36 protein-coding genes are annotated in these 43,379 nt (G+C 74.9%); 17 read left to right on the plus strand and 19 right to left on the minus strand.

What is annotated here, in order from left to right:
• The 3 genes from AB6N23_RS04010 to AB6N23_RS04020 all read right to left on the minus strand — a co-directional run.
• A partial coding sequence (locus tag AB6N23_RS04010; protein ID WP_412864808.1) for a DUF58 domain-containing protein occupies nucleotides 1–711 on the minus strand: 711 nt, incomplete at its 3' end.
• A 17-nt stretch (nucleotides 712–728) separates the two neighbouring features.
• Nucleotides 729–1,706: an AAA family ATPase gene (locus AB6N23_RS04015; RefSeq protein WP_489671997.1), complete on the minus strand. Its 978-nt coding sequence runs from the start codon at nucleotides 1,704–1,706 to the stop codon at nucleotides 729–731.
• A gap of 29 nt (nucleotides 1,707–1,735) precedes the next feature.
• Nucleotides 1,736–2,314 (minus strand): alpha/beta hydrolase family protein, encoded by a 579-nt coding sequence (locus AB6N23_RS04020; protein WP_412864810.1) that lies wholly within the window; start codon nucleotides 2,312–2,314, stop codon nucleotides 1,736–1,738.
• A 142-nt stretch (nucleotides 2,315–2,456) separates the two neighbouring features.
• On the opposite strand from AB6N23_RS04020, the gene AB6N23_RS04025 reads away from it, so the two are divergent.
• From AB6N23_RS04025 to AB6N23_RS04055, 7 genes are all read left to right on the plus strand, one after another.
• Nucleotides 2,457–2,750 carry a WXG100 family type VII secretion target gene (locus tag AB6N23_RS04025; RefSeq protein WP_412864811.1) on the plus strand — a complete coding sequence of 98 codons (294 nt, stop codon included), beginning with the start codon at nucleotides 2,457–2,459 and terminating at the stop codon, nucleotides 2,748–2,750.
• On the plus strand, nucleotides 2,747–3,325 hold the full coding sequence (locus tag AB6N23_RS04030) for a hypothetical protein (RefSeq protein ID WP_412864812.1): 579 nt from the start codon (nucleotides 2,747–2,749) through the stop codon (nucleotides 3,323–3,325). The genes AB6N23_RS04025 and AB6N23_RS04030 overlap by 4 nt, the downstream gene beginning before the upstream one ends.
• Nucleotides 3,318–3,659 (plus strand): hypothetical protein, encoded by a 342-nt coding sequence (locus tag AB6N23_RS04035; RefSeq protein ID WP_412864813.1) that lies wholly within the window; start codon nucleotides 3,318–3,320, stop codon nucleotides 3,657–3,659. Before AB6N23_RS04030 ends, AB6N23_RS04035 begins: the two co-directional genes overlap by 8 nt.
• Entirely contained in the window at nucleotides 3,659–4,432 is a 774-nt protein-coding gene (locus AB6N23_RS04040) for a hypothetical protein (protein WP_412864814.1), read from the plus strand. The genes AB6N23_RS04035 and AB6N23_RS04040 overlap by 1 nt, the downstream gene beginning before the upstream one ends.
• Before the next feature lie 49 nt (nucleotides 4,433–4,481).
• Nucleotides 4,482–5,201 (plus strand): hypothetical protein, encoded by a 720-nt coding sequence (locus tag AB6N23_RS04045; protein WP_412864815.1) that lies wholly within the window; start codon nucleotides 4,482–4,484, stop codon nucleotides 5,199–5,201.
• 37 nt (nucleotides 5,202–5,238) lie between these two features.
• A complete protein-coding gene (locus tag AB6N23_RS04050; protein ID WP_412864816.1) occupies nucleotides 5,239–5,721 on the plus strand; it encodes an acyl-CoA thioesterase in 483 nt (160 codons plus the stop codon).
• 63 nt (nucleotides 5,722–5,784) lie between these two features.
• A complete protein-coding gene (locus AB6N23_RS04055; RefSeq protein WP_412864817.1) occupies nucleotides 5,785–6,480 on the plus strand; it encodes a YoaK family protein in 696 nt (231 codons plus the stop codon).
• 180 nt (nucleotides 6,481–6,660) lie between these two features.
• On the opposite strand, the gene AB6N23_RS04060 is transcribed toward AB6N23_RS04055, so the two are convergent.
• Complete coding sequence (locus AB6N23_RS04060) at nucleotides 6,661–7,143, minus strand: PPOX class F420-dependent oxidoreductase (RefSeq protein ID WP_412864818.1); 483 nt, start codon at nucleotides 7,141–7,143, stop codon at nucleotides 6,661–6,663.
• Nucleotides 7,144–7,307: 164 nt separating this feature from the next.
• Between AB6N23_RS04060 and AB6N23_RS04065 the strand changes: the two genes are divergently transcribed.
• Both AB6N23_RS04065 and idi read left to right on the plus strand, forming a co-directional pair.
• Nucleotides 7,308–9,887: an ATP-dependent Clp protease ATP-binding subunit gene (locus AB6N23_RS04065; RefSeq protein ID WP_412864819.1), complete on the plus strand. Its 2,580-nt coding sequence runs from the start codon at nucleotides 7,308–7,310 to the stop codon at nucleotides 9,885–9,887.
• 227 nt (nucleotides 9,888–10,114) lie between these two features.
• Nucleotides 10,115–10,645, plus strand: coding sequence for an isopentenyl-diphosphate Delta-isomerase (gene idi / locus AB6N23_RS04070; RefSeq protein ID WP_412864820.1), 531 nt, complete (start codon nucleotides 10,115–10,117; stop codon nucleotides 10,643–10,645).
• Between the two features lie 127 nt (nucleotides 10,646–10,772).
• Here idi and AB6N23_RS04075 read toward each other — a convergent pair whose 3' ends face one another.
• From AB6N23_RS04075 to AB6N23_RS04100, 6 genes are read right to left on the minus strand one after another with little or no spacing between them, the layout of a single operon-like run.
• Nucleotides 10,773–11,795, minus strand: a complete 1,023-nt coding sequence (locus tag AB6N23_RS04075) for an aldo/keto reductase (protein ID WP_412864821.1) — start codon at nucleotides 11,793–11,795, stop codon at nucleotides 10,773–10,775.
• Nucleotides 11,792–13,165 (minus strand): LLM class flavin-dependent oxidoreductase, encoded by a 1,374-nt coding sequence (locus AB6N23_RS04080; RefSeq protein WP_412864822.1) that lies wholly within the window; start codon nucleotides 13,163–13,165, stop codon nucleotides 11,792–11,794. The genes AB6N23_RS04075 and AB6N23_RS04080 overlap by 4 nt, the downstream gene beginning before the upstream one ends.
• Nucleotides 13,162–14,535 carry an LLM class flavin-dependent oxidoreductase gene (locus AB6N23_RS04085; protein WP_412864823.1) on the minus strand — a complete coding sequence of 458 codons (1,374 nt, stop codon included), beginning with the start codon at nucleotides 14,533–14,535 and terminating at the stop codon, nucleotides 13,162–13,164. Before AB6N23_RS04085 ends, AB6N23_RS04080 begins: the two co-directional genes overlap by 4 nt.
• A complete protein-coding gene (locus AB6N23_RS04090) occupies nucleotides 14,532–15,473 on the minus strand; it encodes an ABC transporter ATP-binding protein (protein ID WP_412864824.1) in 942 nt (313 codons plus the stop codon). Before AB6N23_RS04090 ends, AB6N23_RS04085 begins: the two co-directional genes overlap by 4 nt.
• Nucleotides 15,449–16,297: an ABC transporter permease gene (locus AB6N23_RS04095; protein WP_412864825.1), complete on the minus strand. Its 849-nt coding sequence runs from the start codon at nucleotides 16,295–16,297 to the stop codon at nucleotides 15,449–15,451. Before AB6N23_RS04095 ends, AB6N23_RS04090 begins: the two co-directional genes overlap by 25 nt.
• Nucleotides 16,294–17,430: an ABC transporter substrate-binding protein gene (locus AB6N23_RS04100; RefSeq protein ID WP_412864826.1), complete on the minus strand. Its 1,137-nt coding sequence runs from the start codon at nucleotides 17,428–17,430 to the stop codon at nucleotides 16,294–16,296. The genes AB6N23_RS04095 and AB6N23_RS04100 overlap by 4 nt, the downstream gene beginning before the upstream one ends.
• A 711-nt stretch (nucleotides 17,431–18,141) precedes the next feature.
• Here AB6N23_RS04100 and AB6N23_RS04105 point away from each other — a divergent pair.
• Nucleotides 18,142–23,472: a rhamnogalacturonan lyase family protein gene (locus AB6N23_RS04105; RefSeq protein WP_412864827.1), complete on the plus strand. Its 5,331-nt coding sequence runs from the start codon at nucleotides 18,142–18,144 to the stop codon at nucleotides 23,470–23,472.
• 242 nt (nucleotides 23,473–23,714) lie between these two features.
• Here the strand turns inward: AB6N23_RS04105 and AB6N23_RS04110 are convergent, their stop codons facing one another.
• From AB6N23_RS04110 to AB6N23_RS04125, 4 genes are all read right to left on the minus strand, one after another.
• Nucleotides 23,715–24,926, minus strand: coding sequence for a hypothetical protein (locus tag AB6N23_RS04110; RefSeq protein WP_412864828.1), 1,212 nt, complete (start codon nucleotides 24,924–24,926; stop codon nucleotides 23,715–23,717).
• A 275-nt stretch (nucleotides 24,927–25,201) separates the two neighbouring features.
• Nucleotides 25,202–26,524: an ABC transporter substrate-binding protein gene (locus AB6N23_RS04115; RefSeq protein WP_412864829.1), complete on the minus strand. Its 1,323-nt coding sequence runs from the start codon at nucleotides 26,522–26,524 to the stop codon at nucleotides 25,202–25,204.
• 91 nt (nucleotides 26,525–26,615) lie between these two features.
• Nucleotides 26,616–27,563 (minus strand): carbohydrate ABC transporter permease, encoded by a 948-nt coding sequence (locus AB6N23_RS04120; protein WP_489671995.1) that lies wholly within the window; start codon nucleotides 27,561–27,563, stop codon nucleotides 26,616–26,618.
• Entirely contained in the window at nucleotides 27,556–28,500 is a 945-nt protein-coding gene (locus AB6N23_RS04125; RefSeq protein WP_412864831.1) for a carbohydrate ABC transporter permease, read from the minus strand. The genes AB6N23_RS04120 and AB6N23_RS04125 overlap by 8 nt, the downstream gene beginning before the upstream one ends.
• A 267-nt stretch (nucleotides 28,501–28,767) precedes the next feature.
• On the opposite strand from AB6N23_RS04125, the gene AB6N23_RS04130 reads away from it, so the two are divergent.
• Together AB6N23_RS04130 and AB6N23_RS04135 are read left to right on the plus strand one after the other, a co-directional pair.
• Entirely contained in the window at nucleotides 28,768–30,750 is a 1,983-nt protein-coding gene (locus tag AB6N23_RS04130; RefSeq protein WP_412864832.1) for a DUF6807 family protein, read from the plus strand.
• Nucleotides 30,747–31,967 carry a Gfo/Idh/MocA family protein gene (locus AB6N23_RS04135; RefSeq protein WP_412864833.1) on the plus strand — a complete coding sequence of 407 codons (1,221 nt, stop codon included), beginning with the start codon at nucleotides 30,747–30,749 and terminating at the stop codon, nucleotides 31,965–31,967. The genes AB6N23_RS04130 and AB6N23_RS04135 overlap by 4 nt, the downstream gene beginning before the upstream one ends.
• Before the next feature lie 158 nt (nucleotides 31,968–32,125).
• Here the strand turns inward: AB6N23_RS04135 and AB6N23_RS04140 are convergent, their stop codons facing one another.
• The 3 genes from AB6N23_RS04140 to AB6N23_RS04150 all read right to left on the minus strand — a co-directional run bounded on the left by AB6N23_RS04140 (nucleotide 32,126) and on the right by AB6N23_RS04150 (nucleotide 36,054).
• Nucleotides 32,126–32,326: a hypervirulence associated TUDOR domain-containing protein gene (locus tag AB6N23_RS04140; protein WP_412864834.1), complete on the minus strand. Its 201-nt coding sequence runs from the start codon at nucleotides 32,324–32,326 to the stop codon at nucleotides 32,126–32,128.
• A 131-nt stretch (nucleotides 32,327–32,457) separates the two neighbouring features.
• Nucleotides 32,458–34,728, minus strand: a complete 2,271-nt coding sequence (locus AB6N23_RS04145; RefSeq protein ID WP_412864835.1) for a rhamnogalacturonan lyase family protein — start codon at nucleotides 34,726–34,728, stop codon at nucleotides 32,458–32,460.
• Nucleotides 34,729–34,842: 114 nt separating this feature from the next.
• Nucleotides 34,843–36,054, minus strand: a complete 1,212-nt coding sequence (locus AB6N23_RS04150; protein ID WP_412864836.1) for an alpha-hydroxy acid oxidase — start codon at nucleotides 36,052–36,054, stop codon at nucleotides 34,843–34,845.
• Between the two features lie 204 nt (nucleotides 36,055–36,258).
• Between AB6N23_RS04150 and AB6N23_RS04155 the strand changes: the two genes are divergently transcribed.
• From AB6N23_RS04155 to AB6N23_RS04170, 4 genes are all read left to right on the plus strand, one after another.
• Nucleotides 36,259–37,584 carry an ABC transporter substrate-binding protein gene (locus tag AB6N23_RS04155; protein ID WP_412864837.1) on the plus strand — a complete coding sequence of 442 codons (1,326 nt, stop codon included), beginning with the start codon at nucleotides 36,259–36,261 and terminating at the stop codon, nucleotides 37,582–37,584.
• A gap of 214 nt (nucleotides 37,585–37,798) precedes the next feature.
• Nucleotides 37,799–38,695, plus strand: coding sequence for a carbohydrate ABC transporter permease (locus tag AB6N23_RS04160; RefSeq protein WP_412864841.1), 897 nt, complete (start codon nucleotides 37,799–37,801; stop codon nucleotides 38,693–38,695).
• A 74-nt stretch (nucleotides 38,696–38,769) separates the two neighbouring features.
• Nucleotides 38,770–39,624: a carbohydrate ABC transporter permease gene (locus AB6N23_RS04165; RefSeq protein WP_412864842.1), complete on the plus strand. Its 855-nt coding sequence runs from the start codon at nucleotides 38,770–38,772 to the stop codon at nucleotides 39,622–39,624.
• Nucleotides 39,625–39,727: 103 nt separating this feature from the next.
• Nucleotides 39,728–40,378, plus strand: a complete 651-nt coding sequence (locus AB6N23_RS04170; RefSeq protein ID WP_412864838.1) for a hypothetical protein — start codon at nucleotides 39,728–39,730, stop codon at nucleotides 40,376–40,378.
• Between the two features lie 368 nt (nucleotides 40,379–40,746).
• Here the strand turns inward: AB6N23_RS04170 and AB6N23_RS04175 are convergent, their stop codons facing one another.
• The gene (locus AB6N23_RS04175; RefSeq protein WP_412864839.1) at nucleotides 40,747–41,268 is read right to left on the minus strand and encodes a PadR family transcriptional regulator; all 522 of its coding nucleotides are present in this window, start codon (nucleotides 41,266–41,268) and stop codon (nucleotides 40,747–40,749) included.
• Nucleotides 41,269–41,307: 39 nt separating this feature from the next.
• On the opposite strand from AB6N23_RS04175, the gene AB6N23_RS04180 reads away from it, so the two are divergent.
• On the plus strand, nucleotides 41,308–41,733 hold the full coding sequence (locus tag AB6N23_RS04180) for a hypothetical protein (RefSeq protein WP_412864840.1): 426 nt from the start codon (nucleotides 41,308–41,310) through the stop codon (nucleotides 41,731–41,733).
• Nucleotides 41,734–41,988: 255 nt separating this feature from the next.
• On the opposite strand, the gene AB6N23_RS04185 is transcribed toward AB6N23_RS04180, so the two are convergent.
• Nucleotides 41,989–43,379 (minus strand): ABC-2 transporter permease (locus tag AB6N23_RS04185; RefSeq protein ID WP_489671996.1); only part of this gene is annotated, 1,391 nt, incomplete at its 5' end.

The following is a 43,379-nucleotide window of genomic DNA, read 5'->3' on the forward strand; positions in this document are numbered from 1 at the left end:
CTCGCGGGCGTCGGACGCCCCGGCCAGCGTGCCCGGCGCCGCGCCGAGCCCCGGCCCGAACAGGTCCGCGTCGGCCACCTGCACGACCATCACCTCGTGCCGCGTCCGCACCCGGGCGAGCGCCCGGGCGTCCGTCTCGGTCGGCCGCGCCTCGTCCGTCACGACGACGACGAGCGAGCGGCGCGCTGTGCGTCGCAGCACGCGGTCGAGCAGCCGGGCCAGGTCGCCGTCGCCCGCGCCGGGGTCGAACGTGCGCTCCACGCGCCGCAGCAGCACCTCCAGGTGCGTCGACCCGGCGCGCGGCGGCAGCTCGAGCAGACGGCTCGCGTCGCCGGCGACGAGCCCCACGCGGTCGCCCCGCCGGTGCGACAGGTGCGCGACGACGTCCGCGACGAGCTGGGCGACGACGTCCTTGCGCTCGCCGCCCGCCGACGTCGCGCACATGTGCCGGCCCGTGTCGACGACGAGCACCACCGACAGGTTCGACGTCGCGACGTACCGCTTGACCACCGGCTGCGCCGAGCGCGCCGACGCGCGCCAGTCGATGTCGCCGACGTCGTCCCCCGGCGTGTACAGGTGCAGGTCGTCGACCTCGTCGCCGTGGCCCTTCCACACCGCGCGGTGGCGTCCCTCGAGCAGCCCGGTGGCGCGGCGCACCGTGGGCAGGTCGAGGCGCGCGCGCACGAGCGCCAGGCGGGACCGGTCGGGCACGGGTCAGCGCACCGGCGTCACGGGACCGGGACGGCGTCGAACACCGCGTCGACGAGCGACTCGGGGGTGACGTCGTCCGCGAGCGCGTCGAACGTGCGCACCACGCGGTGGCGCAGCACGGCGTGCCGCAGGGCGCGCACGTCGTCGGGCGTGACGTGCCCGCGTCCGTCCCGCAGCGCGACCGCCTGCGCGACGCGCATGAGCGCGATCGACCCGCGCGGGCTCGCGCCCATGCGCACCAGCCGGTCGTGCCCGGGCACCTGCACGGGCCCGCGGCCGCGCGTGGTCGCGACGAGGTCGACGACGTACCGGCGCACCGACGCGTCCACGTACACCTCGTCGACGCGGGCCTGCAGCCAGCGGACCTCGTCGAGGGACAGCCGCTCGGCGTCGAGCGGGCGCGTCATGCGGCCGTCGGAGATGCGGTCGAGGATCTCGACCTCCTCGGCGGGGTCCGGGTAGTCGAGGACCTCCTTCATGAGGAACCGGTCCATCTGCGCCTCGGGGAGGACGTGCGTGCCCTCCTCCTCGATGGGGTTCTGCGTGGCCAGCACCATGAACGGCGTCGGGACGGGGTGCAGCTCGCCCGCGATGGTCGTCTGCCTCTCCTGCATCGCCTCGAGCATCGCCGACTGCGTCTTCGCGCTGGACCGGTTGATCTCGTCGAGCAGCACGACGTTGGCGTGCACCGGGCCGAGCTGCGTCGTGAACGTCGACGTGCCGTAGTTGAAGACCTGGGTGCCGACGATGTCCGACGGCATGAGGTCCGGCGTGCACTGGATGCGGTGGAAGGACCCCGACACCGCGTGCGCGAGCGTCTGCGCCGCCGTCGTCTTGGCCAGGCCCGGGACCGACTCGAGCAGGATGTGCCCGCCGCACATCAGCGCCGTGACGAGGGAGCGGCGCAGGCCCGCCTGGCCGACGACGCGCTGGTCGAAGACCCGGTCGATGCGCTCCGTGAGGGCGACGGCCCTCAGGAGGTCGCGGGAGGAGATCGTGTCGCGGGGAGGCACGGGCCGCGAGGCTACCCGGCGGCCGGCCACCAGAGGCGGACCGCGGCGACGACCGCCGTGTCGCGCGGGGCGTGCGTGCCGGGCACGAGGGCGAGCGTCCACGGGCCGCCCAGGCCGGCGAGGTGGGTCGTCAGCTCGTCGGGCGTGCCGAAGGGGTCGCGCTCGCCGGACACCGCGAGCACCGGGACGCGGACGTCGGGCAGGTGCGCCGTGCGCAGGCGCTCCGGCTGCCCCGGCGGGTGCAGCGGGTACGACAGGAGCAGCAGCCCGGCGGCGGGCAGCCCCTCCGCCACCGCGACGGACGCCATCCGGCCGCCGAACGAGCGCCCGCCCACGACCAGCCGCTGCGTGCCCACGCCGAGCTCGGCGGCGAACGCCTCCGCCTCGTCGCGGACGCGGGCCACTGCGGCCGCGCCCCGCGGCAGGTCGACGCGGCGCACGGCCACGTGCGGCGACAGCGCCGCGTCGAGGGCGACGAGCGTCGCGTGGTGGCGCGTGGCGCTCGCACCCGGCGTCAGCAGCACGCCCGCGACGTCGGCCGGGGCGGCGCCGCGCTGGACGACCCGGACGTCGGGTGCGGCGGTCGGCATCCCCGCACCGTCTCACGACGCCGGCGCCCTGCACGACGCCGCATCTGCCCGGCTCGTCCGGATGAGTGGAGCCGGCCGTGCGCCTGGCCGCGCGACCGTGCCGCTCGTTACGCTGCCCCGCGACCCCCGACGAGGAGGAGCAATGACGCGGTACCGGGTGCACCCGGAGCAGCTGCTGCGCACGGTCGACGCCCTGCGCGACGCGGCGGCCGGCATCGAGGCGGAGCTCGAGCGGCTGGACGCCGAGGTGCGGCGGCTCGAGGGCCGGTGGTCGGGCGAGGCCCGCGAGGCGTACTCGCGGGCGCAGGCGCAGTGGCGGAGCGACCTCGCGGCGTTGAACGCCGTGCTCGACGGCGCGGCCCGCCGCTCCGCGAGCGTGTCGGCGCGCTACACGCAGGCGCGCCGCACCGTGGCCGGCCGCTGGGGCGCCGCATGAGCGCCGCCGGGGACCCCGCGGAGCAGGCCGAGCCGATGCTGCAGCGCCTCGAGGCGCTCGCCGCCCGCGGCCGCGCGCTGCAGGACCGGGCGCGCGAGGTCGAGCAGAACATCCGCACGCTGCTGCCGGACGTGCACACCGACCTGGCCGCGGCCACGGTCGACGAGGCGGGGGTCCTGACGAGCCTGACGTTCGCGCCCGCGGCGGCGGACGCGACGCCGCAGCAGGTCGAGGACGCCGTCAACCTGGCGATCGCGGCGGCCGCCGGTCCGCCCGCGCTGCTGTCCTCGGCGCTGGCGGGTGCGGTCCTCGCCGCCGTGCGCGACGGCGGGCTCCCGACGCCCGTCGTGCACGAGGAGCACGACGGCGCCGTCCGCGTCGACGCGCTGCTCGGCCGGCCCGGTCGGGTCCACCTGCGCCCCGACCTCCTCGAGCGCACCGCGCTGACCGCCGTCGCCGAGATGGTCGTCGCCGCGCACGCGGCTGCCGCCCGTGCCACGGCGCCGGCACCCGTGCCGGACGCACCCGCAGCCGACGCACCCGCCACCGACCTCCGGGAGGACGACCGTGTCTGAGACCGGTGTGGAGTGGGACGCCGACGACCTGCGGGCCGACGCCACGGACCACTGGGACCCGTGGTCGGACCGCCTGCGCGGCTACGCCGAGGCGGCGACGGCGGCGTACGCGCCGGTGACCACGCAGGACTGGTCGTTGATCCCCGGCGCGCAGGACGTCCGCGTGGCGTTCGCGACGTTCCTCGGGCAGGTCACCGGGTTCCTCGGGGAGGGTGCCGAGGTGATGGAGGGCATCGCCCGCACGCTGCTCGGCACCGCCGCGGACTACGTCGAGGCCGAAGAGGGCAGCACCGCCGAGCTGGCGGAGATCCAGGCCGAGCTGGAGGGGCTCTGATGGGGTACGTCGAGGCGATCAAGGCCTTCGAGCACGGACGGCTGGCGGACGCCGCGCAGACGGTGCGCACGCTGCGGGCCGGGTGCGACCCGGTCATCCGCCAGCTCGTCAACGTCTACCTGGACACGTTCCCGCCGTTCCCGTTCAAGGACCGCGTGGCGGACGAGATCGCGGAGCAGGTCATCGAGGTCGTGCAGGAGGTGTGCGACCAGGTCCTGGAGTCGATCGCGGCCCTCGACGAGGTCGTCGACTGGATCGGCGGGCCGGAGGCGCTGCGTGCGGCCGCCGCCGCGCTCGAGACCACGGTGAACGCTCCGGTCGCCCAGCTCTCGCTCGACATCGACGGCGCCGCGCTGCCCGCGCTGTCGTCGTGGGTCGACCTGCCGACGTCCGAGGTGTACCGCGACGTGCGCGGCGCGCAGGTCGACGAGCTCAACCGGCTGCCGCAGCTCATCACGAGCCTGCGGACCGTGCTGCGCGGCATGGCCGACGCGATCGAGCAGTTCTACGTCGAGCTCGGCATCGCGATCACGGGCGCGCTCGTCGCGGTCGGCAGCCTCGTGCTCGCGGTGCTGGAGGCGGCCGGCGTCATCACGATCCCGCTGGCCGTGGTCTCGATCGTCACCGCGATCATCGGCGCCGTGGGTGCGGTCGGCGGCATCATCGCCCTGGTCGTCACCACGACCCAGGTGCAGGGCAACCTGCTCGACACGGCGCGGACCGGCTTCACGCGCACCTGGGCGAACCGCGACAAGTTCGCGACGGTGCAGTGACGGGACCGGTGCGGGCCTCGGCGCGGGCCGCCGGCTGCGCGGGGTGCCCGTGAGCGCGCGGCTCGTGCGTCCCGGCGCGGCCCGCGGCACGCGCGCGCTCGTCCTCGCCCTCGTGGTCGTCGTCCTGCTCGCCGCCCTCGGCGTGGTGGTGGCCGGCGTGGTGCTGCTGCGCACGACCAGCGACCCGCACCCGTCGCCGGCACCCCACGCGGAGCAGTACCTCGACGCGCTCGCGACGGGTGACGCGACGACGGCGCTCGCGCTGAGCGGCCCGGACGACGCGTCGCTGGCCGTCGGCAGCACGGCGCTGCTGCGCGACGACATGCTGGCCGGGGCGGTGGCACGCATCGCGGACGCGCGGGTCGACGACGTCACGGTGTTCCCGGAGGACGCCACGGTCGACGTCACGTTCACGCTGGCCGGCGACACCTACCGCGAGACGCTCGCCTACGCCTGGGACGAGACGGACGACGACTGGGTCCTCACGCGCGGCCTCGCGGGAACGCTGTCCGTCACGGCGCTCCCGGCCCACCCCGTGCCGTTCGCGGTCTCGGGGGTGCGTGCCGACGACGACCCGGCCCTGTGCCGCGACGGCCGTTGCGGGCCGGACGAGGAGCAGCTGCTCTTCCCGGCGGTCTACGACGTCGCGGTCGACCTGACCGGCTGGGCGTTCGACCCGGCGGAGAACCGGCCGACGGAGCAGGAGGTGCGCGTCGAGCCGCGCGGCGACGCGGACCTGCGCTTCGTCGCCGAGCCGCCCGCGGGCTGACGCACCGCCGGTGCGTACCGGTGAGTACGGTGGGCGGGTGAGCGAGGGGACGGGACCGGCGGCCGGTGCGACGGGGCAGGACGTCCGCGGACGCGTCGTCATGCAGGTGCGCTGGTCCGACGTCGACCTGTTCGGGCACGTCAACAACGCCGCGTTCCTGCGGTACCTCGACGACGCGCGGTTCACGCTGTTCCCGCGGATGGGCGTCGACGAGGCCGGTGCGATGACGGCGTCGCTGCTGGTCGTCGTCAAGCACGAGATCGACTACGTCGCGCCGATCCGGTTCCGGCTGGCGCCGGTCGTCGTCGAGGTGTGGGTGCCGCGGCTCGGCCGGTCGTCCGTCGACTTCGCGTACGAGGTGCTCGACGGCGACGGGCCCGGCGCCGGCGTCGCACTGCGGGCGCGCTCGCGGATGGTGCAGCTCGACCGCGCGTCGCACACGCCGCGGGCGTTCACCGCCGAGGAGCGCGCGTCGTTCGCCGCGTATCCCGGGGCCGAGCCGGCGCTGCGCGGCTGGTGAGGCCGCGCGCGTGACGGACGCCGCACGCGCGCGCTTTGCCCGGGCCGCCCGCGGCCGAGGACGATGGCGCCCGTGACGACCCCGCGGCTCCACCTCGTGCTCATGCTCGCCCTGACGTTCACCACGGGCATCATCGACGCCGTCGGCTACCTCGGGCTCGACCGGGTCTTCACCGCGAACATGACGGGCAACGTCGTCATCCTCGGCATGGCGCTGGCGGGCGCGGACGACCTGCCGGTGCTCGGCCCGGCGGTCGCCCTCGTGGGCTTCATGGCGGGCGCCGCGCTGGGCGGGCGCGTCCTGCGCCGGTCCGCCGCGGGGTGGACGCACCGGTCCACGACGACGTTCGGCACGACCGGTTTCATGGCGGTGCTGCTCGGCGTCGCGTCGCTGGTCGCGCACCCCGAGGAGGGCACCGCCTGGGGCGTCGCGGTCACCACGCTGCTCGCCGTCGCGATGGGCCTGCAGGCGGCCGCCGCGCGCCGGCTCGCCGTCAAGGACGTCACGACCGTCGTCGTCACCTCGACGCTCACCGGCTTGGCTGCGGACTCGCGGCTCGCCGGCGGCACCGGCGACTCGTGGGCGCGCCGCCTGCTCGCGGTCGTGCTCATCCTCGCGGGCGCGGGCGTCGGCGCGCTGCTGCTGCGGGTGGGCGACGCCGGCGTGGGCGTCGGCATGCTGGTCGCGGGCGTCCTCGCGCTCGTCGTCGCGCTCGTCGGCCACGCCCGCCGCGAGCGCGAGACGACGCCCGCCCCCTGACCCGCCCGGCCGCCCGCTCCCCGCACCCGGCCGCTCGGCGCCCGTCTGCCCGTCGTCCACGACGAACGGGCTCCGGTGTGCGGTCCGGACGTCGCGACCGCACACCGGACCCCGTCCGCCGTGGACGGCCGCTCGTGACCGGCGGGACGGCCGGCGCGGAGCCCGGGGCGGCCCGGTGCGTCAGGCGCTCGCGTCCAGGCGGGCCGCGACGTCGGCCGGGAAGCCACCGGTCGCGATCGGGCTCCACCGCTCCGGCGTGATGCGCAGCAGGCTCTTGCCCTGCAGGCGCATCGCGGCGCGGTACTCGTCCCAGTCCGGGTGCTCGCCGGCGATGCAGCGGAAGTAGTCGACGAGGGCGTCCTCCGCCTCCGGCATGTGCAGCACCTCGGCGGTGCCGTCGACCTGCACCCACGCGCCGTCCCACTCGTCCGACAGCACGCACACCGAGACGCGCGCGTCGCGCTCGGCGTTGCGCGTCTTCGCGCGGTCCGGGTACGTGGAGACCACGATGCGGCCGTCCTGGTCGACGCCGCCGCTGACGGGCGAGAGCTGCGGGCGGCCGTCGGTGCGCGCCGTCGCCAGCAGCATGTGGTGGCGCGGGCGCACGAAGTCGAGGAGCGCGGGCAGGTCGACGGTCGTGGTGGTGGCGATGGAGCGCGGCATGCGCACGACAGTACGTCGCCGGTCCGTCCCGTATCCGCCTGCGGCGAACACGGGACGTCCGGGCGGTACCCCGCCGTTAGCATCGAAACACGCCGCCTTCGCCGGCACCGCGCGCACCCCTGCCGCACGGTCCTGACGGGGCACGCCGCTCGTGAGGAGTGCACATGTTCGAGAGATTCACCGACCGAGCCCGCCGCGTGGTCGTCCTCGCCCAGGAAGAGGCGCGGATGCTCAACCACAACTACATCGGCACCGAGCACATCCTCCTGGGTCTCATCCACGAGGGTGAGGGCGTCGCGGCCAAGGCCCTGGAGTCGCTCGGCATCTCGCTCGAGGCGGTCCGCGCGCAGGTCCAGGAGATCATCGGCGAGGGCCAGCAGGCGCCGTCGGGCCACATCCCCTTCACCCCGCGGGCGAAGAAGGTCCTGGAGCTGTCGCTGCGCGAGGCGCTGCAGCTCGGCCACAACTACATCGGGACCGAGCACATCCTGCTCGGGCTCATCCGCGAGGGCGAGGGCGTCGCCGCCCAGGTCCTCAACAAGCTCGGCGCCGACCTCAACCGCGTGCGCCAGCAGGTCATCCAGCTCGTCTCCGGCTACCAGGGCAAGGAGCCGGTCGCCTCGGGCGGCCCGGCCGAGGGTCAGCCGTCCGGCTCGGCCGTGCTCGACCAGTTCGGGCGCAACCTCACGCAGGCGGCGCGCGACGGCAAGCTCGACCCGGTCATCGGGCGCGAGAAGGAGATCGAGCGGGTCATGCAGGTGCTGTCCCGCCGCACCAAGAACAACCCCGTGCTCATCGGCGAGCCCGGCGTCGGCAAGACGGCGGTCGTCGAGGGGCTCGCGCAGGACATCGTCCGCGGCGACGTCCCGGAGACGCTGCGCGACAAGCAGCTCTACACGCTGGACCTCGGCGCGCTCGTCGCCGGCTCCCGCTACCGCGGTGACTTCGAGGAGCGCCTGAAGAAGGTCCTCAAGGAGATCCGCACGCGCGGCGACATCATCCTGTTCATCGACGAGATCCACACGCTCGTCGGTGCGGGTGCCGCCGAGGGCGCGATCGACGCCGCGTCGATCCTCAAGCCCATGCTGGCCCGCGGCGAGCTGCAGACCATCGGCGCCACGACGCTCGACGAGTACCGCAAGTACGTCGAGAAGGACCCGGCCCTGGAGCGCCGCTTCCAGCCGATCCAGGTCTCCGAGCCGAACCTGCAGCACGCGATCGAGATCCTCAAGGGGCTGCGCGACCGCTACGAGGCGCACCACCGCGTGTCCATCACGGACTCCGCGCTCGTGGCCGCCGCGACGCTGGCCGACCGGTACGTCAACGACCGGTACCTGCCGGACAAGGCGATCGACCTGGTCGACGAGGCCGGCGCCCGCCTGCGCATCCGCCGCATGACGGCTCCGCCGGAGCTGCGCGAGCTCGACGAGCAGATCGCCGAGACGCGCCGCGACAAGGAGTCGGCGATCGACGAGCAGGACTTCGAGAAGGCCGCGCGCCTGCGCGACGAGGAGAAGCAGCTCGGGCTCAAGCGCGCCGAGAAGGAGAAGGCCTGGAAGAACGGCGACCTGGACGCCGTCGCCGAGGTCGACGAGGAGCTCATCGCCGAGGTGCTGGCGAACGCCACGGGCATCCCGGTGTTCAAGCTCACCGAGGAGGAGTCCAGCCGGCTCCTGCACATGGAGGAGAACCTGCACAAGCGGGTCGTCGGCCAGGACGCCGCGATCAAGGCGCTGTCGCAGGCCATCCGCCGCACGCGTGCGGGCCTCAAGGACCCGAAGCGCCCCGGTGGGTCGTTCATCTTCGCCGGCCCCACGGGTGTCGGCAAGACCGAGCTCGCCAAGGCGCTCGCCGAGTTCCTCTTCGGGGACGAGGACGCGCTGATCCAGCTCGACATGTCGGAGTTCTCCGAGAAGCACACCGTCTCGCGCCTGTTCGGCTCGCCCCCCGGGTACGTCGGGTACGACGAGGGCGGTCAGCTCACGGAGAAGGTGCGCCGCAAGCCGTTCTCGGTCGTCCTCTTCGACGAGGTCGAGAAGGCCCACGCGGACATCTTCAACTCGCTGCTGCAGATCCTCGAGGACGGTCGCCTGACCGACTCGCAGGGCCGGGTGGTCGACTTCAAGAACACCGTCATCATCATGACCACCAACCTCGGCACGCGGGACATCGCCAAGGGCGTCCAGACCGGCTTCCAGGCCGGCGGCGACCTGTCGACGTCGTACGAGCGCATGAAGGCCAAGGTCAACGACGAGCTCAAGACGCACTTCCGTCCGGAGTTCCTCAACCGCGTCGACGACGTGGTCGTCTTCCCGCAGCTCTCGCAGCCGGAGATCTTCCAGATCGTCGACCTGATGATCGCGAAGCTCGACAAGCGTCTGCGCGACAAGGACATGGGCATCGAGCTCACCGAGGCGGCCAAGCGCCTGCTCTCGGAGAAGGGCTACGACCCGGTCCTCGGGGCGCGTCCGCTGCGCCGCGCGATCCAGCGGGAGATCGAGGACGTCCTGTCCGAGAAGATCCTGTTCGGCGACCTCAAGTCGGGCGAGCTGGTCGTCGTGGACGCCGAGGGCGAGGGCCTGCTCGGGGAGTTCCTGTTCCGGGGCGTCCCGCGCAGCGAGCGGGACAAGGAGCCGGTCGGCGTGGGTGCGCCGGTCGGGACGCCCGGCTCGGGCACCGACGTCCCCGCCGCACCGCCCGCCGCGAGCCGCGGCGACGGCGGCACGGGGCTCGCGCCGCTCTGACGCGCACCACCCGCTGACACCCGAGGCCCCGGCCCCCTCCACGGGGGCCGGGGCCTCGGCGCGTCCGCCGCTCGGCGACGACGACGCCGAACGGCATGCGGGTGCCGTTCCCGGCGGTGGGAAGGGCAGCGGTATCCCGCTCGGCGGGGTCGTCGACTTGTGCGGGGGGCGGGGAGATGTCGTACTGGGGGCGCCGCGCGGTGCGGCGCCGCGACGGACGGGGTGACATGGCGGAGACGGACCTGGTGCAGCTCGTCGACGAGCACGGGACGACGACGGGGCAGACGCAGGTCGGGGACGCGCACGCCGCGCCGGGGCTGCTGCACCGCGCGTTCTCGGTGGTGGTCGTGGACGACGCCGGCCGGATGCTGCTGCAACAGCGCGCCGACGCGAAGCTCCGGTTCCCCGGCCTGTGGACCAACGCGTGCTGCGGCCACCCGGCCCCGGGCGCGGACCTCGCGGCGAGCGCCGCCCGCCGCGTGCGCGAGGAGCTCGGCGTCGACCTGGTCGACGCGCACGAGGTCGGCACGTTCCGCTACCGCGCCCTCGACGCCGGGTCCGGCCACGTCGAGACCGAGTACGACCACGTGGTCGTCGGCCGCGCCGCCGGCGACCTGCTGCCGGACCCCGACGAGGTCGGGGACACGCGGTGGGTCACCGCGGAGGAGGCGCACGCGCTCGTCGACGCCGGCGTCACGACGCCGTGGTTCGTCGACGTGCTGCGGATCGTGGCGCCGCGCACGGTCGACGCGGACTGAGCACCGGGACGCGCCCGGCGACGTCCGGCCGTCCACCCGCCGCCCGGCGGGCGGGCGACGACCACTGACCGCCGTCCCCGCGCACGCCGGAGGGGACGGCCGCGTCGGCCGTCCCCTCCGGGCCCCGTCAGCGTCGGCGGAGCGACGCGTCCGCCAGGGCCGGCGGCTGCCAGCCCTCGTCGGCCGGGTTGAACGTCGTGCCGGGCGGCACGATGCGGTCGATCTCGTCGAGGACGTCGGCGGTCAGCCGCACGTCGAGCGCGGCCAGCGCCGCGTCCAGGTGCTCCGGCGTGCGCGGGCCGATGATCGCGCTCGTCACGGCCGGGTGCGCGAGGACGAAGCCCAGCGCGAGCTGGACGAGCGTGAGCCCGGCGGCCTCGGCCACCTTGGTCAGCTGCCGGACGGCCTCCGCCTTGGCGACGTTCTCGGGCAGCGCCGGGTCGTGCCGCTCGGGCTTGCGGCGGTGCCGCGCGGTGTCGCGCAGCGCGGTGTCGAGCGGGCGGCCGGACAGCCAGCCGCCGGCCAGCGGGCTCCACGGCAGCACGCCGAGCCCGTACTCCCGCGCGACCGGCAGCACCTCGCGCTCGGCGGCGCGGGCGAGGACCGAGTAGGGCGGCTGCTCGGTGACGGGGCGGGCGTAGCGGCGGTCGGCCGCGACCCACTGCGCCTGCACGAGCTGCGACGGCAGGTACGTCGACGTGCCGACGTACAGGACCTTGCCGGCGCGCACGAGGTCGTCGAGCACGCCGAGGGTCTCGTCGAGCGCCGTGCCCGGCGTGGGCCGGTGCAGCTGGTAGAGGTCGATGCGGTCGGTGCCGAGGCGGCGCAGCGAGTCCTCGACCGCGCGGACGATCCAGCGGCGCGAGGTGCCGGCCTGGTTGACGTCGTCACCGAGGCGCCCGTGCACCTTGGTCGCGAGCACGACGTCGTCGCGGCGACCCGCGAGGGCCTTGCCGACGATCGTCTCGGACTCCCCGCGGGCGTAGACGTCCGCGGTGTCGACGACGTTGATGCCGGCGTCGAGCGCGCGGCGGATCAGCGCCACCGCCGCGTCGTGGTCGCCGTCGCCCCACGCGCCGAAGTTCATCGTGCCGAGCGTCAGGGGTGTGACCTGCACGCCCGTGCGGCCGAGCGGGCGGTACGTCGTCATGCGAGGGCTCCTTCGAGGGCGGGGGAGGGGGAGGACGTCACGGAGGGCGCGGCGGCGAACCGCGACGCGGGCCGGTCGAGCCCGTAGTGCTCGCGCAGGGTCGTGCCGGTGTACTCGTGCCGGAACAGGCCGCGGGCCCGCAGGATCGGCACGACGTGCTCGACGAACGCGTCGAAGCCGCCGGTCAGGTAGGGCGGCATGACGTTGAACCCGTCGGCGGCGCCGCGCGTGAACCACGTCTCGAGCAGGTCGGCGACCTGCTCGGGCGTGCCCGCGACGAGCTTGTGCCCGCGCGCGCCCGCGAGCCGGTGCAGCAGCTGGCGGGACGTGGGCCGCTCGCGGTCGACGATGTCGAGCACGAGGCGGAACCGGCTCGACTCGGCGCGGTCGCCTGCGACGACGACCGCCTCGCGCGGGAACGGCTCGTCGAGCTGGTCCTCGCGCAGTTCGACGCCGAGCAGGCGGCGCAGCAGGTCGATCGAGTACGCGGGCTGCGTGAGCTCGTCGAGCTCGCGCTGCAGGGCCTTCGCCTCCGCCTCGGTGGAGCCGAGGTAGGGGCTGATGCCGGGCAGGACGAGCACCCGGTCGGGGTCGCGACCGAGCGCCGCCGCGCGCGCCTTGAGGTCCGCGTAGTACTCCTGCGCGTCGGCGAGCGTCTGGTGCGCCGCGAACACCGCCTCGGCGTGCCGCGCGGCGAACGCACGGCCGTCCTGCGACGTCCCCGCCTGCACGTACACCGGCCGGCCCTGCGGTGTGCGCGGGGTGTTGAGCGGCCCGCGGACGCGGAACCGCGTCCCCACGTGGTCGATCGTGTGGATGCGGGCGGTGTCCGCGAACACCCCCGATCCCGGGTCGGCGACGACGGCCCCGTCCTCCCACGAGTCCCACAGCGCCGTGACGACGTCGAGGAACTCGTCGGCCCGCGCGTACCGGTCCGCGTGCGTCGGGTGCTCGTCGAGCCCGAAGTTCTGGGCCGCGCCCGGCGCCCCGGTGGTGACGATGTTCCAGCCCGCCCGCCCGCCGGACAGGTGGTCGAGGCCCGCGAACAGCCGCGCGAGGTCGTACGGCTCCGAGTACGTGGTCGACGCCGTGCCGATGAGGCCGATCCGCTCGGTCGACGCCGCGAGCGCCGACAGCAGCGTGAACGGCTCGAGCCGGAACCGCGTCGCGTACCGGATGTTGTCCGCGAGCGACGGGCCGTCGGCGAGGAACACCGCGTCGAACCGTGCCGCCTCCGCGGCCCGCGCGAGGCCCTGGTAGTAGGCGAGGTCCAGCACGCGGTCCGGCGCGGAGGCCGGGTGCCGCCAGGCGGCCTCGTGGTGCCCGCCCGGGTAGACGAACAGGTTGAGGTGCAGCTGCCGGGCGCTCACGCGACCACCTCGGCGGCCTCGCGGCGGGCGCGGGTGTGCGGGTTCTCCGGGCGGGGCAGCCCGTAGTGGTCGCGCAGGGTCGTGCCGGTGTACTCGGCCCGGAACAGCCCGCGCTCGACGAGCACCGGGACGACCTGGTCCACGAACTCCTCCAGCCCCGACGGCAGCACCGCCGGCATGACGTTGAACCCGTCGGCGGCGCCGGCGTCCCACCACTCCTGGATCGCGTCGGCGACCTGCTCGGCCGTGCCGGAGAACGTCCGGTGCCCGCGACCGCCGCCGAGCCGCCCGATGAGCTGCCGGACCGTCAGCCGCTCGCGCCGGGCCAGCTCGACGATCAGCGTGTACCGCGACTTCGCCCCCTCGATCTCGTCCTCGGACGGCAGGTCGGCGGGCAGCTCGCGGTCGAGCGGCAGGTCCTCGGGGGCGACGCGCAGCGTGCGGGCGAGCTGCTCGCGCGCGTGCTCGGGCCGGATGAGCCGGTCGAGCTCCTCCTCCTTCTCGCGGGCCTCGGCCTCGGTCGCGCCGATGACCGGCACGATGCCCGGCAGCACGAGCACCTGGCCCGGGTCGCGGCCCCACCCGACGGCCCGCCGCTTCAGGTCCGTCGCGAACGCGAGCGCGTCGTCGAGCGTCTGCTGCGCCGTGAACACCGCCTCCGCGTACCGGGCCGCGAGGTCCTTGCCGTCCTCGGACGAGCCCGCCTGCACGAGCAACGGGTACCCCTGCGGCGACCGCGGCGTGGTCAGCGCGCCCGCGACGCGGAAGTGCTCGCCGACGTGCTGCGGCGGGTGGATGCGGCTGCCGTCGCCCCACACGCCCGCGGCCTGGTCGAACAGCTCGACGTCGTCCTCCCAGCTGTCCCACAGCTTGAGGGCCACCTCGAGGAACTCCGCCGCGCGCTCGTAGCGCTCGCGGTGCGTCGGCAGGGCGTCGAGGCCGAAGTTGCGGGCCGAGTCCGCGTGGGCCGTCGTCACGACGTTCCACCCCGCGCGGCCACCGCTGACGTGGTCCACCGACGCGAACCGGCGGGCGAGGTTGTACGGGTCGTTGAACGTCGTCGACGCGGTGGCGATGAGCCCGATGCGGCTGGTGACGGCCGCGATCGCCGTGAGCACGACCGTCGGCTCGAGCGTGCCCGCCGGGCGGCGCGCGACGTCGCTGAACAGCGCCGGGCCGTCGGCGAAGAAGATGGAGTCGAGGTGCCCGCGCTCGGCGGTCTGCGCGAGGCGCTGCAGGTGGGCGATGTTCGTGCTGGCGTGCTCGGGCCGCGACTCCGGCAGGCGCCACGACGCCTCGTGGTGGCCCGTGCTCATGAGGAACGCGTTGAGGTGCAGCTGCCCCGCGCGGCGGGGTCGGCGGTCGGTCATCGGGTGCTCCCGGGGGTGGTGGCGGGACGGGCGGGGCCGGCGGCCGCGACGGGGTCGGCGGCGTCGGCGGTGAGGGGCGTGGCGGCCGGCGCGGGCGGGACGACCGCCGGGACGACGGGCGGGACGCCGAGCGCGTCGAGCAGGCGACGGCGCAGGGCGGCGAAACCGGGCTCCGCCGGGTCGCGGTGCGTCACGGGCACGTCGAGGGCGATGCGGCCCTCGTCGAGCACGACGACGCGCTGCGCGAGGACGATCGCCTCGTCCACGTCGTGCGTGACCAGCAGGACGGCGGGCCGGTGCCGCGCGCACAGGTCGCGCAGCAGGCCGTGCATCCGGGTGCGCGTGAGCGCGTCCAGGGCGCCGAACGGCTCGTCCGCGAGCAGCAGCTGCGGCTCGCGGACCAGCGACCGCGCCAGCGACACGCGCTGCTGCTCCCCGCCCGACAGCTCGGTGGGCCACGCGCGCTCCCGGCCGGCCAGGCCGACCTCGGCGAGGCGCTCGCGGGCCAGGTCGTCCGCACCGCGACCGCGCAGGCCGAGCGTGACGTTGTCGAGCACGCGGGCCCACGGCAGCAGCCGCGAGTCCTGGAAGACGACCGACACGCGCTCGGGCACCGCGACCGTGCCGCTGCCGTGCACGTCGTGGTCGAGGCCGGCCAGCGCACGCAGCAGGGTGCTCTTGCCCGAGCCGCTGCGGCCCAGGATCGCGACGAACTCGCCCGGCGCGATGCTCAGGTCGAGCCCCCGCAGGACGCGCCCGTCGCCCTCGCCGAGCCCGTAGGCCCGGACGAGGTCCCGCACCAGCACGGTGCCGTCGGCCGTGGTGCGGCGCTCGTCGGCGAGGGTGCCGTGCGCGGGCGCCGGGACGTCGGAGCGGCGCGGGAGCCGCGCGTCCTCCGTGGGGCCGGGGGCGGTCAGTCCGCCAGCGTGCGTCGCCATGCGAGCGCCCTCCTCTGCACGATCCGGACGAGCAGGTCGGAGCCGTAGCCGAGGACGCCGTACAGGACCAGGCCGACGACGATCACGTCGGTCTGCCCGTACGTGCGGGCGAGCTCCATCATGTAGCCGATGCCGGCGGTGCCGTTGATCTGCTCGACGACCACGAGCGCCAGCCAGGCGCCCGTCACGGCGAACCGCAGACCGAGCAGGAAGCCGGGCAGCGCGCCGGGCAGGACGACGCGGCGCACGAACGCCCAGCGGGACAGCCCGACGGTCTCCGCGAGCTCCACGTACCGGGCGTCGATGGACCGCAGCCCGTTGTGCGTGTGCACGTACACCGGCACGAGCACGCCCAGCAGGATCGTGACGACCTTCATCGTCTCGCCGATGCCGAGCCACAGGATGAGCAGCGGCAGGAGCGCGAGGCTCGGGATGGCCCGCTTGACCTGCACGGGCCCGTCGACGAGCGCCTCGCCCCAGCGGCTCAGCCCGGCGACGACCGCGAGCACCGTGCCCGCGACGATGCCGAGGGCGAGCCCGCTCAGCGCCCGCCCGGCCGAGACGGCGAGGTTCTCCTGCAGGCGCCCGTCGGCGACGAGGTCCGCGGCCGTGGCGGCGACCGTCCACGGCGCGGTGAGCGTGCGCTGGTCGACGAGGCCCGTGGCGCTGCCGAGCGTCCACACGGCCAGCAGGGCGAGCACCCCGATCGCGGCGCCGCCGCGGAGCGGACGGCCGGGGCCGAGGCGGCGGGTCCGGCGGCGCGGGGCGAGCGCGGGCACGGGCGCGCCGCGGTGCAGCGTGCGGGGGAGGGTCAGCGTGGTCACCGGCCGGCCTCCCCGCTGCGGTACGCCTCGGCCGCCTCGGCGATGACCGGCGCGAACCGCTGGTCCCACACGGTCGCGGCGTCGAACGCGTCGTTGCCCGTGGCCTCGGCCAGCAGGTCGACGGTCTCCTGGTGGCGCGCGATGGGCTCGGCCCAGTCCGTCGGGATCTCCGGGATCCCCTGGTGCGCCACGAGGTAGTCGGCGTCGGCCGGGCTCAGGCCCTGGTCCTCGACGTAGTAGCCGGCCTTCCACTCCTCGGGGTGCTCGTGGATCCACAGCTTGGCCTGCGCCCACAGCTGCACGTAGGCACGCAGCGCGGCGGCCTTGGCGGGGTCCTGCACGACCGACGTCGGCGCGTAGAGGTTGCTGGGGTCGTCCCGGAGGCCGTGCCGGACGGTGTGCGCGCCGTCGCCGCCGTACTGCTCGACGTACCGGGCGACCTGCACGCCGCCGAGCGGCGCGATGTCGACCTCCTTCGCCGCCAGGGCCGTCGGGTAGACGTCGCCCGTGCTCGGCAGCTCGACGAGCGTGACGTCGTCCTCGGTGAGGCCCGCCTCCTGCAGCGCGCGGAGCACGATCGCGCCCTGCGCCTGCCCGGGGGAGTAGGCGATCCGCTTGCCGGCGAAGTCCTCGAGCTCCTCGACGCCCTCGACGCCCGGCGCGACGCCGAACTGGTAGATCGGGTTCTCCTGCCAGTCCTGCCGGTACACCGCCGCGACGATGCGCACGTCGAGGCCGGTCCACGTCGCGTGGATCGGCGGGATGTCCGCGACCGCGCCCACGTCGAGCGCGCCGGCGCGGAACGCCTCGGTGGTCTGCGGGCCGCCCGACAGGTTCGCCCACTCGATCTCGAAGCCGAGGTCGGCGTCGAGGTCGCCGCCGGCGATGCGGACGGCCTTCTCCGTGGTCGGGTCGCCGACGACGAGCGTCGTGCCCGGCGGCACCTGCGTGGGCAGGTCGTCGGGGAGCGCGGCCGGGGTGGCGGCGTCGCCCGCGGCGACGCCGGCCGAGGAGCAGGCCGCGAGCAGCGCCGAGGTGAGGGCGGCGAGCGTGACGAGCGCGGTGCGGGGGCGGCGGGCGCCGTGCCGGGCGGGGCGGGTGGCCCCGGGCGGCGACGGGTGGACGAACGGCATGGTGGACCTTCCGGGCAGGGTGGGGACCGCCCCGGACGGTCCGGGGCGGTGGGCGGTCGGGTGGTGCGGGCGGCGGACGAGGACCGCGTGGGTGCGGCGCACGTGGTCGCGGGGCGTGGCGGCCCGGCCGGTGAGGACGGCCGGCGAGGCCGGGCACGGGGCGGCGACGTGAGCGGCGCCGGTCGACCGGCGAGGGGCTCACCGGGCAGGCGGACGCCTCGGTCGGCGCTCACGCCGGTCGGCGCTACGGCCGTCGGTGCTCACGCCGGTGGCGGGCAGGGGCGGCCCGGGGTGCCGGGCGCCGCGCCGGTCGCTCGCTCAGCGACAGCGACACGCGTCGCGACACGCGCGACGCGGACAGGGCCCCGGCACGACGACGACGACGCGGTGCAGCGGCGCTGCGGCGTCGGGTGCGGTCGGTGCGGCCATGCGGAGGACAATTGCATACCGAACTGGTCGGGAATAACCCCGTGCTCGGATGGTGAGACCGTAGCGGCGGCGGCCCGCGCTCGGCCCCGCGGCGGCCGGCGCGGACGGTAAGCGTTTGCCCCCCACCCTGGACGCGGCGCCGCGGCACGGGGTAGGAATGTCGGGACCGCCCGCTTCCCCCGATCACGACCCGCGTCCACCGTGGCGTCTTGAATCGATTCATGACGGATGCCGGCGGTCGCTCCGCCCCCACGTTTCAACGACGAGACGACGAAGGTGACCATGTCCCGACCTGCACGGGCCCACGACCGGGCCCGCAGCCGCACCCGACCGCCCGCCGTCGCGGCGGGCGCCGCCACCGCGCTGGCGCTGCTCCTCGCCGGCGCCCTGCCGGCGCACGCCACCACCGCCGACCCGCCCGCCGCCGACCCGCCCACCGCCGACCAGCCCGCCACGACCGCCGACGAGCCCGTCGGCTCCCTGCCCGCACCCCAGGCCGTCCGGATGGCCCACGTCGTGCCCGGCGCGGTGACCCTGCGCTGGGACGAGGTCGCCGGTGCCACCGGCTACGTCGTCACGCGCGCCGACGCCGTCGACGGCACGTACGCCGAGGTCGCGCGGACGGGGCAGCGCGAGGTGCACGCCACCGACGCCGTCGACACCGCCGTGACGCACTGGTACCGCGTCCGAGCGGTCGGTGCGGACGGCCTGTCCGTGCCGTCGGCGGCGGCCGTGAGCAGCCTCGCGGGGGAGGGGACCGCGCCGACGTTCCCGGAGAGCGGCGTCCTGTCGCTCGACCTCGGGTCCGGTGCCCTGGCGCCCGGCGCCGTCCGCGTCGACGCGACGACGGCCTACTCGCACGAGCAGCGGATCGGCTTCGTCGACCCGTCGCAGGTGACCGCCACGGATCGCGGGGGAGACGACGCCGTGCGGTCCGACTTCGTCAGCGTCGGGGACACCGAGCTCGTCGTCGACCTGCCGAACGGCGACTACACCGTGCGCCTCGTCGCGGGCGACGCGCAGGAGGCGACCGACGTCGCGCTCACGGTCGAGCGCATGGCGAAGGTGCAGCAGACCGCGAAGCCGGCGGGCCAGTTCCTCGAGATGCAGCTCGACGTCGCGCTCGTCGACGGTCAGCTGAACATCGACGTCGGCGGCACGGCGCCCAAGCTCAACCAGCTCGTCATCACGCGGCAGCCCGACCGCACGCCCGCGAGCGAGCCGACGCTGTGGATCACGGGCGACTCCACCGTCCAGACGTACACGGCCGACTACGCGCCGCAGGCCGGCTGGGGCCAGATGATCGACCGGTACCTGTCCGACGGCGTGACGGTGCAGAACAAGGCCATCGGCGGCCGGTCGGCGAAGAACTTCATCAGCCAGGGCCGCCTCGACGAGGTGCTGCGGCAGGTGCGGCCGGGCGACTACGTCGTCGCCCAGTTCGGCCACAACGACAACTCCTACGGCGTCGACGACCGGTGGGCGGCGCCCGCCGACTACCGCAACTACCTGCGGACGTTCGTCGACGGCGCCCGCCAGCGCGGCGCCACGCCGATCCTCGTGACGCCGGTGTCGCGGCGCGCCTGGGACCCGGCGACCGGCAGGTTCCACGTGTCGTTCCCCGACTACGTGGCGGCCGCCGCCGACCTCGCCGCGGAGACGGGCACGCCGCTCGTCGACCTGTCGGCGTCCAGCCGCGCCTACCTGGACGAGATCGGGCCGGAGGCCGCGACGAGCGTGTTCCTGCACGTGCCGGCGGGTGTGTACCCGGGACGGCCGTCGGGCACGACCGACGACACCCACTTCCAGGAGTACGGCGCCATCCAGATGGCCCGCCTGGTCGCGGCCGACCTGGCCACGCTGGACGTGCCGCTGGCCGACGAGGTCGAGGCCGCCGAGCCGCCGGCCGCCGTGCCCGCCGCACCGTCCGGCGTCGTCGCCGGCAGCGTCTCGAACGCGGGCGTGCAGCTGACGTGGACGGCCGTCTTGGGCGCCGACGTCTACAAGGTGTTCCGCAAGGACGCCGACGCCGGGGACGGCGCGTGGGCCCTGGTCACGACGTCGACGCTGCCGCAGGCCGCCGTCACGGGGCTCGTCGAGGGTGCGTCGTACGACCTGCGGGTCGTCGCGATGAACGGCCGCGGCGACTCGGCGCCGTCGGCGAGCGTGCGCGTCACGACCCGCGCGGCGCTGTACCGCTTCGACGTGCAGCTCGCGGGCAACCCGGTCATGCCGGGGTACACCGAGGCGAGCGAGCGCTCGGTCTACACGCCCGAGCAGGGCTGGGGCTGGCTCGACGCCACGGGTCTCGGCGGTCGCGACCGCGGTGTGGCGTTCGAGCCGCCGCCGAACGACCTGCAGCGCGACTTCCTCCTGCCCGGCCCGCAGCACACCTTCGTCGTCGACGTGCCGCGCGGCACGTACGCCGTGAAGACGCACAACGGCGACTGGATCGGCACCAGCCGCTCGAACGTGCAGCTCGAGGGCAAGGACTTCGGGGCCTCCAACGCCGGGCGCGGGGCCGTGTCCGAGAAGGTCAGCCAGCCGGTCGAGGTGACCGACGGCCAGCTGACGCTCGTCATGACGGGCACGTCGTCGCGGCTCAACGGCGTCGAGGTGACGCCGCTGCTGCTCGCGCCGTCGGCGCTCACGGCGGACGTGCGCATCGAGGGCGCGGCGGCTGCGGTCGACCTCGCCTGGACGGGCACCGACGACGCCGCCGGGTACCGCGTGTACCGACAGGCGGACGGCGAGCCGGCGCCGCGGGCGCTGGGCGACGTCGCGGAGGCCGCCTTCACGGACACGACCGCCGACGTCGGCGTCGCGTACCGGTACCACGTCGTCGCGCTCGACCCCACGGGTGTCGAGTCCGTGCCGACGGACGTGGTCGAGCTGACCACGGTCGACCCGGACGTCCCCGTGACGGCCGCGCCCACGGGGGTGCGCGTCGCGGCGACGGAGAAGAACCTGGTCCGCCTCGCGTGGGAGCCCGTCGAGGGCGCGCTGTTCTACCACGTGTACCGCAGCGAGCGGCTCGGCGGTCCGTACGCGCTCGTCGGCCGCGCGACCGACGCCGGGTACGACGACACCGACGTCCTCACCACCGTGCCGTACCACTACCAGGTGGCCGCGGTGAACGCCGGCGGCGAGTCGGCGCGGGCCGCGACGGTGTCCTCGGAGGCGGTCACGACGCTCGTGCGGCAGGCGGAGCGGCTCGACCGCGCGCCGGTCGCCGTCGCGACGGACGAGGGCGTGTACGTCGGCTGGCGCCTGCTCGGCCTGGACCCGCAGGACCTGCCGTTCCACGTGTACCGCGACGGGAAGCGCATCACGTCGACGCCCGTCACCGGCGGCACCAACGTGCTCGACGCCGACGGCGGCGCCGACGCCACCTACCGCGTCAGCACGGTCGTCGACGGGATCGAGCGCTGGGCCACCGCCGAGTTCGGCGTGTGGGACGAGCAGCACCTCGACGTGCCGCTCGACAAGCCCGCCGACGCCTACACGAAGGACGGCCAGCCGTACTCGTACAAGGCCGGGGACGCGAGCATCGGCGACCTCGACGGCGACGGGCAGTACGAGATCGTGCTCAAGTGGGACCCGACGAACGCGCAGGACAACTCCCGCGCGGGCTACACGGGCACCGTCTACGTCGACGCCTACGAGCTCGACGGCACCCGCCTGTGGCGCATCGACCTAGGGCGCAACATCCGGGCCGGCGCGCACTACACGCAGGTGCAGGTGTACGACCTCGACGGCGACGGTCGCGCCGAGGTGACGATGAAGACGGCCGACGGGACGGTCGACGGCGCAGGCGTCGTCCTCGGCGACGCCGGCGCGGACTTCCGCAACTCGTCGGGCTACGTGCTCACCGGGCCGGAGTTCCTCACGGTGTTCGACGGGGCGTCCGGCGCCGCGCTCGACACGGTCGCCTACACGCCGCCGCGCGGCGACGTCGGCGCGTGGGGCGACGCCTACGGCAACCGCGTCGACCGGTTCCTCGCCGGGGTCGCGTACCTCGACGGGGAGCGGCCCTCGGTGGTGTTCAGCCGCGGGTACTACACCCGCACCGTGCTGGCCGCGTACGACTGGGACGGCGCCGAGCTGACGCAGCGGTGGGTCTTCGACTCCGACGTCGAGGGCGCGGAGTACGCCGGCCAGGGCAACCACAACCTGTCCGTGGCGGACGTCGACGGCGACCAGAAGGACGAGATCGTCTTCGGGTCGATGGCCGTCGACGACGACGGCGAGCCGCTGTACACGACCGGCCTCGGGCACGGCGACGCCATGCACCTGTCCGACCTGGACCCGTCGCGGCCCGGGCTCGAGGTGTTCGCCGCGCACGAGTCCATGGGCTCCTCGGGGAACCGGGGCGCCACCTTCCGCGACGCCGCGACCGGCGAGGTCCTCTGGTCGATCCCGGCCACGGTCGACACCGGCCGCGCCGCCGCGGGCGACATCGACCCGCGCCACCCCGGTGCCGAGGGCTGGGCCATCGGCACCAACCAGTGGAACGCCCGCACCGGCCAGCTGCGGTCGGCGTCCGGGGAGCTGATCTCGGAGAAGATCCCCGCGGCCAACTTCCTCACCTGGTGGGACGGCGACCTGCTGCGCGAGATCCTCGACCACGACTGGACCGAGGAGACCCGCACGGGCGTGCCGACCATCTCCAAGTGGGACTGGGAGGACGAGACCGAGGTCGAGATCTACCGGGCCGAGGGCACGCTGTCCGTCAACGACACGAAGGGCAACCCCGTCGTCCAGGCGGACCTCGTCGGGGACTGGCGCGAGGAGGTGGTGACGCGGCTCGAGGACTCCTCGGCGCTGCGGATCGCCACCACGGTCGACCTGACGGACCACCGCCTGCGCACGCTCACGTCGGACCCGGTCTACCGGCTCGGCGTCGCGTGGCAGAACACCTCGTACAACCAGCCGCCGCACACGTCGTACTTCCTCGGCGAGGGCATGGACACGCCGCCGGCGCCGTCCATCGCCTACACGGGCACCGACCCGGGCCCGGGCGAGCGCGTGCCGGGGCCGGCGACGGCCGCACCCGCGCGGGGCGTGCTCTCCCACGACAACTGGGACGGCGACGGCACGTATCGGGTCGTCGTGAACCTGTGGTGGGGGCAGAACGCGCAGCGCGTCGAGCTGCTCGAGAACGGTGCACCGGTCGGGGCGCGCGACGTCGTCGACGCGACGCCGTCGGCCCAGCAGGTCGTCTTCGACCTCGACGGCCGGACGAACGGCAGCTACGTCTACACCGCCGTGCTGACGAACCAGCACGGGTCGACGACGACCACGCCGGTCACCGTGGTCGTGGACCGCGCGACGCCGGGGACCCCGGTCCTGTCGCACGACAACTGGGACGGCGACGGGCAGTACGTGGTCACCATGAACATGTGGTGGGGCACGAACGGCACCACGTACCGGCTCTACGAGAACGGCACGCTGGTGGACACGCAGGAGCTCACCGCCGACGGCCGGGAGGCCCAGCGAGCGGCGACCCCGCTCACCGGCCGTGCACCCGGCCGGTACGAGTACCGCGCGGAGCTCGAGAACGCCGCCGGCGTGACGGAGAGCCGCACGATCACGGTCACCGTCCGTCGGTGACCGCCCCGGGTCGGCGCCCGCCGCTGGGCGCCCACCCGGTCGGCGGGTCGTCGCCGCCCTCCCCGGCGCCCCGCACCGCGGACGGCCCGGCCCTGCGCCGGGCCGTCCGTGCGCCGTGCGCGCCGGCCGCGACGCCCACGTCGGGACCGGTCCGGGTGGGACGGCCGGGCCGTGGCGCGGAGCTCGCGCGGCGAGGACCGTCGTGTCGGGTCAGTCCGTGGGCGGCGTCGTGCCCGTGGGCGTCACGTGCCCGTGGGCGTCGCCGTGCCCGTGGGCGTCGCCGTGCCGGTGGGCGGCGTCGTGCACGCGTCGTCGGCGACCGTCCACCACGTGCGGTCGTCCGGGGCGGCGTCCGCGGTGACGGGCAGGCGCGCGGTCCGCCCGAGCGGGACGCGCAGCGTCCGGCCGCTGCCCACGTGCACGAGCCGCACGCGCGCGCCCGCGCGCCAGCGTCCGCCGCCGTCGACGTCGACGCGCCAGACGTCGTCGGCGTCGCGCGCCAGGGCCGGACCGGACGGTGCCAGGGCCAGGACCTGCCCGCTGCGGGCGTGCCGCAGCCGCACCCGGTCGCCGTCCACCACCGGGCGTGCCGGCGCGGTGGTCCGCGCCGCGCCCGACCCCGCCCGGCTGACGCGCGCCGCGTCCGTCGTCGTCCCGTCGTCCGGGGGCGCCACCTCGACCGCCCACGCCGGCACGTCGTGCGCCACCACGACCGCCGCCGTGCCGTGCCCGGCGAGCGCGCGGCCGCTCCCCACGTGCAGCAGGCCCACGGCGTCGCCGTCCCGCACGGGTGCCGACGGTCGGCGGGACGCGCTCGGCAGCGCCGGCGGGCGCCGCGCGGCGTAGGCGTGCAGGAACAGGCCGCGCCACGTCCGCCCGTCGGAGCCGCGCCAGCCGGTGCCCGTGTCGACGAGCGTGACGTCCTCGCCGGGGTGGTTCGGGTCGAGGACGTGCAGGCGCACGCGCCCGGCCTCGTCGCGGTCGTGCGCGTGGGCCACCACCTGGTGGTTGTCGCCGGCCCGCAGGACGTCCCGGGCGACGACGAGCCCGAGCACGACGGGCCGGCCGGCGGTCAGCGCCCCGAGGACGCCCGGGACCTCGGCGCGCGTGAGGGTGCGGACGCCGTGCAGCGGCCCGCGGTCGTCGTCGGGGAGCACGCACCACGTGAGGAACCGCAGCGCCGACCACGACGCGAACGAGTCGAGCTGCCGCCGCCGCACCAGGTCGGCCACGAGGTGACCGTCCGGCGGGACGCGTCCGGGCGCGAACAGGCGCGCGGGCCAGTGCGGCACCGGGCGCCCCGCGTGCAGGTGGTCGAGGGACGCGTAGGACATGCCGCCGCACCGTCCGGCGGTCGCGACCCGGGTGCCCGTGGGCAGCGTCGCGACGACGTCGACGAACCCGTTGGCGAACGCGAACGCCGCCGCCGGCCGCACCGGCCCGTGACCGTCCACCGCACCTCCCACGCGACCCGTCGGACGGGCCGAGCCTGCCACGCACCCGCCGCCCCGCACACCCCACCGCCGGTGGCCACCCGGCGCGACCGGCCCTGGCGGCCGCCGACCCGGCGGTCGTGCAGCACCGCGCGACGTGACCGCTGCACGACGACCGGTCCGGCGGCGTCGGACGGCTGCGCGCCCTGCGCGCGACGACGGCCCCGGTGCCGGAGCACCGGGGCCGTCGCGGTCCCTGCCTCGTCCGGCCGGTCAGCACACCGGCCCGGGACGCCTCAGCCGATCGAGGCCTCGGTCTCGCTGATGAACTGCTCCGCCGCCTGCTGCGGCGTCAGGGAGCCGAACAGCACCTCCTGGTTGACGCGGCGGATGATCTCCGCGACCTGGCCGGCGCCCACCGGCGGCACGGCGGGGCCGTCGACGATCTCGTCCTCGAGGTCCGCGAGGAACTCGGCGGCGAGCTTGTCCGTCTCGGCGAACTGGTCCTGCACCGCGGCGCGGACGTCCGTGTTGGCCGGCAGGCCGCGGTCGGACAGCAGGATCTCGCCGGCGGCCGTGTCGTTGAGCAGGAAGTCGACGAGCAGCGCCGCCTCCTCCGGGTGCTCGGACCGCGCCGAGATCGAGTAGTACATCGCGGGCTTGAAGTACATGCCGGTGCGCTCGCCCTCGGACTCGCCGGGCACGCGCAGCAGCTGCAGCGGGCGGCCCGACGCGCTCTGGATCGCGCTCAGCTGGTTCGACCAGAACCACGCCATGGCGCCCTTGTTCGTGGCGACGAGCGACTGCTCGGGGCCGGCGGCGTCGATCTCGACCGACGTCGCCGCGGCGGGCGTGCCGCCACCGGCCTGCAGGTCGAGCGAGTGCTGCCACCACTCGGCCATCGTCTCGGGCTCGAAGCCGAGCGTGCCGTCCTCGGTGTACAGCTGCTCGCCCCGCTGGCGGGCGAAGATCGAGAACCCGGGCTCGTTGAAGCCGTAGTCCTGGGCACCGACGATCGCGCCGCCCGACTTCGCGGTGATCTCGTTCGCGATCGCGACGTAGTCCTCCCACGTCCACGTGGTGTCGTCGGGCATCTCGACGCCCGCGTCGGCGAACGCCTGCGGGTCGGCGACGACCGAGTACACGTTGACGCCGCTCGCGACGCCGAACAGCTGGTCGTCGATCGTCCCCGAGGCCAGCACGTTCTCGTCGATCTTGGAGGTGTCGACGTCCAGCTCGTTGATGTCGGCGAGCACGCCGCGGGCGGCGTAGTCGGCGAGGAACCGCTCCTCCTGCGTGATGACGTCCGGCGCGTCGCCGCCCGCGACGCCCACCGCCAGCTTGTCGAAGTAGCTCGTCCAGTCGGTGTAGTCGGCCTCGACCGTGATGTTCGGGTACTTCTCCTCGAACGCGTCGATGACCTCCTGCGTGAGGGTGTGACGGCTGTCGGAGCCCCACCACGACCAGCGGATCGTGACGGGCTCGTCCGAGCCGCCGTCACCGGTGGCGTCGCCGCCGGCGTCGCCGGAGGTGCCGGCGCAGGCGGTCAGGACGAGGGCTCCGGCCGCGAGCAGCGCTCCGGTGCGCAGCAGGCGACGTCGGGTGGTGGGGGTGCGCATGGCTCTCCTTGGGGTGAGCAGGACGGCGGTGTCCGTGCAGGGGTGGGGAGGTGCTGACCGTGGTGCGGGTGGTGCCGTGCGGGTGCAGGGGCTACTTGATGCCGGTGGTGGCGATGCCCTTGACGAGGTACTTCTGGCCGAACAGGAACGCGAGGAAGACGGGGATGATCGACACGATCGACATGGCGAACATCGGGCCCCACGAGCTCTGACCCGTGGAGTCGAGGAAGGTGCGCAGCGCGACCGGCGCGGTGTGCATGTCCGGGCTGGTGAGGAAGATCAGCTGGCTGAAGAAGTCGTTCCAGGTCCAGATGAACGTGAAGATCGCGGTGGTCGCCAGGGCCGGCAGCGCCAGCGGCATCATGATCCGTGCGTAGATGCGCCCGTGACCGCAGCCGTCGAGCCGCGCGGCCTCGTCGAGCTCACGCGGGATGCCGCGGAAGAACTGCACCATGAGGAACACGAAGAACGCGTCCGTGGCGAGCAGCTTCGGCACGATGAGCGGCCAGAACGTGTTGATCCAGCCCACCTGCGAGAACAGGATGTACTGCGGGACGATCACCACGTGGATCGGCAGCATGATCGACATCAGCATGATCGCGAACCACAGCTTGCGGCCGCGGAACTCCAGCCGCGCGAACGCGTAGGCCGCCATCGAGCACGCGACGAGGTTGCCGAGGAGCGAGCCCAGCACGACGATCGCCGAGTTCATGAGGTAGTGCCCGAACGGCCGGGCCAGCGCGTTCCAGCCCTCGGTGTAGTTCGTGAAGTCCGTCTCCGCCGGGATGAGCGACAGGTCGCGGAAGATGAGGTCGGTCGGCTTGATCGAGCTCACGAGCAGCCAGATCAGCGGGTAGATCATCACGACGGCGAGCGTGACGAGCCCGACGTGCTTGAGCACGGAGCGGACGTTCGAGCGCCACGGCGAGGGCTGCCGGGAGGGCCCCGCCTCGGCGGCGAGGGCGCTGGTGCGGGCCGCGAGGGAGCCCGGGGCGGGAGTGGCGGTGGCCGGTTCGGTGCGCACGCGGACCTCAGTCATCGTAGAAGACCCAGAACTTGGAGGCGAAGAAGTTGATCGCCGTGAGCACGGCGACGATGAGGACGAGCAGCCACGCCATCGCGGACGCGTACCCCATGTCGAAGGCCGTGAAGCCGCGCTGGTAGAGGTACAGCGTGTAGAACATCGTCGAGTCCGCCGGTCCGCCGGTGCCGCCGCTGACGACGAACGCCTGCGTGAACGACTGGAACGCGCCGATCACCTGCAGCACGAGGTTGAAGAACACGATCGGCGTGAGCAGCGGCAGCGTGATGTGGAAGAACCGCCGCAGACGTCCGGCACCGTCGATCGACGCGGCCTCGTAGTACATCTCCGGGATCTGCCGCAGGCCGGCGAGGAAGATGATCATCGGCGCGCCGAACGTCCACACGTGCAGCAGCACGAGGGTCCACAGCGCCGTGTCCGGGTCCGACACCCAGCCACGACCCGGCACGTTGAAGAACGCCAGGAACGCGTTGACCAGACCCTCGACGCCGAACACCTGGCGCCACAGGATCGCGATGGCGACCGACCCGCCGAGCAGCGAGGGCAGGTAGAACACCGAGCGGTAGAACGGCAGGCCGCGCATGCCCCGGTCGAGCAGCAGCGCGAGCCCGAGCGCGGCGAGGAGCTGCAGCGGCACGCCGACGAGGACGTACGTGAACGTCACGCGCAGCGCGTTGTGCAGGCGGGTGTCCTCGAGCATCCGCGCGAAGTTGTCGAGGCCGACCCACTCGGGCGGTGCGAGGAGGCTGTAGTCGGTGAACGACAGGTAGGCCGACGCGACCATGGGCCCGACGGTCACCAGCAGGAGCCCGGCGAACCAGGGGGCCAGGAACAGGGCGGCAGCGCGTCCGTCCCCGCGGCGCAGGGGCGCGCGCCCGGGCGCACTGCTCGGGCCTGAGCGCGCCGACCGGCGCAGCTCGGAGACCACGGACATCGTCGATCACCTCTTCGTGCTCGGCGTCACTCCCGGGCGTCGTCGCCCGGGAGGCCTGGGTCCGCGGTGCCCTCCGGTCCGTGCCGCCGCGGGTGCGGGCGGGACGGGCGTTCAGGAGGAAACCGGTTCCCGGCCGGGACGCTACCACGCGCTCCGGGCGTTGGGAACCGGTTTCCCGTGGTGTATGGTCCGGACGAGCGGGGAGCCCGGACGCGTCGACGGAGACGCGGTCGGCGGGGCCCCGCCGGAGCGAGCAGGAGGCCGCACGTGCCCACAGAACGGCCGCAGACCCGCTGGCCGCGCGGCGCCACGACGATCGCCGAGGTGGCCACGGCCGCCGGCGTGTCCCGCGCCACGGTCTCGCGCGTCATGAACGGGCGGGACTCGGTCGACGCGGACATGGCCGCGCGCGTCCGGGAGGTCGCCGAGCGCCTGCAGTACCGGCCGAGCAACGTCGCGCGCAGCCTGTCCCTGGGCCGCACCGAGACGGTGGCCGTCGTGGTGCCCGACCTGGCCAACCCCATGTTCCAGCAGGTGCTGCGCGGCGTCGCCGGGGCGGCGGCCGAGGCGGGGTACCGCATCCTCGTCGCCGACACCGCGGAGCACGCGGGCGACGAGGAGAAGGTCGTCGTCGACGCCCGCATGCGGTGCGACGCGGTCGTCCTCGTCTCGCCGCGGATGCCCGAGCGTGCGCTGCGCGCCCTGCTGCCGCAGGTCCGGCCGGCCGTCGTCATCAACCGCGCGCCCGACGGCACGACGCCGACGCTCGAGATCGACTACGCGGACGGCATCGGCCAGATCGTCGACCACCTGCTCGGCCTCGGGCACCGCCACCTGCTCTACCTGGCCGGCCCGCCCGAGAGCGCCTCGCACCTGCGCCGCCTGGAGGCGCTGCGGGTCGCCGCGGCGCACCGCTCGGGCGTCCGGCTGTCGGAGATGCCGACCGGCGCGACCGTCGAGGCCGGCTACGCGGTCGCGGGCGACGTGCTGGCGGCGCGGCCCACGGCGGTCGTCGCCTACAACGACCTCGTCGCCTTCGGCCTGCTCGCCCGCCTCAACGAGCTGGGCGTCGCCGTGCCCGGCGACCTGTCCATCGTCGGCTTCGACGACATCGAGCTGGCCCGCTTCGCGACCCCGTCGCTGACGACGGCGGCCGTGCCCCAGTCCGAGCTGGGACGGCTGGCGTGGGAGCACCTGCGCCCCGTCCTGGCGGGAGGAGAACCCGTGCAGGACCCCGCGCCCGTCCGCCCGACGCTCGCCGTGCGGGCGAGCACCGGCCCCGTGCCCCCGTCGGTGCGCCTCGCGCGCGCCGCCGAGGGCGGCACCCCGCAGGCCGCCACCGACCCGCTGCGCGACGTCGCGTGGCGGCTCGAGCCGGGCGTCCCCGCCGCCGAGGCGACCGCCGAGCTGGTCGGCGCGTCGACCGCCGCGCACCACGGCGAGCTGCCGCTGGCCCGGTACGTCACCGGCGCCGACCTGCCGCCCGTGCACGCGCCCCGCCCGTACCTGCACCCCGTGCACACCGCGGGCGGCACCGCGCTCACGGACGTCAGCCCCGTCGACCACCGCCACCACTACGGCCTCTCGTTCGCCGTGCCCGTCGTCAACGGCACGTCGTACTGGGGCGGCCGCACCTTCCTGCGGGACGAGGGACCCACCCTGCTGCCCAACCACGGCCGGCAGGTGCCGCGCTCGCGGCGGGTCGCGGGCGGGGCGCTCGTCGAGGACGTCGCCTGGCTCGACGAGCGCGGCGCGCCGCTGCTGCGCGAGGACCGCACGCTCGAGGCGCACCCGTGGCCCGACGCGCGGGCCTGGCTGCTGCGCTGGTCGAGCACGCTGCACGCCGAGCACGGCGACCTGCGCTTCGAGAGCCCGGCGACGAACGGACGGCCGCAGGCCGGGTACGGCGGCCTGTTCTGGCGGCTCGCCGCGGCCGACACGACGTCGGTGCTGGGCGAGGGCCTGGCGGGCGAGCACGCCGTGCACGGCAGCCGCTCGCCGTGGCTGGCGTTCGTGCAGCGCCGCGAGCTCGCGTCCGCGACCCTCCTGCTCGTCCAGCCGCCCGACCAGCTGCGGCCGTGGTTCCTGCGGGTGGCCGAGTACCCCGGCGCCGGGCCGGCGCTCGCCTGGGACGCGGTGACGCGCGTGCCCGCCGGCGGGACGCTCGAGGCCGGGCTCGCGGCCGTGCTCGTCGACCGGGCGCTCGGCGCCGACGAGGCGGCGGAGCTGGCGGCGCGGGCGTGGGCGTGACGGGCACGGGCCCGGCGGGCACGGGCGTGGCGGGCACGGGTGTGGCCGACGTCGCGGTCGTGGGCGTGCACGGGCACGGCGCGTCCCACCTGCGCCGGGTGCGTGCGCTGGCCGCCGAGAGACGCGCGCGGCTGGCCGCCGTCGTCGACCCGCGACCGGTCGCGGGCACCGTGCTGACGGAGCCGGACGCCGACGGCACGGCCCCGCTCGTGCCCCCGGACGCGCGCTGGTACCCCGACCTCGACGCGCTGCTCGCCGACGCGCCCCCCGACGTCGTCGTCCTGTCGACGCCGATCCACACCCACCTGCCGCTCGCGACGGCCGCGCTGCGCGCCGGCTGCGACGTGCTGCTCGAGAAGCCGACCGTCGCGACGCTCGCGGAGCATACGGAGCTGGTCGAGGTCGTCCGCGCCACGGGCCGGCGCTGCCAGGTCGGGTTCCAGACGTTCGGGTCGGGCGCCGCCGACGAGCTCGCGCGCCTGGTCGCGTCCGGGGAGCTGGGCGAGGTGACGACCGTCGGTGCCGTGGGCGCCTGGGTGCGGCCGCGCGCCTACTACGCGCGGGCGGCGTGGGCCGGGCGGCGCGAGCTCGACGGCGTCGCGGTCGTCGACGGCGTCGTGACGAACCCGCTGGCGCACGCGGTCGCGACCGCGCTGAAGGTCGCGGGCGCCACGCGTGCCGACGACGTCGCGTCGGTCGAGCTCGAGCTGTTCCACGCGCACGCCATCGAGGCGGACGACACCTCGTCGGTCGTCGTGCGGACGACCGCCGGCCGGACCGTCGCGGCCGGCCTCACGCTCTGCGCCGCCGAGCGGCAGCCGGCGACCGTCGTCGTGCGCGGCACCGCCGGCGAGGCGACGCTGCGCTACGAGTCCGACGAGCTCGACGTCCGCACGGCGCGCGGCACCCGCACGATCCGCACGGGACGGCGCGACCTGCTCACCGACCTGCTCGACGCGCGCCGCGACCCGGCGGCCCGCCTGCGCTGCGCGGTCGAGGCGACGGGCGCCTTCATGGCCGTGCTCGACGCGGTCCGCACCGCGCCGGACCCCCGGCCGGTGCCCGAGGAGCTGGTCACGTGGGTCGGCACGGGGCAGGACGCGCACCCGGTCGTCACGGACGTCGAGGCGTGGTGCGCCGCGGTCGCCGAGCGCGGCGCGGGATTCGGCGCGGTGGGCGCGCCGTGGGCGGTCCCGGCGGCGGTCCCGGCGACCTGAGGCCCGGGCCCCGGCCCTCTGCCTCCCGGGATCCTGCGCCCGCTCGCCGAGGTCGCCTCCTCGGCGCCGAGGTCGCCGGGACGGGCAGGCGACCTCGCCGCGCACGAGGCGAGCTCGGCGAGGGGGTGGGTCGACCGTGCGGGGCCGGCCGGCCGGCGTCAGTCCTCCGCGTCGAGCGACGACTCCTTGTGCGCAGCCCGCTTGCCGCTCTTCTCGGACTCGACGAGCCAGTACGGCTCGTCCTTCGACGCGCGGAACTGCTGCCCGTCGAACGTGAAGTCCTCGGTGCGGCGCTCGACCGTCTTCCCGTGGGTGCGGCCCTGCGACGTGTTCCAGCTGACCTTCTGCCCCTTGTGCATGCCGTCGACGCTAGGCGCCGGCCGGCGCCGCGGCACCCGGAGCGGGGGTGGTCCGTCGGTGGGAGCTCCGCGGCCGGCACGCCGACGCGCCGCGTCCCGGGTGGGCCGCGGCGCGTCGACGGGCGTTCGCGTCAGCGCACGTACAGGCGCTGCTGCGGGGGAGCGGTGAACGGGTCGCCGAGGAAGAACGACGGGTGCGGCGGCTGGTTGTACGCGGTGTTCTGCCAGGCCAGCGCGACGCGGTACATCGGGTCGTGCAGGAGCGTCGGCACCCGCAGCGACGTGCGGTTCGGCGTCGCGTAGATGCGCAGCGCGGCCTCGTCCGACCGTGCCCAGATCACCTCTTCCCGCCAGTCGCCGAGGATGTCGCCCGACAGCACCGGCGTCGACTTGGTGCCGTTGTTCGACCGCACGGACGCGCCCGTGAGCAGACGCGTGTCGCCGCCGGTGCCGTACTTGTCGATGCGCGTGCCGTCGAGCAGCTCGCGCACCGGGTCGGCGTCCCACCAGGCGAGGAAGTTCGCCGACGACGGCTTGCGCCCGACGGCGGCGCCGTTCGCGGCGTTGCGCAGGTCCGGCTCGGAGCTGGACCACGCCTCGGCGCCCGGGCTGCCCGCCCAGATGTCCGCCGCGACGCCGCGCCCGTTGTCCCCGCCGGACGGGGAGCGCCACAGCGTCTGCCCGGTGCGGGCGTCGGCCACCCACATGTTCGGCTGGTTCGACGACTCGGTGACCTTGAAGTACTCCAGCCCCGGCCGGGACGGCACCAGGTCGCCGACGTGCCCGGCGTCGCCGTGCCCGGTGCCGTTCGTCCAGAGGCCACGCCCGTCGTCGTCGACCGCCGCGGCGCCGTAGAGGATCTCGTCGCGCCCGTCGCCGTCGACGTCCGCGACCGACAGCGAGTGGTTGCCCTGCCCCGCGTAGCCGCCGTTGCCGGAGCTGCTCGAGTCGAACGTCCACCGGCGGGTCAGGCGCCCGTCACGGTAGTCCCACGCCACGACCACGGCGCGCGTGTAGTAGCCGCGCGCCATGACGATCGACGGCCGCTGCCCGTCGAGGTAGGCCGTGCCGGCGAGGAACCGGTCGACCCGGTTGCCGTAGCTGTCGCCCCAGCTGCTCACGGTCCCGCGCGCCGGGACGTAGTCCGTCGTGGCGCCGACCGCGCCGGTGTCGCCGCGGAACACCGTGAGGTACTCGGGCCCGGAGAGCACGTAGCCGTCGCCGTTGCGGTGGTCGGCGTTCGCGTTGCCGATCACCTGCCCGGTGCCCGAGCGGGTGCCGTCGGCCGTCTTGACGGCGACCTCGGAGACGCCGTCGCCGTCGTAGTCGTACACCTGGAACTGCGTGTAGTGGGCCCCGGCGCGGATGTTCCGGCCGAGGGCGATGCGCCACAGGCGCGTGCCGTCCATCCGCAGGCCGTCGAGGAACACGTTCCCCGTCACCCCGGACTGGCTGTTGTCCTTGGCGTCGGTCGGGTCCCACTTGAGCACGATGTCGAGGTCGCCGTCGCCGTCGAGGTCGCCGACGCTGCCGTCGTTGATGACGTGGCTCGACGACGGCCGCGAGACGGGGACGTCGAGGTAGCCGTTGGCGAAGGTGAGCGACGCCGCGGACGGTGCCTGCTCGGCACCGCCGACGACCGCGCGGACCGTGTAGCGGGCGCCGGCCGCGGCGCCCTCGTCGCGGTAGTTCGTGGAGTCGGTGACCGGCGAGGACGTGAGGCGGGTGCCGTCGCGGTAGACGTGGAAGCCCGTCGCGCGGTCCTCCCAGCCGAGCAGGCGCCACTGCACGAGGTTGCCGTTGCCCGAGCGGACGGAGACCAGGCCGCGGTCCAGGTCCTCGAGCTGCTTGGCGCCGGCGGTCGGCGTCGTGGGCGCCGGGTTCGGGCCGGTCGTCGGCTGGGCGGTGGGCTGCGACGTCGGCTGCGTGGTGGGCGTGGCCGTCGGCTGGGTCGTCGGCTGCTGGGTCGGCTGCGCGGTCGGCGACGCGGTCGGCGCGACGCTGCCGGTGCACGTGGTGCCGTTCAGCGCGAACGACGTGGGCACCGGGTTGGTGCCGGACCACGCGCCGTTGAACCCGAAGCCCACGGTGCTGCCGCTCGGCAGCGCGGCGTTGTAGCCGGCGTTGCGCGCCGTCACCGTGGCCCCGGACTGGCTCGCGACGGCGTTCCACGCCTGCGCGACGGTCTGGCCGGCGCCGAACTGCCAGGTGAGCGTCCACCCGTCCAGGGGGTCGCCGAGGTTCTCGACGCGGACGTCGGCGCCGAAGCCGCCGCCCCACTGGTTGGTGATCGCGTACGTGACCCGGCAGCCCGGGGCGGCCTGCGCGGCGGGTGCGAGCGCGAGGCCGGTGACGGCCGTGGCGAGCGCCGCCGCGGCGGCGCCTGCGCGGAGTGGTCTCATGACGTCCCCTTCGACGAGATGCGGCGCACCGGTGCGTCGCGTCCCGGACGCTAGCGGGGAGAACGTTTTCCGGGTCCAGCGGTGAAAGGTTTCACGGCTGGCCGGGGACCCGCGTCAGGGCAGGCGCACGTGCCGCTCGCCGAGCTGGCTGACGTCGTTGACCCCCAGCAGGGCCATGGTCCGGCGGACCTCGCGCGACAGGATCTCCACCGCGCGGTCGACGCCGCGCTCACCGCCGGCCATCAGCCCGTACAGGTACGCGCGGCCGATCAGCGTGGCCTTCGCACCCAGCGCGAGCGCCGCGACGACGTCCGACCCGTTCGTGATGCCCGTGTCGACCCACACCTCGGTGCGGTCGCCGACGGCCTCGACGACGTCGGGCAGCAGGCGCAGCGGCACCGGCGCCTTGTCGAGCTGCCGGCCCCCGTGGTTGGAGAGCACCACCGCGTCCGCGCCGGCGTCGGTCACGCGGCGCGCGTCCTCGACGGTCTGGACGCCCTTGATGATGAGCGGCCCGTCCCACGATGCGCGCAGCCACTCCAGGTCCGCGATCGTCATGGTCGGGTCGAACAGCTTGTCGAGCAGGTCCGCGACCGTGCCGCCCCACGAGCTGAGCGACGCGAACGTCAGCGGCTCGGTGGTCAGCAGGTTGACCCACCAGGCGGGGTGCATGCCGGCGTCGAGCACCGTCCTCACCGTCAGGGCCGGCGGGATCGAGAAGCCGTTGCGGGTGTCGCGCAGGCGCGCACCGGCGACGGGCACGTCGACCGTGAGCATGAGGGCCTCGTAGCCGGCGGCCTTGGCGCGGGCCATGAGGTCCTCGCCGGCGCCGCGGTCCTTCCACACGTACAGCTGGAACCACTTGCGCGCGTCCGGCGCCGCGGCGGCGACGTCCTCGATGGACGTCGTGCCCATCGTGGACAGCGCGTACGGGATGTCGCGACGCTCGGCGACGCGCACGACGGCCCGCTCGCCCTCGTGGTGCATCATCCGCGTGAAGCCGGTCGGGGCGAGCGCGAAGGGCTGGGCCGACGGCCGGCCGAGGTACTCGGTGGTGGTGTCGACGTGGCTGACGTCGTGCAGGACCGACGGCCGCAGCTCGAGCTCCCGGAACAGGCGGCGGGCGCGGCGCAGGGTGATCTCGGCCTCGGCGGCACCGTCGGTGTAGTCGAAGACGGACCGGGGTGTGCGGCGCTTGGCGACGCGGCGCAGGTCGGCGATGGTGAGGGCGTCCTCGAGGGCCCGACGCGTCGGGTCGAGCCGCAGCGGCTTGGGCTGCAGCAGCGGTGCCAGCTCGGACCACTTCGGGAGCTGTCGGCGGGTCATGGGTCACCTCGGGTGCGCGTCGTCGGGCAGGGAGCCGGGGGCTCCGGGGAGGGTAGCCCGGTCGTGCGGGCGGCCCGCCGCGAGGGTGGGTTGCCGGTCCGGACCACAGGATTGTAACGTTTCATCGCGAAGCGTTGACACCCCCGGAGCGGCGCACCTAGCGTGCGGAATGCGCTTTCACCCCGAGCAAGGAGGCTCACCGCAATGAAGCGATCCGTCCTCAAGGTCAGCGGCCTGGCCGCCGTCGCCGCCCTCGGCCTCGCCGCGTGCAGCGGCGGCAGCGGGGGTGAGGCCTCGCCCGCTGCCAGTGGCGGTGCCGGCGACACCACCCCCGTCACCATCGACTTCACGTGGTGGGGGAACGACGACCGTGCCGCCCGCTACACGCAGGCCCTCGAGCTGTTCAACGAGGAGTACCCGCACATCACGGTGAACCCGAACTTCGCGGCGTTCCCCGACTACTGGACCCAGCGGTCCACCGAGGCGGCCGGGCGCAACCTGCCCGACGTCATGCAGTTCGACCTGTCCTACCTGCGCGAGTTCAACCAGAGCGGCCAGCTGCTCGACCTCGCCCCGTACATCGAGGGCGGCACGATCGACACCTCGGGCTTCGACGAGACCCTCGTCGAGTCCGGCGTGCTCGACGGCAAGACCATCGGCATCCCGACGTCGACCAACACGCTCGGGATGTTCTACAACCCGAACCTGCTCGAGCAGGTCGGCGTCGAGTTCCCCGACGCCGAGACGTACACGTACGACGAGTACAACGAGTTCATCTCGGCCGTCTCGGCCGCCGGCCAGTCGACCCCCGAGGGCTACCAGGTCTACGGCGGGGGCGACTACACCGGCACGTTCTGGTTCTTCGTGCAGTACCTGCTGCAGAAGGGCATCACGCCGTTCGAGGAGGACGGGACGCTCGGCTTCGACGAGGCCGACGTCATCGAGTACCTCGAGATGACGTCCGACCTGCGCGCCGACAAGCACGTGTACCCGGTCGAGCGCGGCGTCGCGCTCAAGCCGCTCGGCGGCTTCACGGTCAACGAGTCCGCGTCCGAGATCAGCTGGGACAACTTCCTCGCCGGCTACGTCGCCGACTCGGGCACCGAGAACCTCGAGATCACCCAGATCCCGTCGGTCGAGGCCGGCGAGAAGGCGCTGTTCTTCAAGCCGTCGATGCTCTACTCGATCGGCGCGAACACCGACGCGCCCGACGCGGCCGCCACGCTCGTCAACTTCCTGCTCACCGACCCCGAGGTCGGCGCCATCTTCGGCACCTCGAAGGGCGTCCCCGCGGACGAGGAGCAGCGCGCCGCCGTCGAGGCGCCCGAGGGCTCCGTCGACGCCAAGGTCATCGCGTACGAGGAGGCCGTCGCCGAGGAGGTCACCGAGACGACGCCGATCCCCGTCAAGGGCTTCGGCACCATCGAGGCCAAGTGGCTCGAGCTCGGTGAGAACCTGAACTACGGCACCATCACGCCGGAGCAGTTCGCCACGGAGTGGTTCGCCGAGGCGGAGATGGCCACCATGTGACCCCCGGTCCGGGTCGCGCCACCGCGCGCGGCCCGGACCGCACCGCCGGCACCGACGCCGGCACCCGTGCCCGGGGCGCCCGGGTCCCGCGCCCGTGCACCGGGGCGGGCCCCGGGGCCCGACGGCCCCCGACCGTCGCACCCCACAGATCGGAAGCACCGTGACCCTCACCGCCGAGGCGAGCGCGACGCGGACCGCCGCGTCCCCGTCGCCCATCCGGCGCCGCCGCAAGGCCGCCGAGACCCGAGCCGGCTACGCGTTCCTCGCCCCCTGGCTCCTCGGGTTCCTGCTGCTCACCGCAGGCCCGATGGTCGCGTCGCTGTACCTGGCGTTCACGAACTACAACCTGTTCACGTCGCCGGAGTGGGTCGGCCTGGAGAACTTCCAGCGGCTCTTCCAGGACCCGAACTACATCCAGGCCTGGAAGGTCACCGCGACGTACGCGCTGATCGGGACGCCGCTCAAGCTGATCTCCGCCCTCGCGGTCGCGATGCTGCTGAACAACAGCCGCCGCGGGCAGGGCTTCTACCGGTCGGCCTTCTACGCGCCCTCGCTCATCGGCGCGAGCGTCTCCATCGCCATCGTGTGGAAGGCGATGTTCATCGACAACGGCATCGTCGACCGCGCCGGGCAGGTGTTCGGCCTGCCGTCCGGCGGCTGGGTCGGCGACCCGTCGCGCACGATGCCGATGCTCATCCTGCTGACGATCTGGCAGTTCGGTGCGCCGATGGTGATCTTCCTCGCCGGGCTCAAGCAGATCCCGACGGAGCTCTACGAGGCCGCGGCGGTGGACGGCGCGGGCCCCGTGCGCAAGTTCCTGAGGATCACCATGCCGATGCTCTCGCCGGTGCTGTTCTTCAACCTGCTGCTCGAGACGATCCACGCGTTCCAGATCTTCGCGTCGGCGTTCATCATCTCGTCCGGCACGGGCGGGCCGGCGCGGTCCACGCTCTTCTACACGCTCTACCTGTACTTCCGCGGCTTCCGGGACTTCCAGATGGGCTACGCCTCGGCGATGGCCTGGGTGCTCGTCCTGGTCGTCGGCGCCATCAGCTTCGTCATGTTCCGCACCCAGAACCGGTGGGTGCACTACTCGGGGGAGTCCAAGTGAGCACGACCGCCCCGGCCACGCCGCCGGCCACGTCGGGACGCCACGGCCTCCCGACCGCGGAGCACTCCGCCGAGCTGCGCCGCCGCAACCAGTCCCGCGGGCGCGTGCGCTCGCTCGCGTTCCACGTGCTGTCGCTCGCCGTCGTCGCCGTGATCCTGTACCCGGCGGTGTGGATGTTCGTGTCCACGCTCAAGCCGTCGAGCGAGATCATCGGGTCGGTCAGCATCCTCCCGACGACGGTCACCCTCGACAACTTCGTCAAGGCGTTCGCCGGCATCGGCGGGGTGTCGTTCTGGCAGTTCTTCCTGAACTCGCTGCTGCTGGCGCTGGGGTCGGTCGTCGGCATCACGCTGTCCTGCTCGGTCAGCGCCTACGCGTTCGCGCGGATCGACTTCCCCGGCCGCGGGCTGTTCTTCACGCTCATGATCGGCACGCTGCTGCTGCCGTTCCACGTCGTGATCATCCCGCAGTACATCGTGTTCAACCAGCTCGGCCTGGTCGGCACGTACGTGCCGCTGCTCATCGGCAAGTTCCTCGCCGCCGAGGCGTTCTTCGTGTTCCTCATGGTGCAGTTCATGCGGAACCTGCCGCGCGAGCTCGACGAGGCCGCGCGGATCGACGGCGCGGGCCACGTGCGCATCTTCACCGCGATCATGCTGCCGCTCATGAAGCCCGCGCTCGTGACGAGCTCGATCTTCGCGTTCATCTGGTCGTGGAACGACTTCTTCGGCCCGCTCATCTACCTGAGCTCGCCCGAGACGTTCCCGCTGCCGCTCGCGTTGCGCCTGTTCGTCGACCAGACGAGCGTCTCCGACTACGGCGCGCAGATGGCCATGGCCGTGCTCGCGCTCCTGCCCGTGCTGCTGTTCTTCCTGCTGTTCCAGCGGTACCTCGTGCAGGGCGTCGCGACGCAGGGCCTCAAGGGCTGACCCGCCACGCCGGCCGCGGCCGGTCGGCGGTGCCCGGGGGGTGCCGCCGGCCGGCCGTCGTGCGTGCGCGGCCGACCGATCCCGACGTGTGAGGCTGTGACCCATGACCGACGCGACCGACGCGCCCGACGACGACGCCCGCCGCGACCCGCGCGCGCCGGACCCCACCGCGCCCGAGCGGCGCGGGGCGTTCGGCGGTGGCCGGTTCGGGCTGCTCAGCGAGGTGCTCGTCGTGGGGCTCGGCGTGTCCGTGCTGAGCCTGCCGGTCGTCACGGTGCTGCCCGCGCTCGCCGCCGGTGCCGCGCACGTGCGCCGGCACCTCACCGGCGAGACCGACCGCGTGGTCGACCTGTGGCACGAGTTCGTCGCGGCCCTGCGGGGGGTGTGGCCGTACGCGCTCGCGTCCCTGGCGCTGCTGGTCCTGCTGTGGTTCAACACCGCGGTGGCCGGCACCGGCCTGCTGCCCGGCGGCACCGGCGTGCTCGTGCTGTCGCTCGCGGTCGCGGCGATGCTCGCCGTCGTGCTGCTGCGCGCCGCCGGCGGGTGGCGACGCGGCGCGTCGTGGCGGCAGGTGATGCGCGACGCCGGTGCGCGCGCCGGCGACGACCTCGCCGGGTCGGGGCTGCTCGTCGTGGCGATGGGCCTGTGCGGCGTCATCGTCTGGATGCTCGCGCCGCTCGCGGTGCTGGTCCCCGGGCTGCTGGCCCTCGCCGTCGTCGCGGTCGAGCACCGCGCGGCGGCGCGCACCCGCTGACGTCACGGCCGCCCGCCCCACCGCCACCGCCACCGGCAACCGCCACCGCACCGCCGACCCGGCTGTTGTGCAGAGTCCGCGGGCGGGGGTGCTGTGCAAGGGCCGATTCGTCGCGTCGAGAGCGGGTCGGCAGCCCGAGGTCCTGACGGTCGTCCCGACGGCGTCCTGTTCGGCGTCCCGGGTGGCGGCCCGGCTGTTGTGCAGCGTCCGCGGGCGGTGGTGCTGCACAACCGCCGGTTCGTCGTGGCGGGCGGCGGATCGGGGGTCCGAGATGTCGACGGTCGTCACGACGGTCGTCCCGGCCGCCGACCCGGCCGTCGTGCAGGGTCCCAGGCCGTGGATGCTGCGTGACCGCCGGGTCGCGGCGGTCACCGGCCGGGCGGGAGGGCGGCGAGCGACGCCTCCACCCACTCCAGGTGGGCGCGGGCCATGCGCTCGCCGTAGTCGAGCGTGATCAGGCCGTACGGGTGGTCCGGCGACGGCGGCTCGGCGGCGACCTCCGCGCGCACGGCCGCGAGCGCCGCCAGCTGCGCCGCCGCCCGGGCGCCCGCGTCGCGCAGCAGGGCGCGGCACGCGTCCGGGCCCAGCGTGCGGCCGAAGAACAGCCGGAGGAGCAGCGGGTTGCGCGGGGGACCGACCTCGTACGGCTCGGCGAGCCGGGCGCGCAGACGGGTGCGACCCGTGGGCGTGATCGTGAACCGGCCGTCGTCGTCCTTGGTGACGAGCCCGGCGGCGGTGAGTCGGGCCAGGGTCGGGTAGATCTGCCCGAAGCTCTCGCTCCAGAAGTGCCCGAGCGTCTCGACGATCGCGGCGCGGACCGCGTAGCCGGTCATGGGGGCGGTGGTGAGGGCGCCGAGGACGGCGACGTCGGTCTGTGCGCGGCGGGTCACACGTCGACTATATCTGACAGATATGGTCTGATGGCGCCCATGACGACGACCACCGAGACGGAACGGCGCGCGGGACGCGCGGCCGCGGCCCTGCTGACCGGCGTGGCGGGCTTCCAGCTGGCGATGGCCGCGGGTGCGCCGTGGGGAGCGGTGGCCTACGGCGGCGGGCACCCGGGGGTGCTCCCCGACGAGCTGCGTGTGACGAGCGCGGTGGCGGTCCCGGTGTACGCGACGCTCGCCGCGGTGGCGGCCGGCGTCGGAGGGCCGCGACTGCGGCGGGCGGTGCTGCGCGGGACGACGGCGCTGCTCGTGGTCGGCTGCGCGGTGAACCTCGCGTCCCCGTCGCTGCCCGAGCGGTTGATCTGGGTGCCGGTGTCCGCCGCCGCCGCCGTCCTCACGTGGCGGGCCGCGCCGGCCCGCACCGCCGCCGGGCCGGTCGGCCGCACGGCGTCCCGGACGGCCTGACGGAGTCCCGACCCGGGCCGGCGAGGCCGAACCGGCCCTCCTGCACCGTCCGGAGCGGCCGTCGCTGCACGACGGCCGGTTCGCGAGGACGGACCGGCGACGCCTCCGGACGTCGCCTGCCGGTCGCCGTGCCGGTGGCGAACCGGTCGTCGTGCAGCCGTCCGGGTGGGTGGTGCTGCACGACGGCCGGTTCGCCGGGAGCGGCCGGAGGAGGAGCGGTCGGGGCGGTGCCGGCGTGGTCGGCGTCGCGGCCCGTCAGGCGAGTGCGGCCACCGTCCGGCGGCCGTGGACGGCGCGCGTGCGGGCGACCGCGCCGGCGGTGGCGGCCAGGGAGGCGGCGCCCCACACGACGAGGACGACGAGGGCGCCGGGGGTGGACGAGCCGTCCCCGACGACCCCGCCGACGGCGTCCGCGACCGGCGCGAGCGGCAGCCACCCCACGGTGCCGGCGACCCAGTCGGGGACGGTGGCGGCCAGCCCGGCGACGAGGAAGACGAAGCCGGCGACGACGGCGACCACGCGACCGGCGGGGCCGGTCCACGCCGCGACGGCCTGGTGGAACGCCGCGAGCACGATGCCCGCGAGCAGCCCGACGACGGCGAGGCCGACGGTGCGGCCCGTGCCCTGGCCCGTGACGCCGCCGACCACCAGCCCGACGACGGCGCCCTGCACCGCGCCGAGCGCCGCGGGCAGCGCGAGCGCGCCGAGCACCGTGCCGAGCGCGGACCGCGTCGACCCGCCGACGCGGCGCGGCAGCGGCGGGAACGCCAGGAACAGCGCCAGCGCGCCGACCCACAGCGCCACCGCGGTGAGCGCCGACACCGGGCCGAGGGGTCCGGCGACGGACGTGGCCGGCGCGACGACCGGCGTCGCGACGACGTCGGCGAGCGCGGCTCGCTCGTCCTCGGGCGTCACCGGCAGCTGCGCGACGGCGTCGCCGAGGCCCGTGCCGATCTCGGCGGTGCCGTCGGCGAGCTGCGTCGCGCCGTCGGTCGCCGCGCGGGCGCCGTCCGCGAGCTGCGCCGTGCCGGCCGCGACCTGGTCGGCGCCCGAGCCGAGCGCACCGACGCCGGACGCGAGCGTCCGCGTCCCGGTGGCGAGCTCCGCCGCGCCGCCGGACACGTCGCGCGCGCCGCCCGCGAGCGTGCCGAGCCCGTCGGCGAGCTGGGTGGCGCCGGTGCTCAGCTGCTGCACCCCGGCGTCGACGGACGCGGTGCCCGCCGCGAGGCCCTGGGCCCCCGTGGCGAGCTCGCCCGCGCCGGCGACGAGCCGGTCCACCGCGGTCGGCGCCGCGCCGCCGCCGGGACGCAGCTGGGCGGCGATCCGGTCGGCGCCGTCGGCGATGCCCGTGAGCGTCCCGGCCTGCGCCGCGAGCTGCTGCTGCGCGGCGAGGAGCGCGCCGCACGTGGCGTCGGACGACGCGGGCGTGCAGCCCTCGGCGGCCACGGCGGCGGCGACGGCCTCCTGGGCGTCGCCCGACCCGGCGGCGGTCTGCCGGCCCGTCGTCGCGACCCCGTCGAGCTGCGTCGCGACCTGCCCGAGCCCGGGCGCGAGGGCGTCGCGGAACGTCGCGGCCCCCTGCGCGAGCTGCGCGCCGCCCGCGGCGAGCGCCCCCGCGGTGGCCTTGCCGATGCCGGAGTCCGAGC

This window comes from Cellulomonas pasadenensis (assembly GCF_047229365.1).
Classification (GTDB): Bacteria; Actinomycetota; Actinomycetes; order Actinomycetales; family Cellulomonadaceae; genus Cellulomonas.

Coding starts and splice junctions, on each gene's coding strand:
- AB6N23_RS04020 (WP_412864810.1), bottom strand. CDS start 2,314: ATGCCGACCGCCGCACCCGACGTCCGGGTCGTCCAGCGCGGCGCCGCC.
- AB6N23_RS04025 (WP_412864811.1), top strand. CDS start 2,457: ATGACGCGGTACCGGGTGCACCCGGAGCAGCTGCTGCGCACGGTCGAC.
- AB6N23_RS04030 (WP_412864812.1), top strand. CDS start 2,747: ATGAGCGCCGCCGGGGACCCCGCGGAGCAGGCCGAGCCGATGCTGCAG.
- AB6N23_RS04040 (WP_412864814.1), top strand. CDS start 3,659: ATGGGGTACGTCGAGGCGATCAAGGCCTTCGAGCACGGACGGCTGGCG.
- AB6N23_RS04055 (WP_412864817.1), top strand. CDS start 5,785: ATGGCGCCCGTGACGACCCCGCGGCTCCACCTCGTGCTCATGCTCGCC.
- AB6N23_RS04060 (WP_412864818.1), bottom strand. CDS start 7,143: ATGCCGCGCTCCATCGCCACCACCACGACCGTCGACCTGCCCGCGCTC.
- AB6N23_RS04065 (WP_412864819.1), top strand. CDS start 7,308: ATGTTCGAGAGATTCACCGACCGAGCCCGCCGCGTGGTCGTCCTCGCC.
- idi (WP_412864820.1), top strand. CDS start 10,115: ATGGCGGAGACGGACCTGGTGCAGCTCGTCGACGAGCACGGGACGACG.
- AB6N23_RS04075 (WP_412864821.1), bottom strand. CDS start 11,795: ATGACGACGTACCGCCCGCTCGGCCGCACGGGCGTGCAGGTCACACCC.
- AB6N23_RS04085 (WP_412864823.1), bottom strand. CDS start 14,535: ATGACCGACCGCCGACCCCGCCGCGCGGGGCAGCTGCACCTCAACGCG.
- AB6N23_RS04090 (WP_412864824.1), bottom strand. CDS start 15,473: ATGGCGACGCACGCTGGCGGACTGACCGCCCCCGGCCCCACGGAGGAC.
- AB6N23_RS04100 (WP_412864826.1), bottom strand. CDS start 17,430: ATGCCGTTCGTCCACCCGTCGCCGCCCGGGGCCACCCGCCCCGCCCGG.
- AB6N23_RS04105 (WP_412864827.1), top strand. CDS start 18,142: ATGTCCCGACCTGCACGGGCCCACGACCGGGCCCGCAGCCGCACCCGA.
- AB6N23_RS04115 (WP_412864829.1), bottom strand. CDS start 26,524: ATGCGCACCCCCACCACCCGACGTCGCCTGCTGCGCACCGGAGCGCTG.
- AB6N23_RS04120 (WP_489671995.1), bottom strand. CDS start 27,563: ATGACTGAGGTCCGCGTGCGCACCGAACCGGCCACCGCCACTCCCGCC.
- AB6N23_RS04125 (WP_412864831.1), bottom strand. CDS start 28,500: ATGTCCGTGGTCTCCGAGCTGCGCCGGTCGGCGCGCTCAGGCCCGAGC.
- AB6N23_RS04140 (WP_412864834.1), bottom strand. CDS start 32,326: ATGCACAAGGGGCAGAAGGTCAGCTGGAACACGTCGCAGGGCCGCACC.
- AB6N23_RS04145 (WP_412864835.1), bottom strand. CDS start 34,728: ATGAGACCACTCCGCGCAGGCGCCGCCGCGGCGGCGCTCGCCACGGCC.
- AB6N23_RS04150 (WP_412864836.1), bottom strand. CDS start 36,054: ATGACCCGCCGACAGCTCCCGAAGTGGTCCGAGCTGGCACCGCTGCTG.
- AB6N23_RS04155 (WP_412864837.1), top strand. CDS start 36,259: ATGAAGCGATCCGTCCTCAAGGTCAGCGGCCTGGCCGCCGTCGCCGCC.
- AB6N23_RS04170 (WP_412864838.1), top strand. CDS start 39,728: ATGACCGACGCGACCGACGCGCCCGACGACGACGCCCGCCGCGACCCG.
- AB6N23_RS04180 (WP_412864840.1), top strand. CDS start 41,308: ATGACGACGACCACCGAGACGGAACGGCGCGCGGGACGCGCGGCCGCG.